Raw genomic sequence first — 54,962 nt, forward strand, 5'->3', positions numbered from 1 at the left:
CGGATGGGCGGCCTTCGACGCCGGTCGGTACGTCGAATCGCGACGGCACTACAGGCAAGCCTTGGCCGCTGCGAAGGAGGCCGGTGACCCTGGCCTGGAAGGCAATTCGCTGGCATTCATGGCCTACGAGAAGGCGGACACCGAGACGGCCGCCGAGTCAACACGCGTCGCGGGTACTCGGACGACACCTCGAGTTCGTGCTTTGCTGCACGAGCGTCTTGCCTGGACCTACGCCGTGAGTGGGCAGGTGTCTGCTACGGCACGCGCACTCGATGCCGCGGTAGCCGCGGCAAATGAGTCGTCGCATTTCCCGGAGCCGGATTGGGTGTTCTGGGTCGATCCGCTGGAGATCGACATCATGGCCGGCCGCTGCTACACCGAGCTGGGCCGACCAGCCCGCGCAGTTCCGCTGCTGGACGATGCTCTGTCGCGATATGACGACACCCACTCTCGTGACAAGGCGCTCTACAGCACCTGGCTTGCTCACGCTCTGATGGATGCCGACGATCCGGAGCGGGCGGCGTGCGTGACCGAGCACGCTATCGACCTCGCGTCTGGGGTCGGCTCGGTTCGTCCCGGCGAGCGACTGCGAGGCGTTCTCAGTCGCTTGTCCCGCTACGGAGGTCCGGAGGTCGCGGCAGTGCTCGAGCGGGCGCGCGGCTAGCCCTTGGTCGTCCGATCGAGCCAGTCGAGGTAGCCGGCGGAGCCTGCGGTGATCGGCACCGCGCTCACTTCGGGATTGCCCCAAGAGTGGTTCTCCAACAGGTGAGCCTCAAGCTCGGCGTACCGGCGCTTCGTAGTCTTCAGCAACACCTGCCACTCCTCGCCGTCGCCGTACTGGCCTTCGTGCCAGAAGACCGAGGTGACTGGGCCTACAACCTGCGCTCCCGCAGCAAGGCCGGCACTGACTGCTGAGCCTGCGAGCTGGACCGCTTCTTCGCGGGTTGCTGTCGCCGTTGACACCTGCAGATAGCCAGACATATCACCGAGTCTAGGGACCGCGACCACGTCCCAACTGGGCGGTCGGGCAGTCGGCGTCGCGGCCATGGACGGTTCAGTTGCGGATCATGGACATTGCATGTTCCATGCGGGTGAGCCCCCGCCGCTGGTACGGCGAGGGCGAACCCCGCCAGTTCGTGGGCTCTAACGTGATGGAGATCGATTCGCGCTTCCACGAGATCGTCAGCCGAACATGAACCGCCACCTTGACCGGCTGTGCGAGAACGCCGGCGTACGGCCTATTCGGTTCGATGAACTTGCGGCACTTGTGCGCCTCCCTGCTCTACAGCCAGGGCGTTCCGCTGGAGAACATCCAAGACGTGCATGGGCACAACTCGCCGACCGTCACCAAGGTGATCTACGTCGATGTGGCCGAGGACGTGACGCGGGATGCGGTCGACCGGCTCGACTTCCTGTTCGGCGAGCAGGACGAAGGGTGACATTGGGGTACGCGCGGGGGTACGGAAGGGTGGTCGAGCGGTTGAGCCGCCCTCTGGCATGTCCCGAGGAATGCAAAAGCCCAGGTCAGATGGGATCTGCCTGGGCTTCGGATTTGCGCGCTCGGAGGGATTCGAACCCCCAACCTTCTGATCCGTAGTCAGATGCTCTATCCGTTGAGCTACGAGCGCTGGACAACGACGAGTAACGATACATGGGGGAGGTGGGTGGAGGCCAATCGGCTCCGGGGAGGTCGGCGGGTGGGTGGTGCGGGCTGTGGGGAGGTGGGTGGTGTTGCGGGTGGGTACGGCGGGTGTGGCGGCGGGGTGGTGGGGAGTGGGGGCTCTACGATCCGGGCATGGGTATCGAGGACTTGCTGGGTGGGCGGGATCTGGGGGATGTGAAGAAGGCGGTCGGGTTCGTGATGGAGAACTCTGACGACTTCGAGAAGCTGCTGCGGCTGGTGCGGGGGCTGCCGGACGATGCGGTTGGGTTCATCGGGAAGCTGCCGGAGTTGCTGAAGACGATCGGGTCGGGGTTGGCGGACGCCGGGGAGCAGGCGGCGAAGGCGGCCGGGGCGCTGGTCGGGGACGACGGCGAGGGTGGGGCGCGGAAGGCGCTGACCGGGAGCGCGAGCACGCTGAACGCGGCCAAGGACAAGCTGCAGAGCGCGGCCGGGTTGCTGTCGGGGCTCGCGGGTGAGTTGGACAAGATCCCGGGGATCGGTGACGCGGCGGCGAAGAAGCTGAACGACGGCAGCGGGCAGATCGGCGGGGTCGCGACCGAGATCGAGAGCCTGGCCGGCAACCTGCAGGACCTCTCCGGGATCCTGGCGAACGTCGGCGACGCGCTGAAGGGCCTCGGGACGAAGCTGTCGGAGTCGGGCGGGTCGGTGCGGACTCTGCTGGACTAGCGCGGACGGTTGTCGTCGGCCCCGAGTCGGTGGTGGGGTGAAGGTTGTGGGGGAACCGGGTGGGGGTGGGGGGCGTCTAAGGCCGGGTTGTCGACGGTTGGAGGACCTTCGCGTGGCTAGGGTCGCGGGCATGGGTAGTCGGTTGGTTCGGGGTACGGCGGTCGCGTGTGGGGTGGCTGCGGTTGCGGGGGCGGGGATCGGGTACGCGCTCGGCGACCCCGTGCAGCCGGAGGACATTCCGTCGGCGCGGACGTTGTCGGCCGGGCTGTGCGCGAGCATCGGTGACGTGCGCAGTTTGTTGCCGCAAGCATCGAGCAGTCCGGTCACGCTGGCGCAGCTCGGTACGGCGCCGGTGATCTGCAGCGTGCCGTCCACGTCCCGCCACCGCACGTTCTCGACGGCCGCGGTGAAGCTGACGGTGACGCCGTACGGCGGGCGCGACATCGGGGCCGGGAAGGCGCCGCTCACCCCGCCGCAGAACGCGAAGTGGACCTGGGACCGGAGCCCGCTGGAGACCGTTGCCGACCGCCCCTACCCGACCAAGCTCCGCAGCGCTCCCCGGGGGGTCGGAGGCGAGTCGTGGGTGGTGAACGCGCTGGTACGGCGCGGTGACGTGATCGCCCACGTGGTCTACTCGGCCAGCCCGGTCGAACGGAAGACCGCCGAGCAGGCGGCGCTGGTGCTGGCGGATCGCGCGATCTGGGAGACGAAGTGAACAGTACGCCGCAGATCCCCGGCTACCAGTTCGACGACCACCTGCTGACCCATCCGCTCGCGGACGTGTGGCGCGGCCGCAGCTTCACCGGGATGGAGGTCGTCGCGCTCGTGCTGAGCGACGACGGCGCGCGCGACGAGACGGTGCGCGACCGCCTGGTCCGGGCCGGTCGCGGTGCGGCGCTCGAGCCGGGGCAGCAGGAGACGCCGCTGTGGGCGGCGAACTTCACCGCCGACCGCCCGTACGCGATCACCCGGCTGGTCCCGGGCGAGTCCGGCGCGGAGCGGCTGATCGATCCGCTCGACGGCATCCCCGGCAACGACGAGGAGGCCCTGCAGGCGGTCCGATCCCAGCTCAGCCGGTACGGCGCGGCGCCGCCACCGCCGGAGTTGATCTCCAGCCCGCCACCGACCGCGGTCGTCACCAGCCCCCCACCGCCCGAGGTGATCACCGGCTCGCCGTCGCCCGAGCCCCCCGCGTTCCCGACGTACGCCGACCACCCGACCGACCCACAGGACGGCCAACTCCAGGACCAGCCCACGCAGCCGCGGTCCAAGGTTGCGGTCGCCCGGGAGTACCGCCACAAGATCGGCGGCTGGATCTACCTGGTCTCGGTCCTCGGGGTGCTCGTCGTGTTCTCGATTACCTACTCGGTCGGTTCCGCGATCGGCAGTTCGATCAAGGACGAGCCGGTGGAGGCGGTTCCGGCCGCGGTCAGCCCTGGTCCGTTCCCGTCGCCGGTCCTGCTACCGGCGATCGGGTGGATCACGCCGGCGGACTACAAGGAGCCGGACGGCAGTCCGGGCGTGGTCGGCGCGACGTACGCCGCAGGTACTGACGTGCTGCCGGTCGTCGGTGTCGGGCTTCCGTTCGAGTTCGGCTGGCCGCAGACGCCGGAGATCAGCTCGATCGGTGAGTCCAGTACGGCGGTCTACCGCCGGGTCGTCACCAAGACCGACGACAAACAGCCCAAGGCCACGCTCGAGGCGCGCCTGGTGCTACACCAGTGCAAGGACCTCGCCGCCTGCCTGGCCGAGCGGCCCGCGTTCGACGCGGCCTGGGCGAAGGAGTTCGACGTGCCGGCACCCACGACGGTCAAGGATGCCCGGACGTGGTTCACCGAGCCGCGGCGCGGGCAGGCGGCGAAGGGCTACACGTTGACGATGTCGCACGCTTTCCTCAGCGGCGGACGCTGGTGGCTGGTCGGCGTCGCGGGCAGCGGCGCACCCGGCGAGGAGAAAGCCGTCCAGCAGATCGTGAACGACATCTGGCGGCAGGCCGGCTGATCCGCCGGAAATCCTTCGGTCACGGCCCGCGCACGAGCGCGGGCCGTTCTCGTTCTCCCAGGGTTCGCCGGAAAGTTCTCCCAGGGTCCGCCGGAAAGCGATTGTCGTCCGGACTTTGTGATCGGGCTCACGCACTAGTGGTTCTCACCACGCCGCCGAGTCGCGTACCGTTAGTACCACTTGCACACTGGTATACGTCCACTGGACGCACTGGTCTGCGACCGATCACACCGCCAGCCAGCTGGATCGAACCGCCGGAGACCCCGGCGGCCGGAGCCGTACCTGCCTTCAGCGCCGAGGGCCGGGACGGCCGCCGGGCCCGACAGCCGAGAGGGAATGAGCCGCCGATGACGACAACCGCCAGCCCGACCCATACCGACGCCGACGCCACCGCCGACCCGGAAACCCTCACCGCCGGGACCTACGACCTGAGTGAAGCGCCGACCACGCACGCCGGCCTGCTGGCGTGGGTCGCCGAGGTCGCCGCGCTCACCCGGCCCGACCGGATCCACTGGATGGACGGCTCGGACGAGGAGTACGCGCGGCTCACCGACGAGCTGATCGCGGCCGGCACGATGGTGCGGCTGAACGAGGAGAAGAAGCCGAACTCGTTCTGGGTGCGCACCGACCCCTCGGACGTGGCGCGGGTCGAGCAGCGGACGTTCATCTGCTCGGTCGACGAGGAAGACGCGGGCCCGACCAACAACTGGATGGACCCGGCGCAGATGAAGGCGCTGATGACCGAGCTGTACCGCGGCTCGATGCGCGGACGGACGATGTACGTCGTCCCGTTCTGCATGGGCCCGCTGACGGCGGACAAGCCGATGTTCGGCGTGGAGATCACCGACTCGGCGTACGTGGTCGCCTCGATGCGGATCATGGCCCGCACCGGCTCCGACGTCCTCGAGAAGATGGGCGCCGACGCGCCGTACGTCCCCTGCCTGCACTCGGTCGGCGCGCCGCTGCAGCCGGGCGAGGCGGACGTGCCGTGGCCGTGCAACGAGGAGAAGTACATCGTCCAGTTCCCGGAGGAGCGGGCGATCTGGTCGTACGGCTCAGGGTACGGCGGCAACTCGCTGCTCGGCAAGAAGTGCTACTCGCTGCGGATCGCGTCGGCGATGGCCCGGGACGAGGGCTGGCTGGCCGAGCACATGCTGATCCTGAAGCTGATCTCGCCGGAGAAGAAGGTCCACTACGTCGCGGCCGCGTTCCCGAGCGCGTGCGGCAAGACCAACCTGGCGATGCTCGACCCGACCCTGGAGGGCTGGGAGGTCGAGACGCTCGGCGACGACATCGCCTGGATGCGGTTCGGCGAGGACGGCCGGCTGTACGCCGTGAACCCGGAGTTCGGCCTGTTCGGGGTGGCCCCGGGCACGGGCTGGAAGACGAACCCGAACGCGATGCGCACGATCGAGAAGGGCAACTCGGTCTTCACCAACGTCGCGCTCACCGACGACGGTGACGTCTGGTGGGAGGGCTACTCGCAGACCCCGCCGAACCACCTGACCGACTGGAAGGGCCGGGAGTGGACGCCGGAGTCGGGTGAGCTGTCCAGCCACCCGAACAGCCGGTTCTGCACGCCGATCAAGCAGTGCCCGATCATCGCCGACGAGTACGAGGACCCGAACGGCGTACCGATCTCGGCGATCATCTTCGGCGGCCGGCGGGCCACCACGGTGCCGCTGGTGACCGAGTCGCGGGACTGGGCGCACGGGGTGTTCATGGGCGCCACGCTCTCGTCGGAGACCACCGCGGCCGCGGTCGGCGAGGTCGGCGTCGTCCGGCGCGACCCGATGGCGATGCTGCCGTTCCTCGGGTACAACGCGGGCGACTACTTCGACCACTGGCTGACCGTCGGCAAGGAGCACGACGCCGCGAAGCTGCCGAAGATCTTCTACGTGAACTGGTTCCGCAAGGACGAGTCGGGCAAGTTCGTCTGGCCGGGCTTCAGCGAGAACAGCCGGGTGCTGAAGTGGGTGATCGAGCGGATCGAGGGGCAGGCCGACGCGGTCGAGACCCCGATCGGCCGAGTGCCCACGCCGGGGTCGCTGGATGTGTCGGGGCTGGACCTGACCGCCGACGAGCTCGAGATCGCGCTCAAGGTCGACGCGGACGAGTGGAAGGCCGAGCTCCCGCTGATCGAGGAGTGGTTCGGCAAGCTCGGGGACAAGGTGCCGGCCACGCTGAAGGTCGAGCTCGACAACCTGCGCACGCGGCTCGGCTGAGAGGACGTCGGCTGCTGAGTCGGAAGCCAGCAGACCGCACCAGCGCGGCGCCCCGGCCCACCGGCCGGGGCGCCACGCTGTATCCGGGCTCGGGGACCCGGATCACGGGCGCTCTGCGAGGATTCGTCGTACTTCGTCGTCCTCGACCGGGGAGAAGTCGCGGTAGGCCTGGCCGACCGCGGTGTAGTAGAGCGGCTTCCACACGCACACGACCTCGTCGGCCACCTGTGCGAGCCGCCGGCACCCGTCCGAGCCGCCCACGGGTACGGCGACGATCACGCGCGCCGGCCGCTGTCGCCGTACCGCTGCCACCGCGGCGCGCATCGTCGAGCCGGTCGCCAGCCCGTCGTCGACCAGGATCACCACCTGGTCCTGGACGTCGATCGCGGGCCGGTCGCCGCGGTAGGCCTGCTCGCGCCGCCGCAGCTCCCGCGTCTCCTCCTCGAGTACGTCGGCCAGCGCGTGCTCACCGGCTTCGGCGAGCACCGATTCGTTGCGGACCGTCTGGGTCTCGCCGCCGACGCCCGCGATCGCACCCATCGCCAGCTCCGGCTGTTGCGGCAGGCCGAGCTTGCGGACGATCAGCACATCCAGCTTCGCGCCGAGGGCGTCCGCGACCGGCGCCGCCACGGGAACCCCGCCGCGCGCCAGCCCGAGCACCAGCACCGATCCGGCAACCTCGCCGAGCTCGTCGGCCAGGGCCCGGCCGGCGGCCTCCCGATCCGGGTACGGCTTCATAGCGCCATGATCCACCCGGCAGGCGGAACTTGTCCGCCGGCGAGTGTGCGCGAGCAGCCAGCGGGCTATTGGGGTCGGTCCGTGGGCGGGCTGACGGCGACGCGGTCGGCGGGCAGTCGGCAGGTCTGCTCGCGGCCGTCGGGGTCGACGTACTGGACGAGCGCGACCCAGCCGTTCGCGCAGTGCAGGCGGCCGATGAGCCAGGCCGGGGTCCAGCCGTCGTCCAGGTGGACCAGGACGTGTGCGGGCACGCCCACGCCGAGGAGGGCTCGCGGGTCGTACGTCGTTCCAGGCAGTGCCACCGCCGTCATCGCCATCACCTCTCGAGCTCCGGTCGCCCGTACCTCACCGTGACCTCGCACCCGGGATAGTTCTTCGTACCCCGGGAACGTCTCGGACTCGCCACCGTCTCGTCACAGCCTCGACCCGGTTCGGCCCCGCGCGCACGCCGATCCGCGGATAGGTTGAGGGCATGAAGATCGGAGTGATGCTCCCGTTCGGTGCCGGTGACGGGCCCGGCGGTTCGATGCCCCGCTGGCAGGACGTCCGCGAGGTCGCCGAGGCGGCCGACCAGAGCGGGCTGGACGCGGTCTGGCTGGCCGACCACTTCCTGTACAAGGCGCCGGACGGCCAGGTGTTCGGCATGCACGAGGCCTGGACGCTGCTGACCGCGGTCGCCGCGGTGACCACCCGCGTCGAGATCGGGAACCTGGTGCTGTGCGCGTCGTTCCGGGATCCCGGGCTGACGGCCAAGATGGCGGCGACCCTCGACGAGGTGTCCGGCGGACGGCTGGTCCTCGGGGTCGGCGCCGGCTGGCACGATCCGGAGTACGAGGCGTTCGGGCTGCCGACCGACCACCGGGTCGGGCGGTTCGAGGAGTGGCTGGAGATCGTGGCGCGGCTGATCCGCGGCGAGACGGTCACCTTCGACGGTACGTACCACCGAGTCCGCGAGGCCTCGCTCGACCCGGCGCCGGACCGCCGGATCCCGATCCTGGTCGCCGGTCACCGGCCGCGGATGATGCGCCTGACCGCCGAGTGGGCCGACGTCTGGAACACCGCCTGGTACGGCGCCGCGAGCGAGAAGGTCGAGGAACGGCTGGGCACCCTGACGGACGCGGTGAAGTCAGTCGGCAAACCGGAGGGCGCGGTCGCCACGACCGTCGGGGTCGTCGTCCGCGACCCGGACCAGCCGCCGGTGGCCGAGCCGGACGAACGTGCGATCGACGGCACGGTCCAGGAGCTGGCCGCCGCGTTGACGGCGTACCAGAAGCTCGGCATCGAGCAACTGATCGTCTCCCCCGAGCCGATGACCCCACGCTCGGTAGAACGCCTGGCCGAAGCCAAGCAATTGATGAGCAACTGACCCGAGCCAGGCGGGTGAAGCCCGCCGGGCGGGGCCTGGGGGTTGCACCCCCAGAAAACGGCCGAAGCTCCCCGTCCGCGCTGTTCGCGGACAGGGAGCTCCCAGAGCGGAGGCGGCGGGATTTGAACCCGCGAGAGGGGGTTACCCTCAACCCGCTTAGCAGGCGGGCGCCATCGACCGGACTAGGCGACGCCTCCTCCGACGGTCCCCACACGGGGGACGCGACGACGGCCAAGACTATCCGCTCGACCCACTCCGCAGCAAAGCGGGCCTCGACCACCGAGGGTGGTCGGGACGGCACGTTCGAGTGATGCGCCCGGGCACCTGTAATCTGGCCGCATCGACGGGGGTCGTCAGCATCACGTCAACCGAGTGGGTGTCGTGGGCGTCTGAAGTACCGTGGGCCGCTGCATGCGGCCCGGCGGAGGCTGCCACGTCGTCGATCAGGGAACGGAGCCATGTCGCGGAGTACTCGCGCTGCCGGACGGAGAGCCGCGCCTCGAGCCAGTCGGTCGCGGCACCGCACGCCGCGGGCACGGACGGCGTCGAAGGCGATCGGCCTCACTCTGCTCAGCGCGCTGGTCCCCGGCTCCGGCCTGCTGATGGGCGGGCGGAAGAAGCTCGGCGCGTTCGTGCTGACCATCAGCATCGGCCTGCTCCTCATCGGCGCGTACGTCGGCCTGACCCGGCGTGACTCGATCCTGGCCTTCGCGGTGTCGCCGCGGCAGCTGCTGATCGCGAGCGCGGCCGTGGTCGGTCTCGGCATCTGCTGGATCTGGGTCGTGGTCGCCTCGCACAAGCTGCTCCGCCCGGTGAGCATGACGTACACCGGCCGGCTGGCGGGGTCGCTGTTCGTCGGGTTGCTCTGCTTCGGCATCGCCGTACCGACGACCGTGGCCGCGCAGACGGTGATGGCCCAGCGCGACCTGGTCGGCAGCGTGTTCCAGTCCGAGGGCGACTCCAAGAGCGCGACCCGGCCGAAGGTGGACAAGAAGGATCCGTGGGCGAACACCCCGCGGCTGAACCTGCTGCTCCTCGGCGCCGACGACGGCGTCGGCCGGCAGGGCACCCGGACCGACACGGTGATCGTGGCCAGTATCGACACCAAGACCGGTGCGACCTCGCTGATCTCGCTCAGCCGGAACTGGATGCGGATGCCGTTCCCCGCGGACTCGCCGCTGCACAAGGTCTACCCGGACGGCTTCTGGAACCCGGACCTGGGCAACGTCGAGCAGCCGGAGTTCTACCTGGACGCGATGTACGAGAACATCCCGAAGCTGCACCCGGGGATCCTCGGCGAGACCGACAACGAGGGCGCCGACGTCTTGAAGGTCGCCGTCGGTGAGGCGCTCGGCCTGGACATCGACTACTACATGCAGGTCAACCTGGCCGGCTTCCGGCAGATCATCGACGCGGTCGGCGGGATCACCGTCAACGTCAACTACAAGGTGCCGATCGGCGGCGACTACGGCGACGGGCCGGGCTCGAACAGCCACAAGAAGCCGTCCGGCTACATCGAGCCCGGGCCGGACCAGAAGCTGGACGGGTACCACGCGCTCTGGTTCGCCCGCGGCCGCTACGGTCTGACCGACCCGTCCCGGCAGGAGCGGCAGCGCTGCACGATCCACGCGCTGGTCAACAGCGTGAACCCGGCCACCCTGGTGACGAAATACCAGCAGATCGCCGCGGCCGGCAAGCAGTTGCTCCGGACCGACATCCCCCAGGAGATCCTCGGGGCCTTCATCGAGCTCGGCCTCAAGGTGAAGAGCGCGCCGGTCTCCAACGTCGACCTGGACAAGAGCAAGAACTTCCCGACCGGCAAGAACCCGGACTACGAGGCGATGCGGGCGCTGATCCAGAAGGCGATCAGCCCGAAGCCCAAGCCGACCGCGTCCGCGTCCGCCCCGACGGCGACCGCGACCAAGAAGCCGTCCAGCGGTACGACGACCAAGAAGCCGTCGAGCAAGCCGACCGTGACCCCAGGCACCGCGGAGAACCTGAACGACGCCTGCGCCTACAACCCCACCGAGTCCGGCAACTGACATCATCCGGCCAACCGGGACTGGACCGCCGGTAGGCCGGGAAGGATGGCCCGCACTGGAACGAGTCACTGGGGGTGACCTGTGCGGCGTGGGACTGCGGCGGCGATCGCGATCACGGTGTTGACGGCGGCGGGATGCAGCGCCGAGCCGGAGGCCGGCGGACCGTCGGCCGAGAGCAGTACGACGACGACCTCGGTGAGCACCCCGACTCCGTCGCCGACCGCGTCGCCGACTCCGGTCCGGTTGTCGGTGCCGATGTATCAGCGGGCGCTGACGAACGTCGAGAAGATCCTCCGGACCTACGTCCTCAGGGTGATGAACGCGAAGACGGTGCCGGCGTTCGACGCGGCCAGGGCCCAGCTCGCGGCGGCCGTCGTCCTCGAGCGGCAGGCCCTCGCCAAGGTCAACCCACCGAAGGCGCTGGACGCCGCGCACCGGACCGTGCTCGCGTCGTTCGACGGTTATCCGGAGACCGTCACCGACAACCTGAGCGAGGCCGGCGCGACCAAGACCGGGTGCGGACTGCCCAAGGCGCCGGCGACGCGGTTGTGGGAGGCCAAGACCGGGATCCGCAGCTCGGTGGTCGAGCTCACGCAGGACGTGTCGAGGTCCGTCGGCAAGGGCCTGCGGTTCGGGGCGCTCGTCGTACCACCGGCCTTGACGCCGCCGTCGACCGTCAACGGTCGCGGGCGGAACGGGCAGATCGTCCAGCGGTCCGGGGCCCGCGGTCCCGGCCGGCTGCAGATCGACAACGGCAGCTCGTCCGACGTCGTGATCGTGGTGACCAACAGCAACCCGCGCAGACCGCAGGTCTCGATCTACGTGCGCGCCGAGCAGAAGGCGACGCTGTCCGGGATCCGCGGCAGCTACTACGTCTACTTCAAGTCCGGCACCGGCTGGGACGCGGCCAACCGGCGGTTCACCGAGGACTGCTCCTACGAGCGGTACGACGACCGCTTCGACGGGAAGTACGACTGGTCGATCAGCCTGGCCCGGACTCCGCTCGGCAACGCGCCCACGTCCGAGGTCGACGCCTTCTGACCGTCGGCCGGCGGCCGGATGAGAAACTTGCCGGATGCGTACGACGTACCGGATGCGAGCCGGGCGGTTCCTCGGAATCCCGGCCGCCGGGCTGATCCTCCTCGGGGTGGCCGCGATCGTGTGGGCGATCGCGCTGCCGGCCGCGGTGGTCGCCGTGTTCCTCGTCCTCGGTGGGCTGGTCGTGCTGGGCGGGCTGTACGTGCTCGCCCGGCCGCCCGTCGTCCTGAAGCTGCGGGACGACGAGATCGAGGTGCGCGGCGTACGCACGCCCTGGACCGACGTCACCGAGGTCGGCCGGGTGGAGACGACCCACGGCGAGGCGATCGTGCTGCGGACCAGGCAGAAGGACCACTCGGTCCTGGTCCCGCTCGCCTGGCTCGCACCCGGGCAGCTCCCGGAGCTGGAGACCGCGCTGCGGGACCGGCTGAACACTGCCCACGGCTACACGATCTGGGACGGCACTGCGCCCGAGGGCGAGAATCGCGCAGAATAAGTCACCCCGATTGTTTGGAGACAGCGTGCTTTCGTTCGACATGTCGTCCGAGGAACTCGCCGGCTACCAGGGCACGAACCCGCGGCCGGCCGACTTCGACCAGTACTGGGACAAGGCGCTGCTCGAGCTGGACGCGGTGGACCCCGAGACCGAGTTCGTGGACGCGACCGACTTCCCGCTGACCACGGCGACCGCGCAGCACCTGTACTTCACCGGCACCGGCGGGTACCGCGTGCACGCCAAGGTCGTGCGTCCCGCCGAGCCGACGGGTCCGGCCGTGCTGATCTTCCACGGGTACGGCGGCGAGCAGCCGAAGTGGGTCGACCTGCTGCCGTACGCCGCCCGCGGGTTCACCGTGGCCGCGCTGGACGTCCGCGAACAGGTCGGCTTCCGGACCGAGTCGCAGGCGCCGAACAGCTTCTCCCTGCACAACCACCTCGTCCACGGTCTCGACGACGGCCCGGACGGACTGCTGTACCGGCACGTCTTCCTCGACGCCCGGCGGCTGACGGACATCATCGGCGGGCTGCCCGAGGTGGACGCCGCGCGGATCGCGACCACGGGCTGGAGCCAGGGCGGTGGGCTGTCGCTCGTCGCGGCCGCGCTGACGCCGACGGTCAGCTACACGGCCAGCGTGTACCCGTTCCTCACCGACTACCAACGGGCCTGGGAGCTCAACCTCGACCGGGCGCCGTACGACGAGATCGTCACCTGGTTCAAGAAGCGCGACCCGCGGCACCTGCGGCAGGACGAGGTGTTCACGACCCTCGGCTACATCGACGTCCAGCACCTGGCCGCCCGGATCCGGGCCGAGGTGACGCTGTTCGTCGGCCTCGAGGACCAGGTCTGCCCGCCGTCCACGCAGTACGCCGCGTACAACAAGATCACGTCGTCGAAGTCGGCCCGGGTGTACCCGGACTTCGGTCACGACGACCTGCCGGGCGCCGCGGACGAGATCTATCAGTTGATCGGCGCGAAACTCTGACCACGCTCACGGTCCTAGGCAACGCGGCGCCGTACCCACAACCGGACCGGCCGTGCTCCGGGTACCTCGTGCGGTCGGGGGAGGCGTCGGTGTGGGTCGATGCGGGCCCGGGTTCGCTGGCCGAGCTGCTGCGCCATGTCTCGTTGTCGTCGCTGGACGCGGTGTGGATCTCGCACCTGCATCTCGACCACGTCGGCGATCTGCTGAACGCGTACTACGCCTTGGCGTACGGCGAACTGCCTGCTCGGGCCGCGCCGTTGCCCGTGTTCGCGCCGGCCGGGCTGACCGATCGACTCACCGGCTTCTTCGGTCCGGGCTTCGAGGAAGGGTTCCTGGACGTCCGCCCGCTGTCCGACGGTCACGTCGTACACCTGGACGAGCTGACCTTGCTGAGTCGATCCGTCGACCACGGCGGTCCCGAGGCGTACGCGCTGCGGGTGTCGGTCGGTGAGCGCGTCCTGGCCTACTCCGGCGACTGCACGCCGTGCGCTGCGCTGGACGAGGTCGCCGTCGGCGCCGACGTACTGCTGTGCGAGGCCAACGACCCTGAGCCCAACGCCTTCCACCACACCCCGGCCGAGGCCGGCGCCTTGGCCCGCCGTACCGGCGCGCACCACCTCGTGGTCACGCACGTCGGCCCACTGCTGACCCCGGAATCCGCCACGGAGCAGGCCGCCTCGGCCTTCGGCGGACCCACCACCCACGCCGACCTCGCCGCCACATTCACGTTCTAGAGTGCGAACCATGCAGTTTTTCGTGTGGGGCCGGGACCGGCAGGGCGGGTTCGACGTCAAGGTGAAGCTGAACGAGGAGCACTGGTCCTTCATGGACGGGTACGCCGACCAGCTCATCGCCCGCGGTCCGACGCTGACCTCGCACTCCGACGACGCCGAGACGACCGGCAGCCTCCACATCGTCGATCTCCCCGACGAGGACGCCGTACGCCGCTTCGCCTACGAGGAGCCGTACTACCGGGCCGGCGCCTTCGAGTCCGTGGACATCTACCGCTTCCACAACCACACCGGCCGCACCATGTGGGACTTCGCCAACGCGGTCGCCGACTACCACCGCTACCTGGTGATGACCACAGACGTCGGACCGGTCACCCCGACCGAGCACTTCGTCCTGTACGGCGATCTCTTCACCACGGACAACCGAGCCCGGGTCGGCCAGGCCGCCCTGGTGGAGGCTCCGAGCCTCGCGGCCGCCGCATCGGTCCTGCCGATCGCCGAGGCCCATCCCTGGGAGTTCGGCGGTCGCCGCTGACCGGGTCAGCCGGGGAGGACCTTGTAGCGGAGGTGGGTGGCATCTCGGCCTTCGAGAATGCGGACCAGCTCCAGCTCGGCGGGGTGTGAGTCGAAGAGGCGGCGGCCGGCACCGAGCAGGACCGGGACCAGGTGGATCTCCAGTTCGTCCAGTTGGCCGGCTGCGAGCAGGGATTGGGCCGCTCCGGCGCCGTGCACGAGGATCGCGCGGTCGCCGGTCGCGGCCCGCGCGTCGGCGACACAGGTCTCGACGTCGGTGTAGAACGTCGCCGACCCGGGCGGTACGTCGTCCGCGTCGACGTGGTGCGTGAGGATGTGGATCGGCACGCCGTCGTGGTGGTCGCCGTTCCACCGCCCGGCGAGCTCGAACGTCCGGCGCCCCGCGATCACCGCCCCGGTGGCGAGCGCCTCACCGTAGATCTGGCCGTTCACCCCGGGCCCCCGCCGATCGTCGAGCCAGTTGAACAACCGCCCGCCACCCCGGCCCAGTTCCTGACCCGGCTCATCGTCCGGCCCGGCGATGAAGCCGTCCAACGACATCGACATGTACAACCGCGTCGGCCCACTCATGGCGTCCACCCAACAGCAGTCACCTTTCAGATCGCTTTCAGGTGGGGATCCACTCCGGCCACCACGGCGGGACGTTGCCGGGGCAGATCCCGGGGGAGGCGGCGGGGGTGCCCTGCCAGGAGTACAGGGCGAGGTCGGCGATGGCGATCGCGATGGCGGCGGCGACCAACGAGAAGAGGAAGGTCTTCCCGGCGTACCGGAAGACGAGGTTGAAGAGGACGAGGTTGACGATCAGCGCGAGCGGCAGGCCGAGGAAGAGCAGGGTGAGGCCGTTGGGGACGCTGCCGGCGACGTCGACCTGACAGGCCTTCCAGGACCGGGACGTGATCACGATCAGTCCGAAGGCTGCCCCGCCCCCGACGACGACGGTCAGGAACTTCTCGCTCTTGCTCCCCTTCGCAGCTAACGCCATGTGGATCACCGTAAGTGATCCCGGTGTCCACTTCAGCCCGAACGGCGGCTCAGTAGCGCCACCGCAACGCGCGGACCCGCTCCTCCAGCGACAGCCCCCCGAGCGATTGCGCGTCATGACGACGTACGGCGAGGAACGGGTCGACGATCGCCTCGCCGAGCGCCTCCCGAATCACCGTCGACTCCTCCAGTGCGCCGAGGGCGTCCGCCAGCGTGAGCGGCAGCCGCCGTACGCCCATCGCGGCCAGCTCGGATTCCGAGTACGTCGCCGGGTCGCGGTCCAACCCCGCCGGCAAATCGGCCCGGCGCTCGAGCCCTGCCAGCGCACTCGCGAGCACGGCCGCGGCCGACAGGTACGCGTTCCCGGACGGATCGCCGATCTTGATCTCGCAGTTGGCCGACTCCGGTCGGCTGGTGATGCTGCCGGGCACGTAGCGCAGCGCGGCCTCGCGGTTCTCCGGACCCCAGCACGCGTACGCACCGGCCCAGTTCCCCGGGACGCGCCGGTCGGCGCTGACCACACTCGGCGCGAGTACGCCGGTCAGCCCGTCCAGCTCGGCCAGGACACCCGCGATCAGGTGCCGACCGTGCTCCGACGGACCGCCGCCATCGCCGAAAGGCAGTCCGTTGAGCGCGGCCGAGAAGTGGATGTGCGCCCCGTTGCCGACGTACCCGGCGACCGTGATCGGCGCGAACGACACCAGGAGGTCGTGCTTCCGCGCCACCCGATGGACGACGAGTCGGGCGAGCTGCGACTGGTCCGCCGCCTTCACCGGTGACGCCGGCGGCAGCGACACCTCCACCTGACCTTGTGCGTACTCCGGGTGCAGTTGCTCCGCCGGGACTCCCGCCGCGTCGAGCGCTTCGAGCAACTCGACCGCGAAGTCCTCCAGCGTCAGCGTCGCGAGTACGCCGTACGCCGGGCCGAGCGTGGCCACTCGGGGATCGCCGTGATCGCCACGGAAGACGGTGAACTCGAGCTCGAATCCCAGCTTCACGTCGAGACCGGCCGCGACCGCGCGTTCTTCCTGGCGGCGGAGCGCGGCCCGCTGGCAGATCGCGATCGGCTCGTGGTCCTGGGACAGCTGGTCGGCCGGTGCCCAGTAGACGGTCCGGTCCGGACCGAGCGGCGCCGCGGCGGACAGATCCGGGATCAATCGGTTGTCGCCGACCGCGCCGTTCACCGCGGGCGAGGACGTGATCCCGTCGTCGGCGCACATGATCGCGAAGACCGGCGACAGGCCGATCCCGTCACGCGCCGCGGTCCGCAGCCGCTCGGCCGGCACCGACTTGGCCCGGGTGATGCCCGCATTGTCGACAATCGACGTGACAAGCATCCGCAGCCCACCGTCGAGCAACGCGTTGACCCGATCCGCCGGCTGAAGACTGTCAGTAATTGCCACGCCCACCTTGGTACCACGTCAGCTCCGCAGGAGCCGCACGATCAGGCACGGGCCGGTGCGCACACCGGACCTTCGACCATAATCAGGGCGTGAGTGACACGAGGATGGACCCGGCTCAGCGGACGCTGTGGCAGAAGCAGAACAACCTGCTGTATTTGGGCCTGATCGGCATCGGCACCGTTCTGGTGCAGCCGTTCGTCACCGAGTCCGACCTCGACCCGTCGGCGACCGTCTGCGTCGTCGCGTTCGCGATCGCGATTCCGCTGCTCGCCGTCCTGTCGATGCTCAATCAGCTCGAGGAGCTCCACGGCACGACGCTGTACTCGCGGGCCGCCGGCTTCGCCAAGGGGCTCGGCCTGCTCGGTGCGATGACCGGGGTGGTCGCGGCGTTCTGGCACATTCACTGGCTGGCCGGTCTCGGGATCGTCGTCAGCGGGCTGACCGCGATGGTGCTCTACGCCAGCCTGACCAGGAAGGTCGCGCGGCAGGGCATGAGCGAGGGCACCGGCTAGACCGTGGAGCGCTGGCCGAAGAGTTCGTACCGGGTGGGGATCTCGGGGTGGCGGTATGCGCCCTGGCGGAAGGTGTACTACCCGGAGGGCCTGCCGCAGCGGGCCGAGCTCGAGTACGCGTCCCGCCGGCTGAACTCGATCGAGCTGAACGGATCCTTCTACTCGCTCCAGCGCCCGACGTCCTACCAGCGCTGGTATGACGAGACGCCGGACGGCTTCGTGTTCGCGGTCAAGGGCCCGCGGTTCGTGACCCACATGAAGAAGCTGGCCGACGTGGACGCGCCGCTGGCCAACTTCTTCGCGTCCGGCGTACTTGCGCTGCGCAACAAGTTCGGCCCGGTGCTGTGGCAGCTACCGCCGACCCTCGGGTACGACGCCGACCGGTTGTCGGCCTTCTTCGGCTCGTTGCCCCGGACCACCGCCGAGGCCGCGGAAGTTGCCAAGGGCCACGACGAGCGGATGGAAGGCCGGGCCCTGCTGGAGTGCACGGTCGACCTCCCGCTCCGGCACGCGGTCGAAGTACGGCACAGCAGCTTCGAGAACCAGGAGTTCCTCGACCTGATGCGTGAGCTCGGCATCGCGGTCGTCTGCGCGGACACGGCCGGCAAGTGGCCGATGTTCGGCGACGTCACCGCCGACTTCGCCTACGTCCGCCTGCACGGTGCCGAGGAGCTCTACGTCAGCGGGTACGACGACAGGGCGCTCGACCACTGGGCGCGCAAGATCAGGTCGTGGAAGCGCGACACCTTCGTCTATTTCGACAACGACGTGAAGGTGCGCGCTCCCTTCGACGCGGAAGGTCTCGCCCGCCGGCTGAAGATCACGTCCTAGAAGAGGCGGGCGGTGACCGGTTCCTCCAGGTCCAGCAGGAACTGCTTACGCTTCAGACCACCCGCGTACCCGGTGAGCGAGCCGTTCTTCCCGACCACCCGGTGACACGGGACGACGATGCACAGCGGGTTCTGGCCGACCGCCTTCCCGACCGCCTGCGCGGTGTCCCCGAGTCGGGCCGCGATCTCGCCGTACGTCGTCGTCGCGCCGTACGGGATCTCGTCGAGCGCGGACCACACCCGGCGCTGGAACGCATCCCCGCGCAGGACGGTCGGCAGGTCGAACGACGTCCGCCGACCGGCGAGGTACTCGTCGAGCTGACGGGCCGCCTCGGCCAACACTCCACCGGCCGTCTCGGCGTCGATCTGCTCGCCGACGGTCTCCGGGGCCGGCTTCACCCAGTGGTGCGGGAAGTAGACGCCGGCCAGAGCGTTGTCCGAGGCGACCAGCGTGAGGTCGCCGATCCGGGTGCTGACGATCGCGTGCCTGTTCATACGGATGGAACGCGTCAGCACCCGGACCTGTGAGGCCTCAGGAACCGACGCGTTCCCGCGTCCGCCGCCGGAACTCCCGGCCGATGCCGGTCACGTCGTCACGGATCAGGTCGGTCACCGCGATCCCCGGCGTACCGTCCGCCGGACCCTCGGCCACCACGTTGGCGCGCGGGTCGATCAACCACGACTCCGCGCCCGCCGTGGGGTTGGCCGGCACGGCGAAGCTGACCCAGTACGTGTTCATCGACGCGTGGCCGCGGGCGTGTGTCGGCGCCACCTCGTTCCCCGACGATCCCGTGGTCGAGTACGACACCAGTACGCCGTCCACCTCGAGCCGGTCGTACTCGGTGAACAGCTCCGGGAAGAGAACGTCCAGCCCGAGCGCGAGGCCGAACCGGTAACCGTCGACCTCGAAGGTCACAGGCTCCGTGCCCGGGGTGTACATCCAGGTGATCTTGGTGGTCGACAGCATGCGCTCGTCGTACCGGGCGACCACCTTTCCCTGGTCGGAGACGACGTACATGCTGTTGTGCGGGCGGGTTCCGTCGGGCAGTTGGTGCACCGAGGGGATCACCGTCCAGATCCCGAGATCACGGGACAGTGCGGCGATCCGGTCGAGCTCGTCGTGCAGGAGTGCCCAGTCGGCCTTGCTCCAGTCGGAGGGGCCGATCTCGTCCGGGCCGAGCTCGGACATCACCCGCTTGCTGGGGAAGCAGATCGCGCCCTCGGTGAAGTGCACCAGGCGCGCGCCCGCGTCAGCGGCCTGTCTCATGAGGTCCCGGACCTCGGCGCCGCTGTCACGCAGCAGCGTCGGGTCGGTCGGGTCTTGGTGGACCGTCGACTGGGCGACGGCGATGCGCAGGGTGTGGTTGGGGTCTTCCGGCATGTCGGGGTCTCCTGACGGAGTCGGACGGAAGTGCCGGAGGGCAGCCGTGTAGGACTCGCCCGTCTTGGCGGCGCGGGCCCGGACCCGTCGCTTGAAGTTCCTGTGCGCTGTCATCTGGCCTTCCACGCACTCGCACGCGATCCCCCAGCGACCCCGCCGAGGCGACAGACCAGGACGAGTGACCCGAGACCAGGAGTCCCTTTGCCTTCTCGTGTGACCGGGCTGGGGCCGATCGACGAAGGTGAGGCGCGGGTCGCGCCGGACTCCTATGCTTCCTCAGCGGGAACGCGGTCGTCAAACGTCCACGCCGTACCCCGGCGGCATACGACGCGCACCGATGCGGTTGTCTTGGAGGACGGGTCGACGAGGTTGGGAGCAGAGGGTGAGCATTCGAGTTGGGTACAAGGCGTCGGCGGAGCAGTTCGGGCCGCGGGAGCTGGTGGAGTACTCCGTCCGGGCCGAGGAGCTCGGGCTCGACAGCGTGACCGTTTCGGACCACTTCCTGCCGTGGCGGCACGAAGGCGGCCACGCGCCGTTCGCGCTGGCCTGGCTGGCCGCGGTCGGTGAGCGGACCGAGCGGGTGCTGCTGGGGACGTCGGTGCTGACGCCGACGTTCCGGTACAACCCGGCGGTGATCGCGCAGGCGTTCGCCACCTTCGGCGTGCTGTACCCGGGCCGGGTGATGCTCGGTGTCGGCACCGGCGAGGCGCTGAACGAGATCGCCGTGTCCGGGATGGAGTGGCCCGAGTTCAAGGAGCGGTTCGCCCGGCTGCGCGAGTCGGTGCAGCTGATCCGTGACCTGTGGACCAAGGAGGGCGTGAGCTCCGACGGCCCGTACTACAAGACCGTCGACGCGTTCATCTACGACCGGCCGGAGACACCGTTGAAGGTGTACGTCGCCGCCGGCGGACCGCTCGTGGCGAAGTACGCCGGCCGCGCGGGCGACGGGTTCATCGCGACGTCCGGCAAGGGCATGGACCTCTACACCGAGAAGCTGATGCCGGCCGTTCGCGAGGGTGCGGAGAAGGCGGGCAAGAAGTTCGAGGATGTCGACCGGATGCTCGAGGTCAAGGTCTCATACGACCGTGACCCTGCGCAGGCCCTGGAGAACACCCGGTTCTGGGCGCCGCTGTCGCTGACGCCGGAGCAGAAACACTCCGTGACGAGTGCGACCGAGATGGAGCGGCTCGCGGATGAGCTGCCGATCGAGCAGGTCGCGCAACGCTGGATCGTCGCGTCCGACCCCGAAGAGGTCGTCAAGCAACTCAAGCCCTACCAGGACGCCGGCTTCAACCACTTCGTCGTCCACGGCCCAGGCAACGACCAGGAACGCTTCCTCACCCAATTCACCGAAGACGTCCTCCCCCTACTCCGCAACTCACCTAACCCAACCCGCCCTGCCGGGGGCTCACGCAGGCTGCCGGGGGTGTGAACACGGTATTTCCTGTGTCACGTCCCCGGTTCCTGTTCAAGGCCCCGGCTCCGGGTGCTAGCGGAGGTCCTCCGAGAAGGCTTTGCCGGCTTGGGTGAGGAGCGGGACGGCGCGTTCGAGGAGCTGTTCCGTCATGCGGCCGGCCGGGCCCGAGATCGACAGCGCGAGCCGGGACGGCGCGTCGGGTACGGCGACGGCGACACATCGGACCCCGAGCTCCTGCTCACCTTCGTCGGTCGCGTACCCGTGCTCCTCGGCGCTGCGCAGCTGAGCCGCGAACGCATCCGGATCGGTGATGGTGTTCTCGGTGTGCTTCGGCATCCCGGTCCGGTGCAGCAGCTCGCGTACTTCGGACTCGGGCAACTGCGCGAGGATCGCCTTGCCGACGGCGGTGCAGTGCGGCAGCACCCGGCGACCCACCTCGGTGAACATCCGCATCGAGTGCCGCGACTGCACCTGCGCGAGATAGACGATCTGGTCGCCGTCGAGCATCGCCATGTTCGCCGACTCACCGAGCTCGTCGACCAGGCGGGTCAGGTGCGGCCGGGCCCAGACGCTCAGCATGTGCGAGGAGCTCTCGCCGAGCCGGATCAGCCGCGGGCCGAGCACGTACTGCCGGGACGGCTCCTGCCGGAGGTAGCCGAGATCGACAAGGGTCCGGACCAACCGGTGGATCGTGGGCAGCGGCAGGCCCGAGGCGGTGGCGAGCTGGGACAGCCCCATCATCCCGCCGGCGTCGGCCATAGTCTCGAGCAGCCCGAACGCGCGCTCGATCGACTGCACGCTGCCGGAGCGGCCCTTGCCTTCGCTCTTCTCCACCACCGCGGCCTCCCTTTCCGGATCATGGAAGTTTAACGACAGATACCGGATATTGCGGCTTCCGCAGAGTAGATATTAGTATCCGCGATACGGAAACTGCCGTCAAGCTGATGAGGTGTGCTCTGATGACTCCCGTGGACGATCCCGCCAATCTCGCCCATCTCGCCGACGAGCTGGATCGCCGGCTCGCTGCGGCCGACGCCGACCTCGCCGCGCAGTACCCGGGCGATCGCGGCGTCCGCCAGCCCGTGCACACCGTCTACATCCCCGCCGACCGCTTCACTGCAGGCACGGTCCGCGAATGGGCCGATCAGGCGAAAGCCGCACTCGCCCAGGGCGCGGCCGGTGAGAGCGCGGGCTGGGCTGGTCAGAGCGCCGGCGGGGCCGGTGAGAGCGCGGGCGGGGGCGGTGGGACGGCGGGCGGGGCCGGTGAGAGCGCGGGTGCGGCCGGTGAGAGCGCGGGCGGGGCCGGTGAGGGCGCGGGCGCGGCCGCGGGCGGGGGTGGTGAGAGTGCGGGCGCGGCCGGTGAGACGGGGGGCGCGCCTGGGCTGTCCGGCGTGCTCGGGCTGTCGGCCGAGGTGGGTGCCGAGCTGGACCGACGGGTGGTTGCCAAGCTGGAGCGGGAGCCGATCGAGGATCTGCGGATCGACTTCGAGGACGGGTACGGCACGCGGCCCGACGACCAGGAGGACGCCGCCGCGGTCGACGCCGCCCGGGCGTTGGCGAAGACGATCGGCGACGGTACGGCGACGCCGTACCACGGCCTCCGGATCAAGTCCCTGGAAGCGCCGACCCGCCGCCGCGGCCTGCGCACCCTCGACCTCTTCGTCAGCGAACTGGTCGGCGAGCTCTCCGGCGCGCGTGCCGGCGAACTGTCCGGCGGCCGTGCCGGCGAACCGTCCGGCGGCCGTGCCAGCGAACTGGTCGGCGCACTGACCGACGGCTTCGTGATCACGTTGCCCAAGGTGACATCGGTCGAGCAGGTCGAGGCGATGCTGATCGTATTGTCGACAATCGAACGAGCACACAATCTCCCTGACGGATCACTGAAGTTCGAGATCCAGGTCGAGACCCCGCAGGCGATCCTTGGCTCCGACGGCACCGCGCTGATCGCCCGGATGCTCAAGGCCGGCGGGCGCCGCGTCACCGGTCTGCACTACGGGACGTACGACTACTCGGGCTCGCTCGGCGTCGCGGCGGCGTACCAGAGCATGGATCACCCGGTCGCGGATCACGCCAAGGACGTCATGCAGCTGGCCGCGGCGGGCACCGGCGTGTTCGTTTCCGACGGCTCCACGAACGTCCTCCCGGTCGGTGATCGCGCGGCCGTGCACGCCGCGTGGAAGCTGCACTTCGACCTCGTCCGGCGATCACTTGCCCGCGGCATCTATCAGGGTTGGGACATGCACCCGGCCCAGCTGCCGACGCGCTACGCGGCGACGTACCTCTTCTACCGCGAGGGCCTGGAGACGGCCGGCGCCCGACTGCGGGCGTACGTCGGCGGCGGCGACTCCGGCTACCTGGACGAGCCCGCGACGGCGGCCGCGCTGGCGGGCTACGTATTGCGCGGCCTGGAGTGCGGTGCGGTCGACGCCGCGGAGGTCGACGAGTTGATCGGCGTGGACACCGCCGGGCTGGCGAAGCTCGCGCGGAGACCCGTGCGGTCCTGACCACACCCGGCTAGCCTCGCGACATGCGACTGGTAGCCGAGTTCACCACCGAGCCCTTCGATGTCGACGGGCAGCCGCCGGCGCATGCGACCGAGGCGTTCGAGGCTGCTCAACGGGCCGGCCTGGAGACGGACTTCGGGCCGCTGGGTACGTCGGTCCACGGCGAGGAGGACGTGTTGCTGCCGGCGTTGACCGGCGTACTCCGGGCGGCCTTCGCCAACGGCGCCAGCCAGGTGACGGTGCAGGTGCGCGCAGACGGCGTCGAGCGGGTGTCGCGTGAGGCCGGCGGGCTGAACGGCCTGCTGGCGGAGGTTGCGGCCGAGCTCGGTGGGTCGTTGAGTGGGTTGTCCCGGGGTGAGAAGCAGCGGGCCGTCCTGCTGCTCGAGGCCAAGGGCGCGTTCGAGTACCGCAAGTCGGCGGAGATCGTGGCGGAGGCCCTCGGCGTCACCCGCTTCACCGTCTACAACTACCTGAACAGGGCGCGCGACTGAGAAATTCAACAAACTGTTGACGCCGCTCAGGTGTCGTGCCACTCTCGTCATACGGAAATTTGATTTCGTGATTCGAGAAGGTGTGATCCGTGGATCTGCAGGAGTTCAACTCCGCTCCGGAGGACCGGCTGCGCCCGCTACTGGCCGCCTGCTGCGACGTACCCCGCTGGGTCGACGGCCTGCTGGCCGCCCGCCCGTACGGCGACGCCGCGGCCCTGACCGCGACCGCGGACAAGGGACTGCGCGAGCTCGACGCCGCTGACGTCGACCGGGCGCTCGCCGCTCACCCGCGGATCGGCGACCGGGCGGCCGGTGCGAGTACCGAGGCGGCCTGGTCGCGGAACGAGCAGTCCGGGGTCGGCGACGATCCCGACGTCCGCGCGGCGCTGGCGGCCGGCAACCGGGAGTACGAGGAGCGGTTCGGCCGCGTGTTCCTGATCTGTGCGACCGGATTGTCGGCAATCCAGATGTTGACCAGCCTGCGCGAGCGGCTGACGAACGACGAGACCGCCGAGGCGGCCGTCGTCCACGAGGAACTTCGGAAGATCGCACTTCTCCGTCTGGCAAAGGTGGTCGCATGAGTTCGATCAGCACGCACGTGCTCGACACCGGGTTGGGTCGGCCCGCTCAGGGGGTGCCGGTTCGGCTGTCCCGGATCGCTGCCGGCGAGGTCGCCGTACTCGGTGAAGGGACGACGGACGCCGACGGGCGGATCACCGACTTCCAGCCGGGGCTCGAGTCCGGCACGTACCAGTTGTGGTTCGACGTCGCGGCGTACGCGGACGCGTCCGGCCAGAACATGTTCTTCCCCGAGGTCACCGTGACCTTCACGATCTCCGACGAGCGGCACCACCACGTCCCGCTGCTGCTCAGTCCGTTCGCCTATTCCACCTACCGAGGGAGCTGACCCATGGCCATCCACCTGGGCGCCAACCAGTACGGCAAGGCCGAGAGCCGGGTCGTCCGCATCTACCGGGACTCGCCGCGGCACCAGATCCGCGACCTGAACGTGTCCTCCGCGCTGCGCGGGAACTTCGAGGCCGCGCACACGACCGGCGACCAGGCCGACGTCCTGCCGACCGACACCCAGAAGAACACCGCGTTCGCGTTCGCGAAGGAGAAGGGCGTCGGCGCGATCGAGGACTTCGCGCTCACTCTCGGCGGCCACTTCATCGCCTCCGCCCCGGCAGCCGAGGGCGCCCGTGTCGAGGTCGAGGAGTACTCCTGGGAGCGGATCCCGGTCGACGGCGCCGGCCACGACCACTCGTTCGTCCGCGCGGGCAGCGGCGTACGGACGACCGTCGTCAACGTCGAGGGCCGGGGTGACGAGCGCAAGTCGTACGTCGTCAGCGGCATCAAGGACCTAATCGTGCTGAAGTCGACCGGCTCGGAGTTCCACGGCTTCCTGAAGGACAAGTACACGACCCTGCCGGAGACGAACGACCGCATCCTCGCGACGTCGCTGGTCGCCCGGTGGCGCTACGACCACGTCGACGTGGACTGGGACAAGTCGTACGACGAGATCAAGGCGCTGCTGCTGGAGCAGTTCGCGAAGATCCACAGTCTCGCGCTGCAGCAGACCCTGTACGGGATGGGTGAGGCGGTGCTCGAGCGGCATCCGGAGGTCGCGGAGATCAGGTTCTCGGCACCGAACAAGCACCACTTCCTGGTCGACCTGAGCCCGTTCGGCCTGGAGAACCCGAACGAGGTGTTCATCGCCGCCGATCGCCCGTACGGCCTGATCGAGGCCATCGTCGTCCGCGACGACGCGTCCGACGCCGGCTCCGCGTGGCACGCCGTACCAGGGTTCGTGTAGGAAGCTCCAACGCGCAGGCCGCCCGGTCGGCCGACGTTGTACTCGCTGCCGGTGACATCGCCTCGGTCGCCTTTGTTGACTGGGCGCATGGACACAACGCCGATCGTCATCGACGGGGCCGCCGTGGTCATGCTCGACCGCACCCGCCGGGAGTTCACCGGACACGTAGTTGTCGAGGGCAACCGCATCGTCGCCGTCGGCACCGGGCCCGCGTCGGCGTACGACGGGGCGCGGGTGATCGACGGACGCGGGTGCCTGGTGACGCCGGGGTTCGTGAACACGCACCAGCACCTGTACCAGTGGGTGACCCGCGGGCTCGCCGCAGACTCGCCGCTGTTCGGGTGGTTGACCACGCTGTACCCGGTGTGGGCGGGCATCGAAGACGAGGCCGTGCACGTGGCCGCGCAGGCCGCGCTGGCCCAACTCGCTCGCACCGGGTGCACCACCGCGTCGGACCACCACTACCTCTTCCCGCGCGACGGCAAGGACCTGCTCGAGGCCGAGATCCTGGCCGCCGACCAGGTCGGCATGAGGTTCCACCCGGCGCGCGGCTCGATGGACCTCGGCCAGAAGGACGGTGGGCTGCCGCCGGACTCAGTGGTCGAGGACCGCGACGAGATCCTGGCCGCGACCGAGCACGCGATCAACCGCTGGCACGACCCCAGCCCGGGCTCGATGCTCCAGATCGTGGTCGCGCCTTGCTCACCGTTCAGCGTCACGGGTGAGCTCATGCGCGACGCCGCCGTACTCGCGCGTCGCAAGGGCGTCCGGATGCACACCCACCTCGCCGAGACCACGGACGAGTCCGACTACTGCCGCGAACACTTCGGCTCGACACCCCTGGAGTACGTCGCCGACCTTGGCTGGACCGGGTCCGACGTGTGGTTCGCCCACGGCATTCACTTCTCCGACGCCGAGATCTCCCGATTGGGTGCCTCAGGCACCGGTGTCGCTCACTGTCCCAGCTCGAACGCCCGCCTCGGCGCCGGCATCGCACGCGTCGCCGACCTCCGCGCTGCCGGGAGTCCGGTCGGGCTCGGCGTGGACGGTGCCGCCAGCAACGAAGCCGGGAGTCTCGTCGAGGAGCTGCGGCACGCGCTGTTGTTCGCCCGCGCTCGCGGTGGTCCGGAGGCGCTCGACGTACGCGCGGCGCTGGAGATGGCAACCCTCGACGGCGCCCGCATCCTCGGCCGCGAGCACGAGATCGGCTCCCTGGAGGTCGGCAAACTCGCCGACCTCGCCCTCTGGCGCCTCGACACCCTCGCCCACGCCGGCATCCCCGACCCCGTAGCCGCCCTCGTCCTGGGCACACCGCCCCCCTTGGAGCTGCTCCTGATCAACGGCCGTCCCGTCGTCGAGCACGACACCGTCCTCACCGTCGACGAAACCTCGCTGGCTCTTCAGGTCGCCAAGGTCCAGAGGCATCTCCTCGCCAAGGCCGGCTGATTCTTCTTCGGTACGGGTGGAGTACGGGCAGCCGGTTGTTCCTCTTGCTTCATATCGTGCTGCGGGAACACCGAGTACGGTCCGTCCCACGACAGAAATGGAAGTAGATGAGGAACATCCTGCGCCGACGTCGTACCGTCGTCGTCGCCATGGCGCTGGCAGGCAGCCTGGTACTGGGTGGGGCCGCAGCGGCTCACGCGGAGCTGACCAGCCCCGACCACCCGGCGCCCACCGTCACGTCTTCGACCACCGCGACGGCAGCAACCGACGCCGAGACCGCGGCCGCTGCGAGTTGCTTCAGCACCTATCTGAGCTACGGCAGTCGGGGCACCTGCGTGAGGTTGCTCCAGAAGAACCTGGGCGCGCTCAGTGTGGACGGCGTGTACGGCTCGGGGACGCAGAGCCGCGTCCGGTCGTTCCAGGACGATGCCGGACTCACCGTCGACGGCAAGGTCGGGCCCCAGACCTGGCGGAAGCTGCGGACCTACGGCAAGGCGTTGGCCTGGGTGTCCGGAGTCACCATGTACATGTGCAAGGAGACCTCGGAGGCGTTCCGCGTCTCCGTGTGGAACAACTCGGGCAAGTGGGCCGACTGGGCATACTACATGCGCAACCACAGTTACCCCATCGACGGCGAGGAGATCGGGGACGACCGGATCACCCGCCAGTTCAACATCTACGCCGGTGCGTACGACGGCACGCAGTTCACGGCCTGGATCGGCACCTATGGCAACCCCCGCCACACCAGGAGCGTCCGCGACATCTCCCGCAACACCCTCCCCGCTTGCGCCTGACCAACCCGCGCCGAGGGTGAGTGGGGTTGCCAGTCGCAGGCGCTACGCGCGCTCCTGCGTCGCGTGCTCACCGGCAGCCCCACCCACCCTCTGGCGCGGCTATCGCCACTAACCCCCCGGGCTGCCGCCCGCGATCAACTGCACCGTGATGACGCCGCACGCGTGGTCGAGTGAGACCAACCGGTGGTTCAACGCGCGTGGTGGATCACGGAGGGGGTGACCTGGAGTCGTTGCTTACGGCCAGTACTTGCTGGGCGGGTCGGTGGCAGGGTTGGAGATGTCGTACCGGCGACGGGCTCTAGCGACACGGTGGATGCGGACTACTCGCTGAGTCGAAACGGAGCTGAGCTCTGCCATGACTGGCCGGATCGCGGCGCAGATGGCTGCCGATGCCAACGCCAGGCCGTCGAGCCCGTCATCAAGCTCGTAGCTGATGTAGTGAAGGCCGGACTTCTGGATGGCCTTGCACTCGTCAGGGTTGACCAGTTGACGGATGTCATTCGTGAGGATCGCATCGAACTTGCGCTCTGCCGCGTCCCGATAGAGGGATCGGTCCTTCTTCCCCTTCCAACCGAGGGACGCGATGTGCTCGACAACGTGCCCAGGTCCTGGTCGTCGGAGCAAGTGGCTGGTCAGTGGCAGCAAAGGCTCGGGCACATCCTCATCGAGGAGCAGTTTCATGCCTGGCGGACCTCACGCAGCCGCTGAGTCGCGCTTGGCGGTCTTGGCGACCAGCTCTGCCAACGCCACAGCACCCTCGACATCGACCGGAGATACCGACGGATAGAGCTCGGCGATCTCCTCGGAGGGCATCCCGTCGGCATGCAGTCCGGCCACGACGTGGAACGGGATCCGAGTGCCTTCGATCACTGGATACCCACCGCGTACTTCAGGGTCGACAGTGACGCCGGTCGCCGGCTCCCCGAGATTCGGCACGTATCGACCATCAGCCGTGGTGAACGCATTGAACAGGTCGTCCATCACGACCTTGAGCGCACCGTGGCCCGGGTGCTGGAGAACGTCGACGTATTCGCCGTCCGGGGTGACCCACACAGCACTGGCTCCGCCGGGTAGTGCCTTGACCTTGTGTGCCGACAGGTGGGTCTCGGGATACATCTCTTCCAGTGACGCGACCACCCGGCGCACCTTTTGAAGCGACAGGTCTCCCCGCAGGCGCACGAACATCCGAAGGGCGACGATGTCGCGGTACGAGTACAGCGCCCGGGGCCGGGTGCCATGCTCCGGCGCGAAGAGTATGCCCTTTCTGGGGGTGTTCTTGCGCCAATAGTTGAGCTGCCGCACCGAAGCGCCACTCAAAGCGGCGGCCAGTGGTGTCGGATAGCTCATCTCTGTCTCCTTCGGTTTCTACACGCAATCATGCCGTATCTGGCGGACACTTTCCGCACACCTGAGTCGCGGCGCCTGCATCCCCGTCGGGTTGATCGGCGAGCACGCTACTGCCGGAGCGCGTCGCCGACCTGCGAATGGCTGATTACCGGCCACGAGATGGCGGCACGCGTGCCCCGGGCCGCGGGTGCTCTTGGTGACCACCTGCGGGCGGGACGACGGGGCTGTTGATGCGCGGGCGGTAGCCCGCAAGCCCAGCGGCGACGAGCCGCGCGAAAGGGGTGGGTGGGGCTGCCGGGCGAGCTCGCGACGTAGGAGCGGGCGTAGCCGGCTGCGGGGGTTGACCACGGCCGGTGGGTCTTGGGCGGCGGGAGGGTTAGCGGTGGAGGAGTTCGCCGTCTATCCAGACTGCGTGGACGTCGGCGGGGGTGCCGAGGGTGAAGATTCGGGCTAGGGCTTCTTCGGCGTCGTCGGCGTGTTCGACGCCTACCGCGAGTGGGGAGCCGTCTGCCGGGCGCAGTAGTTGGGCGTCGAAGCGTTTGCCGACGCTGAGGTCGCCGACCTCGGGGAGGCCGAGGGCGTCGGCGCCGGCCGCGGTGGCCAGGTAGAGCAGGTGGGCGGCGCTGAGGGAGAAGCCTTGGTCGCCGATCAGTTGCTGGCAGAAGTACGCCTGCAGGCCTTCCTTCAGCAAGGAGAAGCCGGTCCCGGCGCCGACGTCCGAGCCGAGGGCGACGCGGACGCCGTACTGCAGGTGGCGGGTCAGTGGGAACAGGCCGCTGCCGAGGGCCGCGTTGCTGGTGGGGCAGTGGGCGACGGCGGCGCCGCTCTCGCCGAGGAGTTTGAGTTCGACGTCGGTCGGGTGGACGTTGTGGGCGAGGATGCTGCGGCGGTCGACCAGGCCGTGCTTGTCGTACGTGCTGACGTAGTCGCTGCCGCCGAAGAGGTCGGCGACGGTGGCGATCTCCGCCTCGTTCTCGTTGACGTGTGAGGTGAAGAGTGAGCCCGGGACCTCTTCGAGCACCCGGTGGCAGGCGGCGAGGAGGTCGTCGGTGCACGAGAGCGAGAAGCGCGGCGTGACGGCGTACCGGTTGCGGCCGACGCCGTGCCAGCGCTGAGCCAGCGCCAGGGACTCGGTGTACGCGCGTACGGGTGTCGTCAGGAGGTCCTCGCGCAGCAGCCGGTCGCTGACGACGAGTCCGCTGGTGATCCGGAGTCCGACCTCGGACGCGGCCGAGAACAGTACGTCGACGGCGTCGGCGTAATGCGCTCCGAAGACCAGCGCGCTCGTGGTCCCGGCCGCGGCGAGTCCGCGGACGAACTCGGTGGCGACGCCGGCGGCGTACTCGACGTCGGCCATGCGCGCCTCTTCCGGCAGCGCGTACCGCTCCAGCCATTCGAGCAGGGGCAGGCCGAGTCCGCCGACCGCGCGGATCTGTGGGAAGTGCACGTGGGTGTCGACGAAGCCGGGCAGGACCAGGCCGCCGGACAGGTCGACGATGTCCTCGGCGGGGTGCGCCCGGCGGACGTCGCTGAAGGTGCCACGGGCAACGATCGCGCCGTCCCGGACCAGCAGCGCGGCGTCGGTGTCGACCCGCAGGCTGCCGCCGGCAAACGGATTGTCCGGGGTGTCGAGGAACGTGCCTCGGTAGATCGTCATGCTTTCGCCTCACGGTGAGCAGGGTTGCGTTCGGCAACAGCACGGTTGCGTTCAGCAATGAAGAGTTGGAGAAGCCAGGCAGCGACGCTGACGGCGATGGCGGCCGGCTCCTTGCCGGCCAGACCGGGCAGGCCGATCGGGGTGGTGATCCGGTCGATCGCCTCGGGCGGGTTGCCGTCCTCGGCGAGCTTCCGGCGGAACCGCGCCCACTTGGCGCTGGACCCGATCAGCCCGATGGTGGCCAGGTCGTCCCGGCGGATCGCGGCGTCGCACAGGGCGGCGTCCTCCGCGTGGTCGTGGGTCATCACGAGTACGTGCGTCCCGGACGGCAGCTCGCCGACGACGAGCTCCGGCAGGACCGGCACGTGGTGGACGTGGACGTTCGCGATCGCGTCGTCGAGGACGACCATCCGCTCGGTCACCAGCTGGTCGGGTCGCGAATCGACCAGGTGCAACTCGAGGTCGTGCCGGGCCAGGATCCGGGCCAGCTCGAGGCCGACGTGCCCGATCCCGAAGATCGCCACGGACGGCACCACCGGCAACGGCTCGAGCAGCAACTTCACCTCGCCACCGCAGCACTGCACCCCGTGCTGGTACGGCGCTTTGTCCGACAACGCCACGTCGACGACCTCGGGTTCGACGGCACCGGACGCGATCATCGCACGCGACCGTTCGACCGCGAGGGCCTCCAGGTTGCCGCCGCCGACCGTCGCCCAGGTCCCGTCCGCGGCGACCACCATCTTGGCGCCGGCCTCCCGCGGCGCGTGCCCGCGGACCGACAGCACGGTCACCAGGACCCCCGGCAACCGCTGCTCCCGGAGCCGCGCGACCGCCTTCATCCATTCCATCTCGGTCCTCACACCCCACTCGTCTCGAGCGGCTCGGACCGCACCGACGACCGGGCCCGCTCCAGCGCCCAGTAGACGGCCTCGGGGGTCGCTGGCGACGGCAGGTCAACACTCACGTCGGCCGCCCCGAACGCCGCCGCGGCCTGCCGCAGCGCTTCACGGACCGCGAACGCCAGCATCAGCGGCGGCTCACCGACCGCCTTCGAGCCGTAGACCGCGCCATCCTCGTGAGCCTTCTCGAGCAGGTGCACGTTGAACTCCGCCGGCATCTCCGAGAAGCTCGGCAGCTTGTAGGTGCTCGCGGCCTGCGTGGCGAGCCGGCCGCGGTGCGGACCGTCGCTCTCGTCCCACCGCAAGTCCTCGAGCGTCAGCCAGCCGGTGCCCTGGACGAACCCACCCTCGATCTGGCCGATGTCGATCAGCGGACTGAGGCTGTCGCCGACGTCGTGCACGATGTCGACCCGGCGCAGCGTGTAGGCACCGGTGAATCCGTCCACCTCGACCTCGGCGGCGGCGACGCCGTACGCGAAGTACTTGAAGGGCTCGCCGCGCATCGCGTTGGCGTCCCAGTGCAGGCCTTCGGTGCGGTAGAAGCCGGCCGCCCAGAGTTGGACGCGCTGGAAGTAGGCGTTCAGGACCACGTCCTCCCACGACAGACTGCCGCCCGCCAGTCCGCTGACCTGACCGTCGGTGAAGCGGACGTCGTGGGCGTTGATCCCGAGCTTGCCACCGGCAACCTGAGCGAGCCGCTCGCGGATCTGCTCACACGCGTTCTTGATCGCGGCACCGTTCAGATCGGCCCCGGAGGACGCGGCGGTCGCGGACGTGTTCGGCACCTTGTCGGTCCGGGTCGGCGCCAGCCGGACGCGCGCCAGCGGGACGCCGAGGGTGGTGGCCGCGACCTGCAGCATCTTCGTGTGCAGGCCCTGACCCATCTCGGTGCCGCCGTGGTTGATCAGCACCGAGCCGTCCTTGTAGACGTGCACCAGCGCGCCCGCCTGGTTGAACGCGGTCAGGTTGAACGAGATCCCGAACTTCACCGGCGTCATCGCCAACGCCCGCTTCCGGTGCGGGTGCTCGGCGTTGAACTGCTCGATCTCCGCCCGCCGACGGATGACGTCGCCGTTGGCGGTCACCTGCGTCCAGCAGGACTCCAACCGGTCCGCGTGCCGGACAGGCTGTCCGTACGGCGTGGTGTCGCCGACCCGGTAGAGATTGCGCCGGCGTAGTTCGCTGCCGTCGTACCCGAGCAGCGGGGCGCACCGGCCGAGGATGTCCTCGACGACGATCATGCCCTGCGGTCCGCCGAAGCCGCGGAACGCGGTCTGCGACGTCTTGTTCGTCTTGGCGATCCGGCCGTCAACGCGCACGTTCGGGATCCAGTACCCGTTGTCGATGTGGCACATCGCGCGGGCGAGCACCGGCTCGGACAGGTCGAGACTCCACCCGCCGTCCGAGGTCAGGGTGGCGTCCAGCGCGACCAGGTGACCGTCGTCGTCGAAGCCGGCCCGCCATTCGCTGTGGAAGCCGTGGCGCTTGCCGGACATGGTGAGATCCTGCGTGCGGTTGAGCCGCAACCGCACGGGCCGCCCGGTCAGCGTCGCCCCGAGTGCCGCGATCGCCGCGAACCCGTGCGGCTGCATCTCCTTACCTCCGAACCCACCTCCCATCCGCAGACACTGCACGGTCACCTCGTGGCTGGGTACGCCGAGAACGTGCGCGACGATCTCCTGCGTCTCGGACGGGTGCTGCGTGCTGCTCTGGACGAAGATCTGACCGCCCTCGTCGACCAGCGACAGCGCGGAGTGGGTCTCCAGGTAGAAGTGCTCCTGGCCGGCGAACTCGAACTCGCCGGAGAACACGTGCGCCGCCTGGTCGAACGCGGTGTCGACATCACCCCGGGCCAGGTGCCGCCCGGTGCCCTGGAAGCTGCCGGCCGCGATCGCCTCGCGCACCGTCACCAGCGACTCGAGCGGCTCGTAGTCGACCTCGATCGCGGCCGCCCCGAGCCGCGCGGCCTCCAGCGACTCCGCGAGCACCCAGCAGATCGCGTGCCCGTGGAACATCACCTCGGTCGGGAACAACGGCTCGTCGTGCTTCACGCCGGCGTCGTTCACTCCCGGTACGTCGTCACCTGTCAGCACCCGGACCACGCCGGGGACGTCGTACGCCGGCTTGACCCGGAGATCCGTGATCCGCGCGTGCGCGTGCGGCGACTGGACCGGCCACGCGTGCAGGACGTCGCGCGTCCGGACGACCAGGTCGTCGGTGTAGAGCGCCTGGCCGGTGACGTGCAGCGCGGCACTCTCGTGCGGCAGCGGCAGGCCGATGACGGCCTGCTGTGGGCGTTCGGACAACGAGCTCATGCGGTGACTCCTTCCGCGTAGAACCGGAGCAGCGACTGGCCGAGCATCGCCGAGCGGTACGACGAGCTCGCCCGGTGGTCGTCCATCGGCGTACCCTCGGCCGCCATCACCGCAGCCGCCTCCCGGACGGTCCGCTCGGTCCAGGGCTTTCCGATCAGGGCCTGCTCCGTGGCCAGGGCGCGCAGCGGGGTGGCGGCGACCCCGCCGAGCCCGATCCGCGCCCGCCGTACGACGCCGTCCTCGACGTCGACGGCGTACCCGACCGCGACGCTGGAGATGTCGTCGAAGCGCCGCTTGGCGATCTTGTGGAACGCGGTGAGCGGCTCCAGCGGCAGCGGTACGACGATCGTCCGGATCAGCTCGTCCGCGGCCTTGAGGGTCTCGCGGTACCCGGTGAAGTACGCCGAGAGCGGCACGACCCGCTCGCCGCGGTGGGACGCCAGCACGAGCGAGGCGTCCAGGGCCAGCAGCGCGGGCGGGGTGTCACCGATCGGCGACGCCGTGCCCAGGTTGCCGCCGATCGTGGCGCCGTTGCGGATCAGCCGGGACGCGAACTGCGGGAACAGTTGCGACAGCAGTGGGATGCGACCGGCGAGCAGCCGCTCGACCTCGCTCAAGGTCAGCGCGGCCCCGATCCGGACCTCGTCCGGACCGAACGAGAACTCGCGCAGCTCGGTCAGCCGGTCGATCGCGACGATCAGCGGCTTGCGGACACCGCGCAGGTTCACCTCCACGCCGACATCGGTCGACCCGGCAACGAGCTGCGCCTCCGGGCACTCGGCCAGCAGGTCGAGTACCTCGTCCAGCGTGGCCGGCCGGAGGAACTCGGCGCCGTCCACGGCGATCGCGGTCGCCGCCGGCGGAGGCGGTGGCGCGGACCGGCGAACCGCCAGTGCGTCGTCCAGCGCCGGCTCACCCAGCGCGTACGCCGCGTCCCGGATCGGCCGGTAGCCCGTGCACCGGCACAGGTTGCCGCTGAGCGCGTGCAGGTCGAAGCCGTTCGGCCCGTGCTCGTAGTCGCAGTGCCCGTTGGACGTCGTCCGGGTGGAGCGGTAGAACTCGGCCGCCATGCTGCAGACGAAGCCCGGGGTGCAGTAGCCGCACTGCGATCCACCGCGGACGGCGAGCTCCTGCTGGACGGGGTGCAGGTCGGCCGGCGAGCCGAGGCCCTCGGAGGTGACGACCTCCTGACCGTCCAGGGCCGCGACCGGCAGCAGGCACGCGTTCACCGCGGTCCACTCGGTGGGGCTGTCGGTGCCGGGCCGGGCGACGAGCACGGAGCACGCCCCGCACTCGCCCTCGGCACAGCCTTCCTTGGCGCCCGTCAGTCCACGGTCGCGCAGCCAGTCGAGCACGCTCGTGTGGACGGCCACGTCACCGATAGTGGTCGGTTCACCGTTGACCGTGATCGAGGGTGCCTGCGTCGTCGTCGTACTCATCGGGTGCTGCTCCAGCGGGTTCTTGCACTATGGATCGGGTTGGCATCGGAAAGGAAGTCGTCGAACCGGTACCCGGCGATCTTCGCGATCTCCAGCAGCGCGGCGGCGTGCTCCTGGTTCTCGCAGTTGCCGAGCCGGTCCCGGCCCTGTTCCAGGATCCGGTCGAAGGAGTCCGCGTCCCGGACCGAGATCACCAACGGGAAGCCGAACCGGTCCCGGTACGCCTCGGTAATAGCGGCCAGCTCGTCGCGGTCCGGCTCGTTCAGGAACGTCAGGCCGCGGGCGGACTGGTCCCGCAGCGACGCCTCGCCGCTCAGGCCGTCGGCGACGAACTGCGAGCCGAGCTGCGGGTAGGACTCGATCAGCTGGCGCTGCTCGTCGTGCGAGCCGGAGAACAGGGCCTCCTGGAACGAGCGGCGCAGTGCGTGGGTGTCGGTGAACGGCCGCATCTCCCAGGCCCGCTCGACCATCCAGCGCGGACCCTGGAACAGCCCGCCGAAGGTCTCGACGAACTCCTCGCGGTTCATCTTGTTGACCTGGTCAAGGCGGATCGAGTCACCGGGCTGGCCGGCGACCGCAGGGCCGAAGTCCTTGCCGAGGTGGTGGAACAGCAGGTTCAGCAGGATCGCGGTCAGGCTGCCCAGGGTGATGCCGCTGCCGAAGATGATCTCCGCCCAGCCCGGGACGGCCTGGGACACCTGCGGCTGCGCGGTCACGTACATCGCCAGCCCGACGCTGGTGGCCACGATGACCACGTTGCGGTGGTCGTGGAAGTCGACCTTCGCCAGCGTCTGGAAGCCGACCACGGCCACGGTCGCGAACATCGCCAGCGCGGCACCGCCGAGCACCGGGTGCGGGATGCCGGCCACGATCGCGCCGGCCTTCGGGATCAGGCCGAGCAGGATCATGATCGCGCCGGCCGCGGCCACCACCCACCGGCTCTTCACCCGGGTCAGCCGGACCAGGCCGACGTTCTCGGCGAAGCACGTGTAGGGGAAGGAGTTGAAGGTGCCGCCGATCGTGGTCGCCAGACCGTCGGCGCGCAGCGCCCGGGCGACGTCCTCGCGGCCGATCCGCTTCTCGACGATCTCACCGGTCGCGAAGACGTCACCAGTCGTCTCCACCGCGGTGATCAGCATGACCACGACCATCGAGATGATCGCCGCGATCGAGAACTGCGGCCAGCCGAAGTGGAACGGCGTGGTCACGCCGACCCAGTCCGAGCCGCCGACCGCGTCGAAGTGGGCGTCCCCGAAGGCCCACGCGACCAGCGTGCCGGCGACCAGGCCGACCAGGACGGCGATGGTGGCCATGAACCCCTTGAAGACCCGCTGTATCAGCACGATCAGCGCGAGCGTGCCGAGCGCGTAGGCCAGGTTCTTGCCGCTGGTCGGGTCCGAGGTCGGGCCGGCGCCGCCGGTCGCGTCCGCGGCCGCCACCGGGAGCAGGGCCAGGCCGATGATCGTGATCACCGAGCCGGTCACCACCGGTGGGAAGAACCGGATCAGCCGGCTGAAGAACGGCGCCAGGAAGAACGTGACCAGGCCGGCCACGATCACCGCGCCGTAGATCACCAGCAGGCCGTCGGTCCCGCCGCCCGCGGCAAGGGCGATCGCGATCATCGGCGACACCGCCGTGAACGTCACGCCCTGCAGCAGCGGCAGCCGGACGCCGACCTTCCAGAACCCGACCGACTGGATGATCGAGGCGATCCCGCAGGTGAAGAGGTCGGCGTTGATCAGGTGCACGAGTTGCTCGGTGCTGAGCCCGATCGCGTTCGCCAGCAGGATCGGTACGATCACGGCGCCGGCGTAGAACGCCAGGACGTGCTGGAAACCGTAGACGGCGAGCTTGCCCGGGGGCAGCACCTCGTCGACGGGGTGACGGCTGGCGCGGCGGCCTGGTCGCAGGATTGCCTTCATCGGGCACCTTCCTCGGATGGGACTCGGGGGCGCGGCGGCGTAAGTGATCTGCACGACAGCATCCGCGCGCGCCGACCGCGTTCCCACCCGGTGAACCTCCGAAGATCACCGGCTCCGGCAGGCCCCGATTTGTGTGATCACCCAAACCGGGCGGTTCAGAGCGACTTGAGGGCGAGGAACACGTCCACCCGGTCCTCGAGCCGGGACAGATCGCGTCCGGTCAGTTGCTCAACGCGTTCGATCCGGTAGCGAACCGTGTTGACATGCAGGTGGAGCGTCTCGGCCGCCCGCGACCAGGAGCCGTCGCAGGCGAGGAACTCCCGCAACGTGGTGAGCAGGTCCGACTGGGTCCGGCGGTCGTGCTCGAGCACCGGCCCGAGGACGCGATGGGTGTACGTACGCCGTACGTCGTCCGGCACCGTGGCGAGCAGGAGCACGTGCGACGCGACCTCGTCGGACGTGACCACCGAGACCGGCGTACTCCCGGACAGCGCCACCCGGTGGGCGAACCGGGCCTCTTCGAGAGCACCCGCCAACGCGTCCACGGCGGTCTCACCACTGATACCGACGCCGAGTCTGGCCCGCATGAGCCCGGGTGACAGCCGGCCGAACGCGCGCCGCAGCTGGTCCGGAAGACCCGGCGCAAAGGGGAGCAAGGCAACCAACACGCCGTCACGTCCGGGCGCCACCACCGCCGGGCCGACCGTGAGCGCGACGTCCTCGAGGATGGTGATAGCGACCTCGGTGGGTCCGTCGTCCCGCAGCTCGGCGACGGCGACGACCATCGGTTGGTTCGACTGCGCACCCGCCTGCCGGAGCCGCGTGGCGACCTCCGCATGTGGAGCGCCCGACTCGACCAGGGCCAGCGCATCGGCCACCAGCGGCCGGAGTGCGAGCCGGCCCTCGTCGCGGCGAGCCCGGTCCAGCGCGGCGATCGCGCCCAATTCGTGCACCGCCTCGACGTGGTCGCGGGACCATTCGGTGTGGTCGCCGTCGATCACCAGCACCCACGCGGTCAGCCGGTTGCCCAGACCCGACCCGACCGGGAACAGGCTGTACGACGTCCCGCCGGCGTCGGCGACCGCAGGCGTCCGGTCCGCGGTCAGGAACCGCCGCGAGATCACGTCCAGGGTGCCCTCGTCCAACTCGCCAGGCCCCGGGACGACGTGCCGGCCGGTCGGCGTGATCACCCGGCAGTCGTGCCCGATCTCGGCCGAGATGCGGTCGGCGAGCTCGTCCAGGCTGCGGCCGGCCGCGATCGACGACAGCAGTTGCCGCTGACGGACCAGGCTGGCCGACAGTCGCGCGCCCGTCTCCACCGAGCCCGCGGCGGCGACGTACTCCGTGATGTCCGCGAAGGCGACCGCGATCGGGACCTCGATCAGCGTGACCTGGTGACCACGACAGGCCTCCAGCAGGTCCTCGGGTACGTCGCCCAGCAGCGCCTTGCCGGCCAGGATCGTGGTGGCTCCGCGCGCGGCCAGCGAGGTCACGAACGTCTCGCTGTCGGCCGCGCTGCGGCGCCAGACCAGGCCGGTGAGCACGAGCTCGCCGCCGCTCAGGTAGCGGCCCGGCTCGAGCAGGTCGGTGGTGACCAGGCGGCCGATCGGCCGGTCGAGCGCGTCCTCGGCCAGGTGCAGCAGGCGCAACCCGAGCTCCGGCGCGTCGAGCAACTCGGACAGCAGCATCGCGCACCTCCTCAGAGGAACGTACAACGCCCGGACGGGCGCCCGGAACCACGACACCCTTGACGCCGTCGCGGCGGCATGCCTATGGTCTTTCGCAGAACAGAAATCAACTTCCGCAATACGGAAAGTCGAGAGAGCCATGACCAACCCGCTGCGCTACACGGTGAACTGCTCGCTGCTGTTCACCGAGCTGCCGCTGCTGGAGCGCCCGGCGGCCGCCCGCAGGGCCGGCTTCGGTGCCGTCGAGTTCTGGTGGCCGTTCGTCGAGGCGGTGCCGCCGGACCGGCACGTCGACGCGTTCGTGACCGCGATCCAGGACGCCGGTGTCCAGCTGACCGGCCTGAACTTCTTCGCCGGCGACATGCCCGGCGGAGACCGCGGCCTGGTGTCCTGGCCGAAGCGGTCCGGGGAGTTCCGGGACAACATCGACGTCACCGTCGGCATCGGCGAGCGACTCGGCTGCCGCGGGTTCAACGCCCTCTACGGCAACCGGGAGGACGGTCACTCCGCGGCGGAGCAGGACGACCTGGCGGTCGAGAACCTCACGCTCGCCGCCGAGGCGGCCGCCCGGATTGACGGCGTCGTCCTGGTCGAGCCGGTGAGCGGCGCGGACCGGTACCCGTTGCTGACGGCCGCCGACGCGCTGGCCGTGATCGACCGTGTCCAGGCGCCGAACGTCGGGCTGCTGGCGGACCTCTACCACCTCGCGGTCAACGGCGACGACGTCGACCGGGTGATCGCCGAGCACACCGACCGCATCGCCCACGTGCAGATCGCCGACTCGCCGGGCCGCAACGAGCCGGGCACCGGAACGCTCCCGCTCGAACGGCAGCTGACCGCCCTCGCCGGCAACGGCTACTCCGGCTGGATCGGCCTGGAGTACAAGCCGTCCACCACCACAGTCGACAGTTTCGGCCGGCTGCCGCGCGCCGCCCGCTGACACCTCTTGGGAGACCCCGACATGACCAACATCGCCTTCATCGGTCTCGGCATCATGGGCAGCCCGATGGCCGTCCACCTGCAGAATGCCGGTCACACCGTCGCCGGCCTCGACCGCACTCCTGAGCGCGGCGCTCCACTGGTCGAGGCCGGCGGCCGCTACGCGACCTCGGTCGCGGACGCGGTCAAGGGAGCCGACGTGATCTGCGTGATGGTGCCCGACTCGCCCGACGTCGAGCAGGTGCTCGCCGGTGACGACGGCGTGTTCCAGCACGCCGAGACCGGGTCGCTGATCATCGACTTCTCCAGCATCCGGCCGGACGTCACCCAGCAGCTGGCCGAGCAGGCCCGGGCGCTCGGCTTCCGGATCCTGGACGCGCCGGTCTCCGGCGGCGAGGCCGGTGCCAAGAAGGCCGCGCTGTCGATCATGGTCGGCGGCGAGGGGGACGACTTCGACGCCGCCGAGCCGCTGTTCGGCGCGGTCGGCAAGACCGTCGTGCACGTCGGCCCGAGCGGCTCCGGCCAGACCGTCAAGGCGGCCAACCAGCTGATCGTCGCGGCCAACATCCAGGCCCTGTCCGAGGCCGTCGTCTTCCTGGAGGCGTACGGCGTCGACACCAAGGCGGCCCTGGAGGTCCTCGGCGGCGGCCTGGCCGGCTCGTCGGTGCTGAACCAGAAGAAGGAGAACATGCTCGCGCGCTCCTTCGAGCCCGGCTTCCGGATCGACCTGCACCACAAGGACATGGGCATCGTCACCGCCGCGGCCCGCGAGGCCGGGGTCGCCGTACCGCTGGGATCGCTGGTCGCCCAACTGGTCGCGTCCGCGCGGGCCAACGGCGACGGCGGTCTCGACCACTCCTCGCTGCTGCGGGGCGTGGAGCGCCTGTCCGGAAAGGCTTCGGGCTGATGGCGCGCCTGCGCGCGGTCGACGCCGCGGTCCTGATCCTGGAGAAGGAAGGTGCCACCCAGACGTTCGGTCTGCCGGGCGCCGCGATCAACCCCTTCTACAGCGCGATGAAGAAGCACGGCGGGATCAAGCACGTGCTCGCCCGGCACGTCGAAGGCGCTTCCCACATGGCCGAGGGCTACACCCGGGCGCGCGCCGGCAACATCGGCGTCTGCATCGGTACGTCGGGGCCGGCGGGCACCGACATGATCACCGGCCTGTACTCGGCTTCGGCCGACTCGATCCCGATCCTGTGCATCACCGGCCAGGCACCGGTGGCCAAGCTGCACAAGGAGGACTTCCAGGCGGTCGACATCGCCTCAATCGCCAAGCCCGTCGCCAAGTGGGCGGTCACGGTGATGGAGCCGGCCCAGGTGCCGGGCACCTTCCAGAAGGCGTTCCAGGTGATGCGCGAAGGCCGTCCGGGTCCCGTGCTCGTCGACCTGCCGCTGGACGTCCAGCTGGCCGAGATCGACTTCGATATCGACACCTACGAGCCGCTGCCGGTGGCCCGACCGGGGGCGACCCGTGCCCAGGCGGAGCGGGCGCTCGCGATGCTGAACGCCGCCGAGCGGCCGCTGATCGTCGCCGGTGGCGGGGTGGTCAACGCCGACGCGGCCGACCTGCTGGTGGAGTTCGCCGAGCTTGTCGGCGTGCCCGTCGTACCGACCCTGATGGGCTGGGGAGCGATCCCGGACGACCACCCGCTGACCGCCGGCATGGTCGGCCTGCAGACCTCGCACCGCTACGGCAACGCGACCCTGCTGGCGTCGGATCTGGTGTTCGGCATCGGCAACCGCTGGGCCAACCGGCACACGGGTTCGGTCGAGACGTACACGAAGGACCGGAAGTTCATCCACGTCGACATCGAGCCGACGCAGATCGGCCGGGTGTTCGCTCCGGACTACGGCATCGTGTCGGACGCTCGGCTGGCGCTCGAGGTGTTCGTCGAGGTGGCCCGCGAATGGGCCGCGGCGGGCAAGCTGGCCGATCGGTCCGCGTGGGCCGAGGACTGCCGTGAGCGGAAGGCGACGCTGCACCGCAAGACGCACTTCGACAACGTGCCGATCAAGCCGCAGCGCGTGTACGAGGAGATGAACCGGGCGTTCGGCCCGGAGACGCGCTACGTGTCGACCATCGGCTTGTCGCAGATCCAGGCGGCTCAGCTGCTGCACGTGTACCGGCCGCGGCACTGGATCAACGCCGGCCAGGCGGGTCCGCTCGGCTGGACGGTGCCGGCGACGCTGGGCGTCGCGGTGGCGGATCCGGAGAGCACGGTCGTGGCGCTGTCGGGTGACTACGACTTCCAGTTCCTGATCGAGGAGCTGGCCGTCGGTGCGCAGTTCAACATCCCGTACGTGCACGTGGTCGTGAACAACTCGTACCTTGGGCTGATCCGGCAGGCGCAACGTGGGTTCGACATGGACTTCTGCGTGCAACTGTCGTTCGAGAACATCAACAGCCCCGAGGTGAACGGGTACGGCGTCGACCACGTGAAGGTCGCGGAAGGCCTGGGCTGCAAGGCGATCCGGGTCACCGAGCCGGACGACATCCTGCCGGCCCTGGAGAAGGCCAAGAACCTGATGGCCGAGTACCAGGTCCCGGTCGTGGTCGAGATCATCCTCGAACGCGTCACCAACGTCTCCATGGGCCTCGAGATCGACACCGTCAACGAGTTCGAGCCCCTGGCCGAGACCCCGGAGGACGCCCCGACCGCGATCACCCGACGCGCGCCCGCCTCGGTCGGCTGATGGTGGGCGCGGGGCCCCGGGTGGTCGTTGCCTCCGACAAGTTCAAGGGCAGCCTGACCAGCAACCAGGTGGCAACCACGGTCGCGGAAGGGGTACGCCGTACCTGCCCCGACGTGACCGTGGACGCCGTACCGGTGGCCGACGGCGGTGACGGCACGCTCGCCGCCGCCGTCGCCGCGGGCTTCGAGTTCGTCCCGGCGACCGCTTCCGGGCCTACCGGGGAGGCGGTCCAGAGTGGCTTCGCCCGGCGGGATGCAACCGCGGTGGTCGAGCTCGCGGATGCTTCCGGCCTCGTCCGGCTGCCCGGCGGGCGGCCGGCGCCGATGACCGCGACCTCGCACGGTACCGGCGAGCTAGTCGCCGCCGCGATCGACCGTGGCTGCACCCGGATCATCCTGGGCATCGGCGGCAGCGCCTCCACCGACGGGGGAGCCGGGCTCGTCCGCGCCCTCGGGGCGCGGCTCTTGGACGCCGACGGCGCTCCGGTGGGGGAAGGCGGTGGCGCGTTGGCGGCCGCGACTTCTCTGGACCTGACCGCGCTGCGCGAGCGGATGGCCGGAGTGGAGGTCGTCGTGGCGTGCGATGTCGACAATCCGTTGACTGGACGCGCTGGAGCCGCGGCGGTCTACGGGCCGCAGAAGGGTGCCGACGCCGAACAGGTTGCTGAGCTGGATGACAGGCTGACGCGCTGGGCGGACCTGGTGGTCCGGGCGACCGGGCGGGACTTCCGCGACACGCCTGGGGCGGGGGCTGCGGGTGGGGTCGGGTTTGCGGCGTTGGCTCTGCTGGGCGCCGAGCTTCGGCCGGGGATCGAATTGATGCTGGAGCTGGTCGGGTTTCACGAGCACCTTGCCGGGGCGGATCTCGTGGTCACCGGTGAAGGGGCGCTCGACGAGCAGACGCTGCACGGCAAGGCGGTCGCCGGCGTGGCCGCGGCTGCCCGAGCCTCTGGGGTGCCTGTGGTCGCGGTCTGTGGGACCAACCGGCTGGATCCGGCGCGACTGCGGGCCGCCGGCGTCGAGGCGGCGTACGCGCTGACCGACCTCGAGCCCGACGTACGGCGGTGTATCGCCGACCCGATCCCGCTCCTGCGGCAACTCGGAGAGAGGATCGCGGCCGACCACCTGGCGCGATCTACGATGACAGGAACCGAGAGGGGGTTCGCGTGAGCAAGTTGGACCTCGTCGTCAGGGCCGGCCGGGTGGTGAGTGCCACGGGTGCGGAGGCCCGGGCCGTCGGCGTGCAGGACGGGCGGATCGCCGTCGTCGCGCCGTACGACGCCCACCTCGACACCACCGACGAGCTCGTGCTGGCCGGGGACGAGGTGCTCATGCCCGGCCTGGTCGACTCCCACGTGCACGTGAACGACCCCGGTCGCACCGACTGGGAAGGCTTCACCAGCGCTACCCGCGCGGCCGCAGCCGGTGGGGTCACCACGATCGTCGACATGCCGCTGAACAGCATCCCGCCGACCTGCGACGTACCCGCACTGGAGCTCAAGCGGAAGACCGCCGCGAGCCAGGCGTACGTCGACGTCGGCTTCTGGGGCGGCGCGATCCCGGGCAACCTCGAGCACCTCCGCCCGCTGCACGACGCCGGGGTGTTCGGGTTCAAGTGCTTCCTGCTGCACAGCGGGGTGGACGAGTTCCCGGCGCTTGACCCGGCGGAGCTCGAGCCGGTCATGCGGGAGATCGCGAGCTTCGACGGACTGCTGATCGTGCACGCCGAGGACGCCCACGGCATCGACACCGCCCCGCCACCGGACGGCGCGAGCTACCTGGCCTTCCTGAACTCGCGCCCGCGGGAAGCCGAGAACACCGCCGTGGCCGCGGTCATCGAGACCGCCCGGGCGACCGGCTGCCGCGTCCACATCCTGCACGTGTCGAGCGCCGACGTTCTGCCGATGATCGCCGTCGCACGCGAGTCGGGCGTGCGCATCACCGCCGAGACCTGCCCGCACTACCTGACGTTCACCGCGGAGGAGATCCCCGACGGCGCGACGCAGTACAAGTGCTGCCCGCCGATCCGGGAGGCCGCGAACCGCGAGCTGCTGTGGGACGGTCTGCGCGACGGCGTGATCGACCTGGTCGTCTCCGACCACTCGCCGTCGACGCCTGACCTGAAACGGCTGGACACCGGCGACTTCGGCGAGGCCTGGGGCGGAATCGTGTCCCTCCAACTTGGCCTGCCCGCGGTCTGGACCGAGGCCCACAGGCGCGACTTCACGCTCTCCGACGTCGCCCGCTGGATGTGTCAGGCGCCCGGGATCCCCGGCAAGGGCCGGATCGAGGCCGGGTACGACGCGGACTTCAGCGTGTTCGCGCCGGAGGAGACGTTCGTCGTCGACGCCGGCGCACTGCAGCACAAGAACGCCATCACGCCGTACGACGGCCGCACACTCGACGGCGTCGTCCGCAGCACCTGGCTGCGCGGACAACCCGTCGACATCAAGGCAGCTCCCCGGGGCCGCCTGCTGACCAGAGGAGAATCCGCATGAGCACGCCCCGGTACTACTCCCCGAGCGGTGGACTGCCCGCGCAGACCGACCTGACCACCGACCGCGCGGTCTTCACCGAGGCGTACGCCGTCCTGCCGCGCGGGACCATGCGCGACATCGTCACCAGCCGGCTGCCGTTCTGGGACGACACCCGGCTCTGGGTGATCGCCCGCCCGCTGTCCGGGTTCGCCGAGACGTTCTCGCAGTACATCGTCGAGGTCGCGCCGGGTGGCGGCAGCGACCGGCCGGAGACCGACCCGGCCGCCGAGGCCGTCGTGTTCGTTGTCGAAGGCAACGTGACGTTGACGGTCGGCGGTGAGAAGCACGACCTCGGCCCGGGCGGGTACGCGTTCCTGCCGCCGGCGGCCGACTGGACGCTGCACAACACCAGCGAGCAGGTCGCCCGGTTCCACCTGATCCGCAAGGCGTACGAGCGGGTGGACGGGATCGACGTACCCGAGGCGTTCGTCACCAACGAGGTCGACGTCGAGGGGATCGAGATGCCCGGGACCGAGGGGCGGTGGAAGACCCAGCGGTTCGCCGACCCGGACGACGTACGGCACGACATGCACGTCAACATCGTCACCTTCGAGCCCGGCGGCGTGATCCCGTTCCCGGAGACGCACGTGATGGAGCACGGTCTGTACGTCCTCGAGGGCAAAGCGGTCTACCTGCTGAACAAGGACTGGGTCGAGGTCCAGGAGGGCGACTTCATGTGGCTACGCGCCTTCTGCCCCCAGGCCTGCTACGCCGGCGGCCCCACCCGCTTCCGCTACCTCCTGTACAAGGACGTCAACCGCCACCCCAAACTGACCCTCTGACCTCCGACAGTAGCTCCGTGCCGGACTACGAGATCGTCCGCGCCTACCCGCTGATCGTGACCGGGCGTTCGGGTGGGGTGAGGGGGTCGGTGGCGAGGCGGGCGTGGCGTTCGACGTCGAAGCGGGTGCCGTCGAAGGCGAGGCGCTGGCGTTCGAGGCCCTCGTAGAGGAAGCCGGCGCTGGCGGCGACGCCGCAGGAGGCGGCGTTGTCGGTGGGGTGGCCGAGCTCGAGGCGGTAGAGGCCGGCGTCGTGGTGGGCCCAGCCGGCCAGGGCCCGGAGCGCGTCCCGGGCGATGCCGTGGCCGCGGACCTCGGCGAGCGTCCAGTACCACGTCCAGCCGACCTGGTGGCGGTCGATGTTCGTCACGGCGACGCACCCGATCGGGTGGTCCTCGGCGTCCGCGACGGCGTACACGTGCCCGTTGTCGAGGTCGGCGACCCGGCCGATCCAGTCGACCGCGGACGCCCTGTCCACGATCCCGCCCTGGTTCACCATCTCGGGATCCTGGTGCGCGGCCGTCAGCCGCAGCGCGTCCGCCGTCCGCCACCGCCGCAGATCGAGCTGCTCGAGCACATACCCCATCCATCGAATCTACCGCCGACACCGCGGAAGCAAACCCTTTCCCGGCGCGTACACCCGCACGGGAGCGCGCGCCGCGCGCCCGGGGCAGGATAGGGCGCATGGCTTATCTGGATTTCAGGGATCAGGTCGTCGTGGTGACCGGGGCGAGCAGCGGGATCGGGGCCGCCGCGGCGGTCGGGTTCGCCGAGACCGGGGCGACGGTCGCGCTGCACTACCACCGCAACGCCGACGGCGCGAAGCACACACTGGGCGCGGTCCAGACGGCCGGCGGTACGGCGTCCGTCCACCAGGCCGACCTGGCCGACCCGGCGTCCGCGGGCACGCTGATCGACGAGGTCCTGGCCAAGCACGGCCGGATCGACGTGCTGGTGAACAACGCCGGCGACCTGGTCAACCGCTCGCCGGTCACCGACGTACCGGACGAGGAGTTCCACCGGATCCTCGACGTCAACCTGACCTCGGTGTTCGCGCTCTCCCGCCGGATCGTGCCGGTGTTCCGGGCCCAGGGCAGCGGCAACATCATCAACGTCACCTCGATCGCCGGCCGCAACGGCGGCGGCGGAGGGTCGGTCGTCTACGCCACCAGCAAGGGCGCGGTCAGCACGTTCACTCGCGGTCTGGCCAAGGAGCTCGCCCCGGACAGAATCCGGGTCAACGCGCTCTCGCCCGGCGTGATCAAGACCCCGTTCCACGAGCGGCACACCAAGGAGGAGCAGCTGAACGGGATGGTCGCGACCATCCCGATGGGCCGCACCGGCACCCCGCACGAGTGCGTCGGCGCCCTCCTGTTCCTCGCCTCCGACGCGATGAGCTCCTACGTCACCGGCCAAATCATCGAAGTCAACGGCGGCCAACTGATGCCATAAGCAACTACCGCGGCCGGAACAGCGCGTTGTGATCCAGGACGTCGCCGGTCGGCCGATAGCCCAGCTCGTCCAGTACGGCGTGCAGCCGCGCGCTCGACTCGCTTCGCTTGTCCTCCACGAGCAGAGCGCGCGGCCGCAACCGCCTCAGAGTCTGTGCGCCCCCGGTGAGCGCGGCGATCTCGCTTCCCTCGACGTCGAGCTTGACCATGTCCAGCCGGTCGAGCGAACGACCCCAGTCGTCCAGCCGGATGACGCGGACCTCCTGCACCACGGCTCCGTCGCCGTAGAGGGAGCGCACCCCGGCGTCAGCCTCGTCGTACCGGCTGTCCGCTCGTAGTGCCGCGTAGTACTCCCGCTCACCGAGTGCAGCGGCGATCACCTCGACCTGCAGGTTGTTGCTGTCCGCAGCGGCCAGCAGCTTGGCCACGCAGTCCTCGGCCGGCTCGAACGCAATCACTCGACCACCGCCCAGCTTCCGCAGCCGCCTAGCTGCGGTGAGCGCATGCAGCCCGATGTTCGCGCCCACGTCGAGTACGACGTCGCCCTGCCGCAACTCGCTCAGCAGGAACCGCCGTACTGCGGGTTCGTAGCGCCCGGCGTAGTACAGCACCGCCTGTAGGTTGTCCCGCAGATCCAGCTCCAGCCGAAGTCCCTGCCGGCGTACGCGCACGCTGTCGACCGCCCACCGCGGTGACACCTTCACCAGGTGAGGATTCTGCCGGGCGAGCCGAGGCGAGATCCGCAAGGCGATCCGGTGTACGCCGGTGTCGCTGAGCCCCTCCACGGCGCCGGCCAGGCGGGCGGTCCGACGCGCTGCCTGTGGGCCCAGCGCACGCTCGATCGCATGCGCTGAGCGCCACAGCAGTTGGTTCCGCACTCACACCCGATACCCGGAAGTGCTCCCGGCTACCGCGACAGTGTGCGGAACTTGTGGGCGGACAGGGGTAGGAACACCGCGATCAGCAGGAGGGGCGCGACGACGGCAGCGACCTCCGCGTGCGTACCGATCCAGGTGGCGGTCGCCGACGGATCGGGGTTGCCGAACAGGTTGCGGGCCGCGGTCGCCGTGGACGACAGCGGGTTCCACTGGGCGATCGTGCCCAGCCAGTCAGGCATCGTGGAGGTGGCGACGAACGTGCTGGACAGGAAGCCGATCGGCCAGACCAGCACCTGCACCACCGTCACGCTCTGCGCGTTCTTCACCGTCAGCCCGATGAAGATCCCGATCCACAGCAGCGCGAACCGCAGCAACAGCAGTAGCCCGAACGCCGCCACCGCGGCCGGCACCCCCTCGTGCCACCGCCAGCCGAGCGCGAGCCCGGCCGCGGCGAGGACGACCAGCGTGACCGCCGAGTCGAGCATGTCCGCGATGCAGCGGCCCATGACGACCGCGGTCGAGCTCATCGGCAGCGAGCGGAACCGGTCCGTCACCCCCTTCTCCTTGTCCGTGGTGACCGCGGTCATCGTGCCCTCGAGTCCGAACAGCATCGCCAGCGCGAAGATGCCGGGCACGAGCAGCTCGTAGTACGACTCGCCGGCCGGGAAGTCCATCGCCCCGCCGAGCAGGCCGCCGAACAGCAGCAGCATCAGCACCGGGAAGAACCAGTTGAAGATGATCTGTCCCGGCTGGTTCCGCCAGTGCGTCAGTGTCCGCCGCGCGATCGTCCAGCTGTCCGCCAAGGCCCATCCGAACGCCGTCATGCCGCCACCTCCGGTCCGGTCAGGTGCAGGAACACTTCGTCCAACGTCGGTCTGCGCAGGGTGATGTCCTCCGGTTCGATCTTTGCCTGGTGCAATGAGTTCGCAATGGACACCAGCGCCCTGGTCCGGTCCTTCACCGGCACGCTGATGCGTACGTCGGTCACCCGGATCTCGCCGTCCGCCAGCGGCTGAGCCAGCTCGACCACCCGCTGGACGTCGGCCGGATCGGTGAGCACCAGGTCCAGCCAGTCCGACCCGAGCTGGGTCTTCAGCTCGTCCGGGGTGCCCTCGGCGACGACCTTGCCGGCCTTCAGCATCGAGATCCGGTTCGCCAGTTGATCCGCCTCCTCCAGGTACTGCGTGGTCAGCAGCACCGTCGTCCCGCCGTCGACGAGTTGCCGGACGGCGTTCCACACCTCGATCCGGCCGCCCGGGTCCAGCCCGGTGGTCGGCTCGTCCACGAACAGCACGTCCGGGGCCACGATCAGGCTCGCGGCCAGGTCGAGCCGCCGTCGCATGCCACCGGAGTACTTCGTCACCGCCTGGTTGGCCGCCTCGGTCAGGAGGAACCGCTCGAGCAGTTCGTCCGCCTTCCGCACCGCGGCCGCGTGGCCCAGGTGGTTCAGCCGGCCGAACATCACCAGGTTCTGCCGGCCGGTCAGCAGTTCGTCGACCGCGGCGTACTGGCCGACCAGACCGATCCGGCGACGGACCTCCGCTCCTTGGCGGCGGACGTCGTACCCGGCGATCGTCGCCGTGCCGGAGTCCAGGTCGAGCAGTGTGGACAGGATCCGCACCGCGGTCGTCTTGCCGGCGCCGTTGGGGCCGAGCAGGCCCGTCACGGTGCCGGCCCGGACCTCCAGGTCGAAACCGTTCAGTCCCGCCCCCTCTGTGCCGCCTTTGTAGTTCTTCCGTACGCCGACAGCCTCGATCACAACTTCCCTAGTCACTTCCCACCTCTCACCGGTTGAACCGTAGAGTGTACCGTACACTGTACGACTCAGGTACGATCGGGTCAACGACGACAGGTTGGAGTTTGTTCCCTTGAGTCCGAAGAAGGCGGCCGCGCCCGATCCGGCGCGCAGTCTGGCGCTGTTGTGGGGCAGTCACACGAAGGCAGGCCGGTCCGGCCTGACGGTGCGATCGATCGTCGGCACCGCGATCGAGCTGGCCGACGCGAACGGGCTCGAGGCGGTCTCGATGCGGATGGTGGCAGAGCAGCTGAAGGTCGGCACGATGTCGCTCTACACGCACGTCCCCGGCAAGGGCGAGCTGACCGACCTGATGTTCGACAGCGTGCACGGCGAGATGTACGCCGCCGTCGACGAGCCGGCCCGGCAACCGGGTGGCTGGCGGGGCGCGCTGGAGTTCGTCGCCGAGCGCAACTGGGAGGTGCTCATGAAGCACCCGTGGATCCACGAGGTACCGACGATCCGGACCGCGCTCGGGCCCAACGTCACGCTGAAGTACGAGGCCGAGCTCCGTCCGCTGGACGGTCTCGGCCTCACCGACGTGGAAATGGACTCTGCGCTGACCCTTGTGCTGACGCATGTCGGCGGGACGGCTCGGGCCAGTGCGGAGCAGCTCCGCACCCAACGCGAGTCGGGCCTGTCCGATCAGGAGTGGTGGCTGGAGATCTCGCCGGCGCTCACCCAGGTGATGGCCGGCATGGCCGAGCGCTTCCCGCTGGCCGGTCGGGTCGGCACCGCGGCCGGCGAACACTTCCAGGCCACCCTGGATCCGGGCCACGCACTGAAGTTCGGCCTCGACCGGATCCTCGACGGGATCTCGTTACTGATCGCCGAGCGCGACTGACCGGACAATTCGACAGGAGGTGTCGGACCAGACGGCTGATCTACCGCTGGAGTTGAGCGTGGACCTCCGCGAGTTGGGCGGACATATCCTGTAGATCTGTCGCTAGCCGTCTGTCGCTAGCCGTTGAGTAGGTCCTCGAACGGTGTGGGGTTCTCGTAGGGGTCGGCCTGGCGCGGGGTCTCGTGGTGGAGGGACGCGACGAGTTCGGTCGCGGCCTGCGTGATCCGGGTCCGCAGTTTGGCGGCACCGGTACCCCAGTCGGTCGAGGCGGCGTACACCCCGGTCGCCACCGGCAGCGCCTTCAGGTAGGCGAACAGCGGGCGCAGGGCGAAGTCCAGAACGAGCGAGTGCCGCTCGGTCCCTCCGGTCGCCCCGAGCAGGACCGGCTTGCCGGCCAGCGCCTTGTCGTCGAGTACGTCGAAGAACATCTTGAACAGCCCGCTGTACGACGCGCTGAACGTCGGCGTCACCGCGATCAGCGCGTCCGCCCGCTCGACCGTCTCCAGCACCGTCCGCAGCTCCGCGGACGGGAAGCCGGTGAGCAGGTTGTTGGTCAGGTCGTGAGCGTGGTCGCGCACCTCGATGATCTCGATCCGCGCCGTGATCCCGCGGCCGGACAGCTCGTCGCGGACCGCGGCCGCGAGCTGGTCGGCGAGCAGCCGGGACGACGAGGGGGTCGTCAGCCCGGCCGTCACCACGGCGATCGAGCGCTCGGTCATGCCGTCGGCTCCTTGATCGTCTCCAGGTCGCGGGCCCGCTCGGCCGCGGCCTTCAGGGAAGCGTGGGTCGGCGCGTCCGGCACGTGCGCCGGCTTCTTGGCGGCGAACTCCTTGCGCAGTACCGGGACCACCTCTTCGCCAAGGATGTCCAGCTGCTCCAGCACGGTCTTCAGCGGCAGGCCGGCGTGGTCCATGAGGAACAGCTGCCGCTGGTAGTCGCCGACGTGCTCGCGGAAGGTCAGCGTCCGCTCGATGACCTGCTGCGGGCTGCCGACCGTCAGCGGCGTCTCCCGGGTGAAGTCCTCGAGCGACGGGCCGTGGCCGTAGACCGGCGCGTGGTCGAAGTACGGCCGGAACTCCCGGACGGCGTCCTGCGAGTTCTTCCGCATGAACACCTGACCACCCAGGCCGACGATCGCCTGGTCGGCGGCGCCGTGCCCGTAGTGCTCGAAGCGGCTGCGGTAGAGCTGGATCATCCGCTGGGTGTGCGACATCGGCCAGAAGATGTTGTTGTGGAAGAAGCCGTCGCCGTAGTACGCCGCCTGCTCGGCGATCTCGGGCGACCGGATCGACCCGTGCCAGACGAACGGCGGTACGCCGTCCAGCGGCCGGGGGGTCGCGGTGAAGCCCTGCAGCGGCGTCCGGAACTTGCCTTCCCAGTCGACCACGTCCTCGCGCCAGAGCCGGCGCAGGAGGGCGTAGTTCTCGATCGCGAGCCCGATGCCGTTGCGGATGTCCTGCCCGAACCACGGGTACACCGGGCCGGTGTTGCCGCGGCCCATCATCAGATCCACCCGGCCGTCGGCCAGGTGCTGCAGCATCGCGTAGTCCTCGGCGATCTTCACCGGGTCGTTGGTGGTGATCAGCGTGGTCGCGGTCGACAGGATGATCTTCGACGTCTTCGCGGCGACGAACCCCAGCTGCGTGGTTGGCGACGACGGCACGAACGGCGGGTTGTGGTGCTCACCCTGCGCGAACACGTCCAGGCCGACCTCCTCGGCCTTCAAAGCGATCGCGACCATCGCCTTGATCCGCTCACCCCCGCTGACGGTCGTCCCGGTCGTCGGATCCTCGGTCACGTCCCCGACGCTGAACACACCGAACTGCATCTGTCCTCCTCAAGCCATGTAGTTCACAATTAAACTACTTCGCTCCCCACAACGCCAACCCAAGCCCCCAACATTCCCACCCAAGGCAGGCCGACCCCTCGCAGCCGACGCCCGGACAACCCTCGCAGCCGGCTACGCGGGCTCCTGCGTCGCCGGCTCGCCCGGCAGCCCCACCCACCCTCTCGCGCGGCGTACCGCCGCTGACCAGCGGGCTACCGCCCGCGCTCGACCGCCTCGTGGTCGCGCCGTCACGTGGTCACGAGAGCGCCCGTAGCGCCGGTCGGCAGCTGTGCTGGCCAGCCGTTGTTCTGAACCACTCGACGACGTGGCTGGTGCCCGTCACGACGCCGTCCCTAGTCGAGCAGATGGCGTAGGTTGCGCAGTTCGAGGTACTCGTCTTCGACGTGGTCACGATGCGGTCGCCGCACCTCGTCGCTTGCGAGGTAATTGCGAACAATCTGCTCGGCTGCCTGGATCTTGCCGGTACCGAGAAGGAGATCGGCGATGTCGAGAGCGCATGCGGGCGTCATGCCGAGATCCTCTACGTCACCTGTCTGGAACTTGCCCAAGATGACCTGTCGATCCGTGAACTGACCGAGCCATGGCAGGCCGACGTCGTGCAGAGCGTCGATCGCTTGCTCCTGGGACGGCTCGAAGTCGAGCGGCCACCACACGTCGTTTTGCTCCGGCATGAGTGCGCCGATGCGTTTCCTGAGCTGACAGTCGTAGTCGTTGATCCACGACGACGAGGGTGGACCTTGGCGATCCATCTCCGGCACGAAAACGCCCAGATTGATCGTGAACAGGCCGTGCAGGTTGACCCGGATGTCCGCCAAGACATCGGGACGCCCCGATGGGTCGTACAGGCCCATCTGGAAATTGACCAGATGCGCCAGCCCATCCCCGACGAGTCGATTGAAGCTATGGCGCCGCTTGCGGAATCCTGCCGACTTCAGCAGCGGCGCAGCCGCCGCAACAATCTGCTTCATGGCCTCGGCGGTCGGCGTCGATGACATGCGCACAGCGTCCCGTGACCGAGGCTCCGTGACAAATGATCATCGGTCCCGAACGGTAAGCGCCAAACGGCAGTTCAGACCCGGTGGGGCTTGAGTAGCTCTTCGTCGCCGGTTAGGGCTGCGGCGATTCGGCGGTGTTTGGTGGCTTCTTCGGGGCGGGACTGGCGTTCGAGGGTGCGGGCCAGCATGAGGTGGGCGTAGTACTCGGTGGGCTCGCGTTCGATGACCTCGAGCAACTGCTCCTCGGCCGGCTTGAGCAGGGCCGCGTGGTAGTAGGCGCGGGCGAGCAGGAGTCGGGTGCCGACGTCGTCGGGGGTCTCCTCGACGACGGGGCGCAGCGCGCGGATCGCGCCGCGGTAGTTCCGCTCCTCGAAGTACTGCTGGCCGAGCCCGTAGCTCAACGCACGCATGTCTTCCATCGCGAGAACCTCCTGTCGTCTGGGGACAACACAGGAACACCCCGGCGCACGGAGCTATTCCGCGGCCGGGGCGCCGGTGTTCGATCAGGCCGCGTCGAGGGCGGCGACCTGGTCGGGGGTGAGCTCCAGGTCCAGGGCGGCGTACGAGTCGCGGATGGTCTCCGGGCGGCTCGAGCCGGGGATCGGGATGACGTGCGGGGACTTGGCGAGCATCCAGGCCAGCGTCAGCCGCTGCGGGCTGACCCCGAGCTCGGCGGCCAGCGTGTGGAACGCCGGGTGCTTCGTGCCCAGGTCACCGGCGTTGGAGATGCCGCCGAGCGGGGACCAGGGGAGGAAGGCGATGCCGAGCTTGTCGCAGAAGTCGAGCTCGGGCTCGCTCGGGCGGAACGCCGGGGAGAACTGGTTCTGCACCGAGACGAGCCGGCCGCCGAG

57 protein-coding genes and 2 tRNA genes (2 of these 59 cut by a window edge) are annotated in these 54,962 nt (G+C 69.6%); 31 read left to right on the forward strand and 28 right to left on the reverse strand.

The genetic code is table 11. The features are described from left to right. Nucleotides 1–664: the 3' portion of a helix-turn-helix transcriptional regulator gene (locus ACQPYZ_RS01370; RefSeq protein WP_433164409.1), read on the forward strand. It extends 506 nt beyond the left edge of the window; the window shows 664 of its 1,170 coding nt (coding positions 507–1,170); its start codon lies beyond the left edge, outside the window; its stop codon occupies nt 662–664. Here the strand turns inward: ACQPYZ_RS01370 and cutA are convergent. Then, nucleotides 661–981, reverse strand: coding sequence for a divalent-cation tolerance protein CutA (gene cutA / locus ACQPYZ_RS01375; protein WP_433164411.1), 321 nt, complete (start codon nt 979–981; stop codon nt 661–663). The genes ACQPYZ_RS01370 and cutA overlap by 4 nt on opposite strands. A 269-nt stretch (nt 982–1,250) precedes the next feature. Between cutA and ACQPYZ_RS01380 the strand changes: the two genes are divergently transcribed. After that, the gene (locus ACQPYZ_RS01380) at nt 1,251–1,439 is read left to right on the forward strand and encodes a tyrosine-type recombinase/integrase (RefSeq protein WP_433164412.1); all 189 of its coding nucleotides are present in this window, start codon (nt 1,251–1,253) and stop codon (nt 1,437–1,439) included. Nucleotides 1,440–1,555: 116 nt separating this feature from the next. On the opposite strand, the gene ACQPYZ_RS01385 is transcribed toward ACQPYZ_RS01380, so the two are convergent. Further along, nucleotides 1,556–1,628 (reverse strand) — tRNA-Arg (locus ACQPYZ_RS01385). 167 nt (nt 1,629–1,795) lie between these two features. On the opposite strand from ACQPYZ_RS01385, the gene ACQPYZ_RS01390 reads away from it, so the two are divergent. The 4 genes from ACQPYZ_RS01390 (at nt 1,796) to ACQPYZ_RS01405 (ending at nt 6,576) form a co-directional block, all read left to right on the forward strand. Further along, nucleotides 1,796–2,350, forward strand: coding sequence for a hypothetical protein (locus tag ACQPYZ_RS01390; RefSeq protein ID WP_433164414.1), 555 nt, complete (start codon nt 1,796–1,798; stop codon nt 2,348–2,350). 130 nt (nt 2,351–2,480) lie between these two features. Further along, the gene (locus ACQPYZ_RS01395) at nt 2,481–3,065 is read left to right on the forward strand and encodes a hypothetical protein (protein WP_433164416.1); all 585 of its coding nucleotides are present in this window, start codon (nt 2,481–2,483) and stop codon (nt 3,063–3,065) included. Further along, nucleotides 3,062–4,351 carry a hypothetical protein gene (locus ACQPYZ_RS01400; protein WP_433164417.1) on the forward strand — a complete coding sequence of 430 codons (1,290 nt, stop codon included), beginning with the start codon at nt 3,062–3,064 and terminating at the stop codon, nt 4,349–4,351. Before ACQPYZ_RS01395 ends, ACQPYZ_RS01400 begins: the two co-directional genes overlap by 4 nt. A gap of 347 nt (nt 4,352–4,698) precedes the next feature. Beyond that, the gene (locus tag ACQPYZ_RS01405; RefSeq protein ID WP_433164419.1) at nt 4,699–6,576 is read left to right on the forward strand and encodes a phosphoenolpyruvate carboxykinase (GTP); all 1,878 of its coding nucleotides are present in this window, start codon (nt 4,699–4,701) and stop codon (nt 6,574–6,576) included. Between the two features lie 102 nt (nt 6,577–6,678). Here the strand turns inward: ACQPYZ_RS01405 and ACQPYZ_RS01410 are convergent, their stop codons facing one another. Both ACQPYZ_RS01410 and ACQPYZ_RS01415 read right to left on the reverse strand, forming a co-directional pair. Next, a complete protein-coding gene (locus ACQPYZ_RS01410; protein WP_433164421.1) occupies nt 6,679–7,314 on the reverse strand; it encodes a phosphoribosyltransferase in 636 nt (211 codons plus the stop codon). Between the two features lie 65 nt (nt 7,315–7,379). Continuing rightward, complete coding sequence (locus ACQPYZ_RS01415) at nt 7,380–7,625, reverse strand: hypothetical protein (protein WP_433164422.1); 246 nt, start codon at nt 7,623–7,625, stop codon at nt 7,380–7,382. Between the two features lie 161 nt (nt 7,626–7,786). Between ACQPYZ_RS01415 and ACQPYZ_RS01420 the strand changes: the two genes are divergently transcribed. After that, nucleotides 7,787–8,680: an LLM class flavin-dependent oxidoreductase gene (locus tag ACQPYZ_RS01420; RefSeq protein WP_433164423.1), complete on the forward strand. Its 894-nt coding sequence runs from the start codon at nt 7,787–7,789 to the stop codon at nt 8,678–8,680. 107 nt (nt 8,681–8,787) lie between these two features. Here the strand turns inward: ACQPYZ_RS01420 and ACQPYZ_RS01425 are convergent. Then, nucleotides 8,788–8,877, reverse strand: a tRNA-Ser gene (locus tag ACQPYZ_RS01425). Nucleotides 8,878–9,138: 261 nt separating this feature from the next. Between ACQPYZ_RS01425 and ACQPYZ_RS01430 the strand changes: the two genes are divergently transcribed. From ACQPYZ_RS01430 to ACQPYZ_RS01455, 6 genes are all read left to right on the forward strand, one after another. Continuing rightward, on the forward strand, nt 9,139–10,722 hold the full coding sequence (locus tag ACQPYZ_RS01430; RefSeq protein WP_433164425.1) for an LCP family protein: 1,584 nt from the start codon (nt 9,139–9,141) through the stop codon (nt 10,720–10,722). Nucleotides 10,723–10,803: 81 nt separating this feature from the next. After that, entirely contained in the window at nt 10,804–11,763 is a 960-nt protein-coding gene (locus ACQPYZ_RS01435) for a hypothetical protein (RefSeq protein WP_433164426.1), read from the forward strand. A gap of 34 nt (nt 11,764–11,797) precedes the next feature. Further along, nucleotides 11,798–12,256 (forward strand): hypothetical protein, encoded by a 459-nt coding sequence (locus ACQPYZ_RS01440; RefSeq protein WP_433164427.1) that lies wholly within the window; start codon nt 11,798–11,800, stop codon nt 12,254–12,256. A gap of 25 nt (nt 12,257–12,281) precedes the next feature. Then, the gene (locus ACQPYZ_RS01445) at nt 12,282–13,241 is read left to right on the forward strand and encodes an acetylxylan esterase (RefSeq protein ID WP_433164429.1); all 960 of its coding nucleotides are present in this window, start codon (nt 12,282–12,284) and stop codon (nt 13,239–13,241) included. An 89-nt stretch (nt 13,242–13,330) separates the two neighbouring features. Continuing rightward, complete coding sequence (locus ACQPYZ_RS01450) at nt 13,331–13,975, forward strand: MBL fold metallo-hydrolase (protein WP_433164430.1); 645 nt, start codon at nt 13,331–13,333, stop codon at nt 13,973–13,975. A 10-nt stretch (nt 13,976–13,985) separates the two neighbouring features. After that, nucleotides 13,986–14,507 carry a YciI family protein gene (locus ACQPYZ_RS01455; protein ID WP_433164431.1) on the forward strand — a complete coding sequence of 174 codons (522 nt, stop codon included), beginning with the start codon at nt 13,986–13,988 and terminating at the stop codon, nt 14,505–14,507. A 5-nt stretch (nt 14,508–14,512) separates the two neighbouring features. Here the strand turns inward: ACQPYZ_RS01455 and ACQPYZ_RS01460 are convergent, their stop codons facing one another. The 3 genes from ACQPYZ_RS01460 to ACQPYZ_RS01470 are packed head-to-tail and all read right to left on the reverse strand — an operon-like array spanning nt 14,513 to nt 16,890. Then, on the reverse strand, nt 14,513–15,076 hold the full coding sequence (locus tag ACQPYZ_RS01460) for a dihydrofolate reductase family protein (protein ID WP_433164432.1): 564 nt from the start codon (nt 15,074–15,076) through the stop codon (nt 14,513–14,515). Between the two features lie 37 nt (nt 15,077–15,113). Next, nucleotides 15,114–15,488 carry a hypothetical protein gene (locus ACQPYZ_RS01465; protein WP_433164434.1) on the reverse strand — a complete coding sequence of 125 codons (375 nt, stop codon included), beginning with the start codon at nt 15,486–15,488 and terminating at the stop codon, nt 15,114–15,116. 49 nt (nt 15,489–15,537) lie between these two features. Then, nucleotides 15,538–16,890, reverse strand: coding sequence for a glutamine synthetase (locus ACQPYZ_RS01470; protein WP_433164436.1), 1,353 nt, complete (start codon nt 16,888–16,890; stop codon nt 15,538–15,540). 89 nt (nt 16,891–16,979) lie between these two features. Here ACQPYZ_RS01470 and ACQPYZ_RS01475 point away from each other — a divergent pair, with 89 nt between their 5' ends. Then, the gene (locus tag ACQPYZ_RS01475) at nt 16,980–17,402 is read left to right on the forward strand and encodes a hypothetical protein (protein WP_433164438.1); all 423 of its coding nucleotides are present in this window, start codon (nt 16,980–16,982) and stop codon (nt 17,400–17,402) included. A 33-nt stretch (nt 17,403–17,435) separates the two neighbouring features. Further along, nucleotides 17,436–18,233 carry a DUF72 domain-containing protein gene (locus tag ACQPYZ_RS01480; RefSeq protein WP_433164439.1) on the forward strand — a complete coding sequence of 266 codons (798 nt, stop codon included), beginning with the start codon at nt 17,436–17,438 and terminating at the stop codon, nt 18,231–18,233. On the opposite strand, the gene ACQPYZ_RS01485 is transcribed toward ACQPYZ_RS01480, so the two are convergent. Together ACQPYZ_RS01485 and ACQPYZ_RS01490 are read right to left on the reverse strand one after the other, a co-directional pair. Beyond that, the gene (locus ACQPYZ_RS01485; RefSeq protein WP_433164441.1) at nt 18,230–18,727 is read right to left on the reverse strand and encodes a methylated-DNA--[protein]-cysteine S-methyltransferase; all 498 of its coding nucleotides are present in this window, start codon (nt 18,725–18,727) and stop codon (nt 18,230–18,232) included. The two genes, ACQPYZ_RS01480 and ACQPYZ_RS01485, sit on opposite strands and share 4 nt — an antisense overlap. A gap of 37 nt (nt 18,728–18,764) precedes the next feature. Then, on the reverse strand, nt 18,765–19,727 hold the full coding sequence (locus tag ACQPYZ_RS01490; protein WP_433164443.1) for a carbon-nitrogen hydrolase family protein: 963 nt from the start codon (nt 19,725–19,727) through the stop codon (nt 18,765–18,767). Nucleotides 19,728–19,995: 268 nt separating this feature from the next. Here ACQPYZ_RS01490 and fgd point away from each other — a divergent pair, with 268 nt between their 5' ends. Next, nucleotides 19,996–21,045, forward strand: a complete 1,050-nt coding sequence (gene fgd / locus ACQPYZ_RS01495; RefSeq protein ID WP_433164445.1) for a glucose-6-phosphate dehydrogenase (coenzyme-F420) — start codon at nt 19,996–19,998, stop codon at nt 21,043–21,045. A gap of 57 nt (nt 21,046–21,102) precedes the next feature. Here fgd and ACQPYZ_RS01500 read toward each other — a convergent pair whose 3' ends face one another. Continuing rightward, on the reverse strand, nt 21,103–21,867 hold the full coding sequence (locus ACQPYZ_RS01500) for an IclR family transcriptional regulator (RefSeq protein ID WP_433164447.1): 765 nt from the start codon (nt 21,865–21,867) through the stop codon (nt 21,103–21,105). A 122-nt stretch (nt 21,868–21,989) separates the two neighbouring features. Between ACQPYZ_RS01500 and ACQPYZ_RS01505 the strand changes: the two genes are divergently transcribed. From ACQPYZ_RS01505 to ACQPYZ_RS01535, 7 genes are all read left to right on the forward strand, one after another. Continuing rightward, nucleotides 21,990–23,534: a DUF6986 family protein gene (locus tag ACQPYZ_RS01505; protein WP_433164448.1), complete on the forward strand. Its 1,545-nt coding sequence runs from the start codon at nt 21,990–21,992 to the stop codon at nt 23,532–23,534. Between the two features lie 23 nt (nt 23,535–23,557). Then, nucleotides 23,558–24,025 (forward strand): helix-turn-helix domain-containing protein, encoded by a 468-nt coding sequence (locus ACQPYZ_RS01510; RefSeq protein ID WP_433164450.1) that lies wholly within the window; start codon nt 23,558–23,560, stop codon nt 24,023–24,025. 89 nt (nt 24,026–24,114) lie between these two features. Beyond that, complete coding sequence (uraD, locus tag ACQPYZ_RS01515; protein WP_433164451.1) at nt 24,115–24,606, forward strand: 2-oxo-4-hydroxy-4-carboxy-5-ureidoimidazoline decarboxylase; 492 nt, start codon at nt 24,115–24,117, stop codon at nt 24,604–24,606. After that, nucleotides 24,603–24,932, forward strand: a complete 330-nt coding sequence (gene uraH / locus ACQPYZ_RS01520; RefSeq protein ID WP_433164452.1) for a hydroxyisourate hydrolase — start codon at nt 24,603–24,605, stop codon at nt 24,930–24,932. The genes uraD (ACQPYZ_RS01515) and uraH overlap by 4 nt, the downstream gene beginning before the upstream one ends. 3 nt (nt 24,933–24,935) lie before the next feature. Then, nucleotides 24,936–25,841, forward strand: coding sequence for a factor-independent urate hydroxylase (gene pucL, locus ACQPYZ_RS01525; RefSeq protein WP_433164454.1), 906 nt, complete (start codon nt 24,936–24,938; stop codon nt 25,839–25,841). 87 nt (nt 25,842–25,928) lie between these two features. Beyond that, entirely contained in the window at nt 25,929–27,287 is a 1,359-nt protein-coding gene (locus ACQPYZ_RS01530; RefSeq protein WP_433164455.1) for an 8-oxoguanine deaminase, read from the forward strand. A 107-nt stretch (nt 27,288–27,394) separates the two neighbouring features. Further along, nucleotides 27,395–28,081, forward strand: a complete 687-nt coding sequence (locus ACQPYZ_RS01535; protein WP_433164457.1) for a peptidoglycan-binding domain-containing protein — start codon at nt 27,395–27,397, stop codon at nt 28,079–28,081. Between the two features lie 234 nt (nt 28,082–28,315). Here the strand turns inward: ACQPYZ_RS01535 and ACQPYZ_RS01540 are convergent, their stop codons facing one another. From ACQPYZ_RS01540 to ACQPYZ_RS01575, 8 genes are all read right to left on the reverse strand, one after another. Further along, nucleotides 28,316–28,762, reverse strand: coding sequence for a hypothetical protein (locus tag ACQPYZ_RS01540; RefSeq protein ID WP_433164459.1), 447 nt, complete (start codon nt 28,760–28,762; stop codon nt 28,316–28,318). A gap of 12 nt (nt 28,763–28,774) precedes the next feature. Beyond that, nucleotides 28,775–29,428, reverse strand: a complete 654-nt coding sequence (locus ACQPYZ_RS01545; RefSeq protein WP_433164460.1) for a DUF433 domain-containing protein — start codon at nt 29,426–29,428, stop codon at nt 28,775–28,777. A 376-nt stretch (nt 29,429–29,804) separates the two neighbouring features. After that, a complete protein-coding gene (gene guaD, locus ACQPYZ_RS01550) occupies nt 29,805–31,085 on the reverse strand; it encodes a guanine deaminase (RefSeq protein WP_433164462.1) in 1,281 nt (426 codons plus the stop codon). Next, a complete protein-coding gene (gene xdhC, locus ACQPYZ_RS01555) occupies nt 31,082–31,945 on the reverse strand; it encodes a xanthine dehydrogenase accessory protein XdhC (RefSeq protein WP_433164464.1) in 864 nt (287 codons plus the stop codon). Before xdhC ends, guaD begins: the two co-directional genes overlap by 4 nt. After that, nucleotides 31,942–34,299 (reverse strand): xanthine dehydrogenase molybdopterin binding subunit, encoded by a 2,358-nt coding sequence (gene xdhB, locus ACQPYZ_RS01560; protein ID WP_433164466.1) that lies wholly within the window; start codon nt 34,297–34,299, stop codon nt 31,942–31,944. Before xdhB ends, xdhC begins: the two co-directional genes overlap by 4 nt. Continuing rightward, entirely contained in the window at nt 34,296–35,738 is a 1,443-nt protein-coding gene (locus tag ACQPYZ_RS01565; protein WP_433164467.1) for a xanthine dehydrogenase small subunit, read from the reverse strand. The genes xdhB and ACQPYZ_RS01565 overlap by 4 nt, the downstream gene beginning before the upstream one ends. Next, on the reverse strand, nt 35,735–37,660 hold the full coding sequence (uraD, locus tag ACQPYZ_RS01570; protein ID WP_433164469.1) for a 2-oxo-4-hydroxy-4-carboxy-5-ureidoimidazoline decarboxylase: 1,926 nt from the start codon (nt 37,658–37,660) through the stop codon (nt 35,735–35,737). Before uraD (ACQPYZ_RS01570) ends, ACQPYZ_RS01565 begins: the two co-directional genes overlap by 4 nt. Nucleotides 37,661–37,815: 155 nt before the next feature. Further along, nucleotides 37,816–39,348 carry a PucR family transcriptional regulator gene (locus ACQPYZ_RS01575; RefSeq protein WP_433164471.1) on the reverse strand — a complete coding sequence of 511 codons (1,533 nt, stop codon included), beginning with the start codon at nt 39,346–39,348 and terminating at the stop codon, nt 37,816–37,818. Nucleotides 39,349–39,487: 139 nt separating this feature from the next. Between ACQPYZ_RS01575 and ACQPYZ_RS01580 the strand changes: the two genes are divergently transcribed. From ACQPYZ_RS01580 to ACQPYZ_RS01605, 6 genes are read left to right on the forward strand one after another with little or no spacing between them, the layout of a single operon-like run. Next, a complete protein-coding gene (locus ACQPYZ_RS01580; protein ID WP_433164473.1) occupies nt 39,488–40,288 on the forward strand; it encodes a hydroxypyruvate isomerase family protein in 801 nt (266 codons plus the stop codon). 21 nt (nt 40,289–40,309) lie between these two features. Continuing rightward, nucleotides 40,310–41,194 (forward strand): 2-hydroxy-3-oxopropionate reductase, encoded by an 885-nt coding sequence (locus ACQPYZ_RS01585; protein ID WP_433164474.1) that lies wholly within the window; start codon nt 40,310–40,312, stop codon nt 41,192–41,194. Then, nucleotides 41,194–42,984: a glyoxylate carboligase gene (gcl, locus tag ACQPYZ_RS01590; protein WP_433164476.1), complete on the forward strand. Its 1,791-nt coding sequence runs from the start codon at nt 41,194–41,196 to the stop codon at nt 42,982–42,984. The genes ACQPYZ_RS01585 and gcl overlap by 1 nt, the downstream gene beginning before the upstream one ends. Then, on the forward strand, nt 42,984–44,153 hold the full coding sequence (locus ACQPYZ_RS01595; protein WP_433164478.1) for a glycerate kinase: 1,170 nt from the start codon (nt 42,984–42,986) through the stop codon (nt 44,151–44,153). Before gcl ends, ACQPYZ_RS01595 begins: the two co-directional genes overlap by 1 nt. Beyond that, the gene (allB, locus tag ACQPYZ_RS01600; protein WP_433164480.1) at nt 44,150–45,481 is read left to right on the forward strand and encodes an allantoinase AllB; all 1,332 of its coding nucleotides are present in this window, start codon (nt 44,150–44,152) and stop codon (nt 45,479–45,481) included. Before ACQPYZ_RS01595 ends, allB begins: the two co-directional genes overlap by 4 nt. After that, a complete protein-coding gene (locus tag ACQPYZ_RS01605; RefSeq protein WP_433164482.1) occupies nt 45,478–46,302 on the forward strand; it encodes a bifunctional allantoicase/(S)-ureidoglycine aminohydrolase in 825 nt (274 codons plus the stop codon). Before allB ends, ACQPYZ_RS01605 begins: the two co-directional genes overlap by 4 nt. A 43-nt stretch (nt 46,303–46,345) precedes the next feature. Here the strand turns inward: ACQPYZ_RS01605 and ACQPYZ_RS01610 are convergent, their stop codons facing one another. Next, on the reverse strand, nt 46,346–46,885 hold the full coding sequence (locus ACQPYZ_RS01610) for a GNAT family N-acetyltransferase (protein ID WP_433164484.1): 540 nt from the start codon (nt 46,883–46,885) through the stop codon (nt 46,346–46,348). Between the two features lie 98 nt (nt 46,886–46,983). On the opposite strand from ACQPYZ_RS01610, the gene ACQPYZ_RS01615 reads away from it, so the two are divergent. Beyond that, nucleotides 46,984–47,751: an SDR family NAD(P)-dependent oxidoreductase gene (locus tag ACQPYZ_RS01615; RefSeq protein WP_433164486.1), complete on the forward strand. Its 768-nt coding sequence runs from the start codon at nt 46,984–46,986 to the stop codon at nt 47,749–47,751. 4 nt (nt 47,752–47,755) lie between these two features. Here ACQPYZ_RS01615 and ACQPYZ_RS01620 read toward each other — a convergent pair whose 3' ends face one another. From ACQPYZ_RS01620 to ACQPYZ_RS01630, 3 genes are read right to left on the reverse strand one after another with little or no spacing between them, the layout of a single operon-like run. Next, nucleotides 47,756–48,628, reverse strand: a complete 873-nt coding sequence (locus ACQPYZ_RS01620) for an FkbM family methyltransferase (RefSeq protein WP_433164488.1) — start codon at nt 48,626–48,628, stop codon at nt 47,756–47,758. A gap of 29 nt (nt 48,629–48,657) precedes the next feature. Then, nucleotides 48,658–49,452 (reverse strand): ABC transporter permease, encoded by a 795-nt coding sequence (locus ACQPYZ_RS01625; RefSeq protein ID WP_433164490.1) that lies wholly within the window; start codon nt 49,450–49,452, stop codon nt 48,658–48,660. Then, nucleotides 49,449–50,402, reverse strand: coding sequence for an ATP-binding cassette domain-containing protein (locus tag ACQPYZ_RS01630; RefSeq protein ID WP_433164492.1), 954 nt, complete (start codon nt 50,400–50,402; stop codon nt 49,449–49,451). Before ACQPYZ_RS01630 ends, ACQPYZ_RS01625 begins: the two co-directional genes overlap by 4 nt. A gap of 94 nt (nt 50,403–50,496) precedes the next feature. Here ACQPYZ_RS01630 and ACQPYZ_RS01635 point away from each other — a divergent pair, with 94 nt between their 5' ends. Continuing rightward, nucleotides 50,497–51,267, forward strand: a complete 771-nt coding sequence (locus ACQPYZ_RS01635; RefSeq protein ID WP_433164494.1) for a TetR/AcrR family transcriptional regulator — start codon at nt 50,497–50,499, stop codon at nt 51,265–51,267. Between the two features lie 116 nt (nt 51,268–51,383). On the opposite strand, the gene ACQPYZ_RS01640 is transcribed toward ACQPYZ_RS01635, so the two are convergent. From ACQPYZ_RS01640 to ACQPYZ_RS01660, 5 genes are all read right to left on the reverse strand, one after another. Beyond that, nucleotides 51,384–51,986: an FMN reductase gene (locus ACQPYZ_RS01640; RefSeq protein ID WP_433164496.1), complete on the reverse strand. Its 603-nt coding sequence runs from the start codon at nt 51,984–51,986 to the stop codon at nt 51,384–51,386. Beyond that, entirely contained in the window at nt 51,983–53,095 is a 1,113-nt protein-coding gene (locus ACQPYZ_RS01645; RefSeq protein ID WP_433164498.1) for an LLM class flavin-dependent oxidoreductase, read from the reverse strand. Before ACQPYZ_RS01645 ends, ACQPYZ_RS01640 begins: the two co-directional genes overlap by 4 nt. Before the next feature lie 353 nt (nt 53,096–53,448). Then, on the reverse strand, nt 53,449–54,111 hold the full coding sequence (locus ACQPYZ_RS01650; RefSeq protein WP_433164500.1) for a DUF4304 domain-containing protein: 663 nt from the start codon (nt 54,109–54,111) through the stop codon (nt 53,449–53,451). 74 nt (nt 54,112–54,185) lie between these two features. Then, entirely contained in the window at nt 54,186–54,530 is a 345-nt protein-coding gene (locus tag ACQPYZ_RS01655) for a tetratricopeptide repeat protein (protein WP_433164502.1), read from the reverse strand. 84 nt (nt 54,531–54,614) lie between these two features. Continuing rightward, on the reverse strand, nt 54,615–54,962 hold the final stretch of the coding sequence (locus tag ACQPYZ_RS01660) for an aldo/keto reductase (RefSeq protein ID WP_433164504.1). It continues 528 nt past the right edge of the window; 348 of the gene's 876 nt are visible here — the last part of the coding sequence; the start codon falls outside the window, past its right edge — the gene reads right to left on this strand; it ends in the stop codon at nt 54,615–54,617.

Source organism: Kribbella sp. CA-247076 (assembly GCF_050942445.1).
GTDB lineage: Bacteria > Actinomycetota > Actinomycetes > Propionibacteriales > Kribbellaceae > Kribbella.

Bases quoted from the DNA above. Each gene is read 5' to 3' on its own strand.
- ACQPYZ_RS01420 (WP_433164423.1), top strand. From the start codon at position 7,787: ATGAAGATCGGAGTGATGCTCCCGTTCGGTGCCGGTGACGGGCCCGGC.
- ACQPYZ_RS01580 (WP_433164473.1), top strand. From the start codon at position 39,488: ATGACCAACCCGCTGCGCTACACGGTGAACTGCTCGCTGCTGTTCACC.
- ACQPYZ_RS01415 (WP_433164422.1), bottom strand. From the start codon at position 7,625: ATGACGGCGGTGGCACTGCCTGGAACGACGTACGACCCGCGAGCCCTC.
- ACQPYZ_RS01615 (WP_433164486.1), top strand. From the start codon at position 46,984: ATGGCTTATCTGGATTTCAGGGATCAGGTCGTCGTGGTGACCGGGGCG.
- ACQPYZ_RS01490 (WP_433164443.1), bottom strand. From the start codon at position 19,727: ATGACAGCGCACAGGAACTTCAAGCGACGGGTCCGGGCCCGCGCCGCC.
- ACQPYZ_RS01405 (WP_433164419.1), top strand. From the start codon at position 4,699: ATGACGACAACCGCCAGCCCGACCCATACCGACGCCGACGCCACCGCC.
- xdhB (WP_433164466.1), bottom strand. From the start codon at position 34,299: ATGAGCTCGTTGTCCGAACGCCCACAGCAGGCCGTCATCGGCCTGCCG.
- ACQPYZ_RS01485 (WP_433164441.1), bottom strand. From the start codon at position 18,727: ATGAACAGGCACGCGATCGTCAGCACCCGGATCGGCGACCTCACGCTG.
- ACQPYZ_RS01395 (WP_433164416.1), top strand. From the start codon at position 2,481: ATGGGTAGTCGGTTGGTTCGGGGTACGGCGGTCGCGTGTGGGGTGGCT.
- guaD (WP_433164462.1), bottom strand. From the start codon at position 31,085: ATGACGATCTACCGAGGCACGTTCCTCGACACCCCGGACAATCCGTTT.
- ACQPYZ_RS01565 (WP_433164467.1), bottom strand. From the start codon at position 35,738: ATGAGTACGACGACGACGCAGGCACCCTCGATCACGGTCAACGGTGAA.
- ACQPYZ_RS01625 (WP_433164490.1), bottom strand. From the start codon at position 49,452: ATGACGGCGTTCGGATGGGCCTTGGCGGACAGCTGGACGATCGCGCGG.
- ACQPYZ_RS01595 (WP_433164478.1), top strand. From the start codon at position 42,984: ATGGTGGGCGCGGGGCCCCGGGTGGTCGTTGCCTCCGACAAGTTCAAG.
- ACQPYZ_RS01380 (WP_433164412.1), top strand. From the start codon at position 1,251: ATGAACTTGCGGCACTTGTGCGCCTCCCTGCTCTACAGCCAGGGCGTT.
- ACQPYZ_RS01605 (WP_433164482.1), top strand. From the start codon at position 45,478: ATGAGCACGCCCCGGTACTACTCCCCGAGCGGTGGACTGCCCGCGCAG.
- gcl (WP_433164476.1), top strand. From the start codon at position 41,194: ATGGCGCGCCTGCGCGCGGTCGACGCCGCGGTCCTGATCCTGGAGAAG.
- ACQPYZ_RS01505 (WP_433164448.1), top strand. From the start codon at position 21,990: ATGACTCCCGTGGACGATCCCGCCAATCTCGCCCATCTCGCCGACGAG.
- ACQPYZ_RS01650 (WP_433164500.1), bottom strand. From the start codon at position 54,111: ATGTCATCGACGCCGACCGCCGAGGCCATGAAGCAGATTGTTGCGGCG.
- pucL (WP_433164454.1), top strand. From the start codon at position 24,936: ATGGCCATCCACCTGGGCGCCAACCAGTACGGCAAGGCCGAGAGCCGG.
- ACQPYZ_RS01610 (WP_433164484.1), bottom strand. From the start codon at position 46,885: ATGGGGTATGTGCTCGAGCAGCTCGATCTGCGGCGGTGGCGGACGGCG.
- ACQPYZ_RS01540 (WP_433164459.1), bottom strand. From the start codon at position 28,762: ATGAAACTGCTCCTCGATGAGGATGTGCCCGAGCCTTTGCTGCCACTG.
- ACQPYZ_RS01430 (WP_433164425.1), top strand. From the start codon at position 9,139: ATGTCGCGGAGTACTCGCGCTGCCGGACGGAGAGCCGCGCCTCGAGCC.
- cutA (WP_433164411.1), bottom strand. From the start codon at position 981: ATGTCTGGCTATCTGCAGGTGTCAACGGCGACAGCAACCCGCGAAGAA.
- ACQPYZ_RS01390 (WP_433164414.1), top strand. From the start codon at position 1,796: ATGGGTATCGAGGACTTGCTGGGTGGGCGGGATCTGGGGGATGTGAAG.
- ACQPYZ_RS01655 (WP_433164502.1), bottom strand. From the start codon at position 54,530: ATGGAAGACATGCGTGCGTTGAGCTACGGGCTCGGCCAGCAGTACTTC.
- ACQPYZ_RS01465 (WP_433164434.1), bottom strand. From the start codon at position 15,488: ATGGCGTTAGCTGCGAAGGGGAGCAAGAGCGAGAAGTTCCTGACCGTC.
- ACQPYZ_RS01510 (WP_433164450.1), top strand. From the start codon at position 23,558: ATGCGACTGGTAGCCGAGTTCACCACCGAGCCCTTCGATGTCGACGGG.
- ACQPYZ_RS01455 (WP_433164431.1), top strand. From the start codon at position 13,986: ATGCAGTTTTTCGTGTGGGGCCGGGACCGGCAGGGCGGGTTCGACGTC.
- ACQPYZ_RS01530 (WP_433164455.1), top strand. From the start codon at position 25,929: ATGGACACAACGCCGATCGTCATCGACGGGGCCGCCGTGGTCATGCTC.
- ACQPYZ_RS01535 (WP_433164457.1), top strand. From the start codon at position 27,395: ATGAGGAACATCCTGCGCCGACGTCGTACCGTCGTCGTCGCCATGGCG.
- ACQPYZ_RS01460 (WP_433164432.1), bottom strand. From the start codon at position 15,076: ATGAGTGGGCCGACGCGGTTGTACATGTCGATGTCGTTGGACGGCTTC.
- ACQPYZ_RS01545 (WP_433164460.1), bottom strand. From the start codon at position 29,428: ATGAGCTATCCGACACCACTGGCCGCCGCTTTGAGTGGCGCTTCGGTG.
- uraD (WP_433164469.1), bottom strand. From the start codon at position 37,660: ATGAAGGCAATCCTGCGACCAGGCCGCCGCGCCAGCCGTCACCCCGTC.
- ACQPYZ_RS01440 (WP_433164427.1), top strand. From the start codon at position 11,798: ATGCGTACGACGTACCGGATGCGAGCCGGGCGGTTCCTCGGAATCCCG.
- ACQPYZ_RS01410 (WP_433164421.1), bottom strand. From the start codon at position 7,314: ATGAAGCCGTACCCGGATCGGGAGGCCGCCGGCCGGGCCCTGGCCGAC.
- uraH (WP_433164452.1), top strand. From the start codon at position 24,603: ATGAGTTCGATCAGCACGCACGTGCTCGACACCGGGTTGGGTCGGCCC.
- ACQPYZ_RS01645 (WP_433164498.1), bottom strand. From the start codon at position 53,095: ATGCAGTTCGGTGTGTTCAGCGTCGGGGACGTGACCGAGGATCCGACG.
- ACQPYZ_RS01585 (WP_433164474.1), top strand. From the start codon at position 40,310: ATGACCAACATCGCCTTCATCGGTCTCGGCATCATGGGCAGCCCGATG.
- ACQPYZ_RS01575 (WP_433164471.1), bottom strand. From the start codon at position 39,348: ATGCTGCTGTCCGAGTTGCTCGACGCGCCGGAGCTCGGGTTGCGCCTG.
- ACQPYZ_RS01640 (WP_433164496.1), bottom strand. From the start codon at position 51,986: ATGACCGAGCGCTCGATCGCCGTGGTGACGGCCGGGCTGACGACCCCC.